The 54,057-nt window shown below is 70.9% G+C and carries 56 protein-coding genes and 1 pseudogene (2 of these 57 running past the window's edge); 29 read left to right on the top strand and 28 right to left on the bottom strand.

What is annotated here, in order from left to right:
- Window positions 1-620: the 5' portion of an N-acetyl-1-D-myo-inositol-2-amino-2-deoxy-alpha-D-glucopyranoside deacetylase gene (mshB, locus tag ACGGCP_RS06155; protein ID WP_392961754.1), read on the bottom strand. It extends 253 nt beyond the left edge of the window; only the first 620 of its 873 coding nucleotides appear in the window; the start codon lies at window positions 618-620; the stop codon falls past the left edge of the window.
- A gap of 149 nt (window positions 621-769) precedes the next feature.
- Here mshB and ACGGCP_RS06160 point away from each other — a divergent pair, with 149 nt between their 5' ends.
- The 4 genes and pseudogenes from ACGGCP_RS06160 to ACGGCP_RS06175 all read left to right on the top strand — a co-directional run bounded on the left by ACGGCP_RS06160 (window position 770) and on the right by ACGGCP_RS06175 (window position 4,768).
- The gene (locus ACGGCP_RS06160; protein ID WP_392961757.1) at window positions 770-1,573 is read left to right on the top strand and encodes a hypothetical protein; all 804 of its coding nucleotides are present in this window, start codon (window positions 770-772) and stop codon (window positions 1,571-1,573) included.
- A 10-nt stretch (window positions 1,574-1,583) separates the two neighbouring features.
- Window positions 1,584-3,485, top strand: coding sequence for a fumarate reductase/succinate dehydrogenase flavoprotein subunit (locus ACGGCP_RS06165; protein WP_392961760.1), 1,902 nt, complete (start codon window positions 1,584-1,586; stop codon window positions 3,483-3,485).
- Window positions 3,482-4,228: pseudogene (locus ACGGCP_RS06170) on the top strand (succinate dehydrogenase/fumarate reductase iron-sulfur subunit); the annotation flags it as partial. The gene ACGGCP_RS06165 and the pseudogene ACGGCP_RS06170, both read left to right, overlap by 4 nt.
- 108 nt (window positions 4,229-4,336) lie before the next feature.
- On the top strand, window positions 4,337-4,768 hold the full coding sequence (locus tag ACGGCP_RS06175; RefSeq protein ID WP_392961763.1) for a hypothetical protein: 432 nt from the start codon (window positions 4,337-4,339) through the stop codon (window positions 4,766-4,768).
- Window positions 4,769-4,815: 47 nt separating this feature from the next.
- Here the strand turns inward: ACGGCP_RS06175 and ACGGCP_RS06180 are convergent, their stop codons facing one another.
- The 3 genes from ACGGCP_RS06180 to ACGGCP_RS06190 all read right to left on the bottom strand — a co-directional run bounded on the left by ACGGCP_RS06180 (window position 4,816) and on the right by ACGGCP_RS06190 (window position 6,346).
- Entirely contained in the window at window positions 4,816-5,241 is a 426-nt protein-coding gene (locus ACGGCP_RS06180; RefSeq protein WP_392961766.1) for an organic hydroperoxide resistance protein, read from the bottom strand.
- A gap of 15 nt (window positions 5,242-5,256) precedes the next feature.
- Window positions 5,257-5,703 carry a MarR family winged helix-turn-helix transcriptional regulator gene (locus tag ACGGCP_RS06185; RefSeq protein WP_392961769.1) on the bottom strand — a complete coding sequence of 149 codons (447 nt, stop codon included), beginning with the start codon at window positions 5,701-5,703 and terminating at the stop codon, window positions 5,257-5,259.
- An 82-nt stretch (window positions 5,704-5,785) separates the two neighbouring features.
- Window positions 5,786-6,346, bottom strand: coding sequence for a TetR/AcrR family transcriptional regulator (locus tag ACGGCP_RS06190; protein ID WP_392961772.1), 561 nt, complete (start codon window positions 6,344-6,346; stop codon window positions 5,786-5,788).
- A gap of 127 nt (window positions 6,347-6,473) precedes the next feature.
- Here ACGGCP_RS06190 and ACGGCP_RS06195 point away from each other — a divergent pair, with 127 nt between their 5' ends.
- The 3 genes from ACGGCP_RS06195 to ACGGCP_RS06205 all read left to right on the top strand — a co-directional run bounded on the left by ACGGCP_RS06195 (window position 6,474) and on the right by ACGGCP_RS06205 (window position 8,918).
- Window positions 6,474-6,896, top strand: coding sequence for a hypothetical protein (locus ACGGCP_RS06195; protein WP_392961775.1), 423 nt, complete (start codon window positions 6,474-6,476; stop codon window positions 6,894-6,896).
- A 75-nt stretch (window positions 6,897-6,971) separates the two neighbouring features.
- The gene (gene ychF, locus ACGGCP_RS06200) at window positions 6,972-8,045 is read left to right on the top strand and encodes a redox-regulated ATPase YchF (protein WP_392961778.1); all 1,074 of its coding nucleotides are present in this window, start codon (window positions 6,972-6,974) and stop codon (window positions 8,043-8,045) included.
- Window positions 8,046-8,135: 90 nt separating this feature from the next.
- Entirely contained in the window at window positions 8,136-8,918 is a 783-nt protein-coding gene (locus ACGGCP_RS06205; protein WP_392961781.1) for an SDR family NAD(P)-dependent oxidoreductase, read from the top strand.
- Window positions 8,919-8,988: 70 nt separating this feature from the next.
- Here the strand turns inward: ACGGCP_RS06205 and ACGGCP_RS06210 are convergent, their stop codons facing one another.
- Window positions 8,989-9,342: a pterin dehydratase gene (locus tag ACGGCP_RS06210; RefSeq protein WP_392961784.1), complete on the bottom strand. Its 354-nt coding sequence runs from the start codon at window positions 9,340-9,342 to the stop codon at window positions 8,989-8,991.
- Window positions 9,343-9,832: 490 nt separating this feature from the next.
- Complete coding sequence (locus ACGGCP_RS06215) at window positions 9,833-11,059, bottom strand: RNA-guided endonuclease InsQ/TnpB family protein (RefSeq protein WP_392961787.1); 1,227 nt, start codon at window positions 11,057-11,059, stop codon at window positions 9,833-9,835.
- 127 nt (window positions 11,060-11,186) lie between these two features.
- On the opposite strand from ACGGCP_RS06215, the gene ACGGCP_RS06220 reads away from it, so the two are divergent.
- Complete coding sequence (locus ACGGCP_RS06220) at window positions 11,187-11,582, top strand: (deoxy)nucleoside triphosphate pyrophosphohydrolase (RefSeq protein ID WP_392961790.1); 396 nt, start codon at window positions 11,187-11,189, stop codon at window positions 11,580-11,582.
- A 42-nt stretch (window positions 11,583-11,624) separates the two neighbouring features.
- Here ACGGCP_RS06220 and ACGGCP_RS06225 read toward each other — a convergent pair whose 3' ends face one another.
- Window positions 11,625-12,824 (bottom strand): alanine racemase, encoded by a 1,200-nt coding sequence (locus ACGGCP_RS06225; RefSeq protein ID WP_392961793.1) that lies wholly within the window; start codon window positions 12,822-12,824, stop codon window positions 11,625-11,627.
- 36 nt (window positions 12,825-12,860) lie between these two features.
- Here ACGGCP_RS06225 and ACGGCP_RS06230 point away from each other — a divergent pair, with 36 nt between their 5' ends.
- The gene (locus ACGGCP_RS06230; RefSeq protein WP_392961796.1) at window positions 12,861-13,268 is read left to right on the top strand and encodes a RidA family protein; all 408 of its coding nucleotides are present in this window, start codon (window positions 12,861-12,863) and stop codon (window positions 13,266-13,268) included.
- Between the two features lie 39 nt (window positions 13,269-13,307).
- The gene (locus ACGGCP_RS06235; protein WP_392962052.1) at window positions 13,308-14,975 is read left to right on the top strand and encodes an amidohydrolase family protein; all 1,668 of its coding nucleotides are present in this window, start codon (window positions 13,308-13,310) and stop codon (window positions 14,973-14,975) included.
- Window positions 14,976-15,049: 74 nt separating this feature from the next.
- Here ACGGCP_RS06235 and ACGGCP_RS06240 read toward each other — a convergent pair whose 3' ends face one another.
- From ACGGCP_RS06240 to ACGGCP_RS06250, 3 genes are read right to left on the bottom strand one after another with little or no spacing between them, the layout of a single operon-like run.
- Entirely contained in the window at window positions 15,050-15,886 is an 837-nt protein-coding gene (locus tag ACGGCP_RS06240) for a carbohydrate ABC transporter permease (RefSeq protein WP_392961799.1), read from the bottom strand.
- Between the two features lie 3 nt (window positions 15,887-15,889).
- The gene (locus ACGGCP_RS06245) at window positions 15,890-16,876 is read right to left on the bottom strand and encodes a carbohydrate ABC transporter permease (RefSeq protein WP_392961802.1); all 987 of its coding nucleotides are present in this window, start codon (window positions 16,874-16,876) and stop codon (window positions 15,890-15,892) included.
- The gene (locus ACGGCP_RS06250) at window positions 16,873-18,237 is read right to left on the bottom strand and encodes an ABC transporter substrate-binding protein (protein WP_392961805.1); all 1,365 of its coding nucleotides are present in this window, start codon (window positions 18,235-18,237) and stop codon (window positions 16,873-16,875) included. The genes ACGGCP_RS06245 and ACGGCP_RS06250 overlap by 4 nt, the downstream gene beginning before the upstream one ends.
- A 115-nt stretch (window positions 18,238-18,352) precedes the next feature.
- Here ACGGCP_RS06250 and ACGGCP_RS06255 point away from each other — a divergent pair, with 115 nt between their 5' ends.
- From ACGGCP_RS06255 to dgoD, 3 genes are read left to right on the top strand one after another with little or no spacing between them, the layout of a single operon-like run.
- Window positions 18,353-19,588, top strand: a complete 1,236-nt coding sequence (locus ACGGCP_RS06255; RefSeq protein WP_392961808.1) for an ROK family protein — start codon at window positions 18,353-18,355, stop codon at window positions 19,586-19,588.
- A 9-nt stretch (window positions 19,589-19,597) separates the two neighbouring features.
- Window positions 19,598-20,335 carry an SDR family NAD(P)-dependent oxidoreductase gene (locus tag ACGGCP_RS06260; protein ID WP_392961811.1) on the top strand — a complete coding sequence of 246 codons (738 nt, stop codon included), beginning with the start codon at window positions 19,598-19,600 and terminating at the stop codon, window positions 20,333-20,335.
- Between the two features lie 32 nt (window positions 20,336-20,367).
- Complete coding sequence (gene dgoD / locus ACGGCP_RS06265) at window positions 20,368-21,513, top strand: galactonate dehydratase (RefSeq protein ID WP_392961814.1); 1,146 nt, start codon at window positions 20,368-20,370, stop codon at window positions 21,511-21,513.
- Between the two features lie 79 nt (window positions 21,514-21,592).
- Here dgoD and ACGGCP_RS06270 read toward each other — a convergent pair whose 3' ends face one another.
- Window positions 21,593-22,351, bottom strand: a complete 759-nt coding sequence (locus ACGGCP_RS06270; protein ID WP_392961816.1) for a hypothetical protein — start codon at window positions 22,349-22,351, stop codon at window positions 21,593-21,595.
- A gap of 41 nt (window positions 22,352-22,392) precedes the next feature.
- Here ACGGCP_RS06270 and ACGGCP_RS06275 point away from each other — a divergent pair, with 41 nt between their 5' ends.
- Complete coding sequence (locus tag ACGGCP_RS06275; RefSeq protein ID WP_392961819.1) at window positions 22,393-23,532, top strand: DNA recombination protein RmuC; 1,140 nt, start codon at window positions 22,393-22,395, stop codon at window positions 23,530-23,532.
- A gap of 133 nt (window positions 23,533-23,665) precedes the next feature.
- Here the strand turns inward: ACGGCP_RS06275 and ACGGCP_RS06280 are convergent, their stop codons facing one another.
- Both ACGGCP_RS06280 and ACGGCP_RS06285 read right to left on the bottom strand, forming a co-directional pair.
- Window positions 23,666-24,628 (bottom strand): 4-hydroxy-3-methylbut-2-enyl diphosphate reductase, encoded by a 963-nt coding sequence (locus tag ACGGCP_RS06280; protein WP_392961822.1) that lies wholly within the window; start codon window positions 24,626-24,628, stop codon window positions 23,666-23,668.
- Window positions 24,629-24,769: 141 nt separating this feature from the next.
- On the bottom strand, window positions 24,770-25,975 hold the full coding sequence (locus ACGGCP_RS06285) for an RNA-guided endonuclease InsQ/TnpB family protein (protein WP_392961825.1): 1,206 nt from the start codon (window positions 25,973-25,975) through the stop codon (window positions 24,770-24,772).
- Window positions 25,976-26,174: 199 nt separating this feature from the next.
- Here ACGGCP_RS06285 and xseA point away from each other — a divergent pair, with 199 nt between their 5' ends.
- Together xseA and ACGGCP_RS06295 are read left to right on the top strand one after the other, a co-directional pair.
- Entirely contained in the window at window positions 26,175-27,377 is a 1,203-nt protein-coding gene (gene xseA, locus ACGGCP_RS06290) for an exodeoxyribonuclease VII large subunit (protein ID WP_392962055.1), read from the top strand.
- Window positions 27,377-27,586 (top strand): exodeoxyribonuclease VII small subunit, encoded by a 210-nt coding sequence (locus ACGGCP_RS06295; protein WP_392961828.1) that lies wholly within the window; start codon window positions 27,377-27,379, stop codon window positions 27,584-27,586. Before xseA ends, ACGGCP_RS06295 begins: the two co-directional genes overlap by 1 nt.
- On the opposite strand, the gene ACGGCP_RS06300 is transcribed toward ACGGCP_RS06295, so the two are convergent.
- A complete protein-coding gene (locus ACGGCP_RS06300; RefSeq protein ID WP_392961831.1) occupies window positions 27,583-28,218 on the bottom strand; it encodes a DUF4245 family protein in 636 nt (211 codons plus the stop codon). The two genes, ACGGCP_RS06295 and ACGGCP_RS06300, sit on opposite strands and share 4 nt — an antisense overlap.
- Before the next feature lie 193 nt (window positions 28,219-28,411).
- On the opposite strand from ACGGCP_RS06300, the gene ACGGCP_RS06305 reads away from it, so the two are divergent.
- The 3 genes from ACGGCP_RS06305 (at window position 28,412) to ACGGCP_RS06315 (ending at window position 30,989) form a co-directional block, all read left to right on the top strand.
- Window positions 28,412-29,299: a carbohydrate kinase gene (locus tag ACGGCP_RS06305; RefSeq protein WP_392962058.1), complete on the top strand. Its 888-nt coding sequence runs from the start codon at window positions 28,412-28,414 to the stop codon at window positions 29,297-29,299.
- A gap of 68 nt (window positions 29,300-29,367) precedes the next feature.
- The gene (gene egtD / locus ACGGCP_RS06310; RefSeq protein WP_392961833.1) at window positions 29,368-30,348 is read left to right on the top strand and encodes an L-histidine N(alpha)-methyltransferase; all 981 of its coding nucleotides are present in this window, start codon (window positions 29,368-29,370) and stop codon (window positions 30,346-30,348) included.
- Between the two features lie 47 nt (window positions 30,349-30,395).
- Window positions 30,396-30,989, top strand: a complete 594-nt coding sequence (locus tag ACGGCP_RS06315) for a histidine phosphatase family protein (RefSeq protein ID WP_392961836.1) — start codon at window positions 30,396-30,398, stop codon at window positions 30,987-30,989.
- Between the two features lie 4 nt (window positions 30,990-30,993).
- On the opposite strand, the gene ACGGCP_RS06320 is transcribed toward ACGGCP_RS06315, so the two are convergent.
- Window positions 30,994-31,824, bottom strand: a complete 831-nt coding sequence (locus tag ACGGCP_RS06320) for a class I SAM-dependent methyltransferase (RefSeq protein ID WP_392961839.1) — start codon at window positions 31,822-31,824, stop codon at window positions 30,994-30,996.
- A 140-nt stretch (window positions 31,825-31,964) separates the two neighbouring features.
- Here ACGGCP_RS06320 and ACGGCP_RS06325 point away from each other — a divergent pair, with 140 nt between their 5' ends.
- Window positions 31,965-32,651 (top strand): lysoplasmalogenase, encoded by a 687-nt coding sequence (locus ACGGCP_RS06325; RefSeq protein ID WP_392961841.1) that lies wholly within the window; start codon window positions 31,965-31,967, stop codon window positions 32,649-32,651.
- 93 nt (window positions 32,652-32,744) lie between these two features.
- The gene (locus tag ACGGCP_RS06330; protein ID WP_392961843.1) at window positions 32,745-32,987 is read left to right on the top strand and encodes a hypothetical protein; all 243 of its coding nucleotides are present in this window, start codon (window positions 32,745-32,747) and stop codon (window positions 32,985-32,987) included.
- Between the two features lies 1 nt (window position 32,988).
- On the opposite strand, the gene ACGGCP_RS06335 is transcribed toward ACGGCP_RS06330, so the two are convergent.
- From ACGGCP_RS06335 to ACGGCP_RS06345, 3 genes are all read right to left on the bottom strand, one after another.
- On the bottom strand, window positions 32,989-35,130 hold the full coding sequence (locus ACGGCP_RS06335) for a HelD family protein (protein WP_392961846.1): 2,142 nt from the start codon (window positions 35,128-35,130) through the stop codon (window positions 32,989-32,991).
- A 93-nt stretch (window positions 35,131-35,223) separates the two neighbouring features.
- The gene (locus ACGGCP_RS06340; protein ID WP_392961849.1) at window positions 35,224-35,649 is read right to left on the bottom strand and encodes a GNAT family N-acetyltransferase; all 426 of its coding nucleotides are present in this window, start codon (window positions 35,647-35,649) and stop codon (window positions 35,224-35,226) included.
- A 22-nt stretch (window positions 35,650-35,671) separates the two neighbouring features.
- Window positions 35,672-36,370, bottom strand: coding sequence for a DUF2306 domain-containing protein (locus tag ACGGCP_RS06345; RefSeq protein WP_392961852.1), 699 nt, complete (start codon window positions 36,368-36,370; stop codon window positions 35,672-35,674).
- A gap of 95 nt (window positions 36,371-36,465) precedes the next feature.
- Between ACGGCP_RS06345 and ACGGCP_RS06350 the strand changes: the two genes are divergently transcribed.
- Window positions 36,466-37,248: a MerR family transcriptional regulator gene (locus ACGGCP_RS06350; protein WP_392961855.1), complete on the top strand. Its 783-nt coding sequence runs from the start codon at window positions 36,466-36,468 to the stop codon at window positions 37,246-37,248.
- Window positions 37,249-37,407: 159 nt separating this feature from the next.
- On the opposite strand, the gene ACGGCP_RS06355 is transcribed toward ACGGCP_RS06350, so the two are convergent.
- Window positions 37,408-38,292 carry a sulfotransferase domain-containing protein gene (locus tag ACGGCP_RS06355; protein WP_392961857.1) on the bottom strand — a complete coding sequence of 295 codons (885 nt, stop codon included), beginning with the start codon at window positions 38,290-38,292 and terminating at the stop codon, window positions 37,408-37,410.
- A 105-nt stretch (window positions 38,293-38,397) separates the two neighbouring features.
- Between ACGGCP_RS06355 and ACGGCP_RS06360 the strand changes: the two genes are divergently transcribed.
- A complete protein-coding gene (locus ACGGCP_RS06360; protein WP_392961860.1) occupies window positions 38,398-38,937 on the top strand; it encodes a thioredoxin family protein in 540 nt (179 codons plus the stop codon).
- Here ACGGCP_RS06360 and ACGGCP_RS06365 read toward each other — a convergent pair.
- Entirely contained in the window at window positions 38,934-40,112 is a 1,179-nt protein-coding gene (locus ACGGCP_RS06365) for an amidohydrolase (protein WP_392961863.1), read from the bottom strand. The genes ACGGCP_RS06360 and ACGGCP_RS06365 overlap by 4 nt on opposite strands.
- Before the next feature lie 111 nt (window positions 40,113-40,223).
- On the opposite strand from ACGGCP_RS06365, the gene ACGGCP_RS06370 reads away from it, so the two are divergent.
- Window positions 40,224-40,895 carry a GntR family transcriptional regulator gene (locus tag ACGGCP_RS06370; protein ID WP_392961865.1) on the top strand — a complete coding sequence of 224 codons (672 nt, stop codon included), beginning with the start codon at window positions 40,224-40,226 and terminating at the stop codon, window positions 40,893-40,895.
- On the opposite strand, the gene ACGGCP_RS06375 is transcribed toward ACGGCP_RS06370, so the two are convergent.
- Together ACGGCP_RS06375 and ACGGCP_RS06380 are read right to left on the bottom strand one after the other, a co-directional pair.
- Window positions 40,885-41,496 (bottom strand): response regulator, encoded by a 612-nt coding sequence (locus tag ACGGCP_RS06375; protein WP_392961868.1) that lies wholly within the window; start codon window positions 41,494-41,496, stop codon window positions 40,885-40,887. The two genes, ACGGCP_RS06370 and ACGGCP_RS06375, sit on opposite strands and share 11 nt — an antisense overlap.
- Entirely contained in the window at window positions 41,496-42,647 is a 1,152-nt protein-coding gene (locus ACGGCP_RS06380; RefSeq protein ID WP_392961871.1) for a sensor histidine kinase, read from the bottom strand. The genes ACGGCP_RS06375 and ACGGCP_RS06380 overlap by 1 nt, the downstream gene beginning before the upstream one ends.
- Before the next feature lie 265 nt (window positions 42,648-42,912).
- Here ACGGCP_RS06380 and ACGGCP_RS06385 point away from each other — a divergent pair, with 265 nt between their 5' ends.
- Entirely contained in the window at window positions 42,913-43,491 is a 579-nt protein-coding gene (locus tag ACGGCP_RS06385) for a heme-binding protein (RefSeq protein ID WP_392961874.1), read from the top strand.
- Window positions 43,491-44,243 carry an ankyrin repeat domain-containing protein gene (locus ACGGCP_RS06390; RefSeq protein ID WP_392961877.1) on the top strand — a complete coding sequence of 251 codons (753 nt, stop codon included), beginning with the start codon at window positions 43,491-43,493 and terminating at the stop codon, window positions 44,241-44,243. Before ACGGCP_RS06385 ends, ACGGCP_RS06390 begins: the two co-directional genes overlap by 1 nt.
- A 216-nt stretch (window positions 44,244-44,459) precedes the next feature.
- Here the strand turns inward: ACGGCP_RS06390 and ACGGCP_RS06395 are convergent, their stop codons facing one another.
- The 4 genes from ACGGCP_RS06395 to ACGGCP_RS06410 form a co-directional block, all read right to left on the bottom strand.
- Window positions 44,460-45,053, bottom strand: a complete 594-nt coding sequence (locus ACGGCP_RS06395; protein WP_392961880.1) for a Maf family protein — start codon at window positions 45,051-45,053, stop codon at window positions 44,460-44,462.
- Window positions 45,050-45,259 carry an acyl-CoA carboxylase subunit epsilon gene (locus ACGGCP_RS06400; protein WP_392961883.1) on the bottom strand — a complete coding sequence of 70 codons (210 nt, stop codon included), beginning with the start codon at window positions 45,257-45,259 and terminating at the stop codon, window positions 45,050-45,052. Before ACGGCP_RS06400 ends, ACGGCP_RS06395 begins: the two co-directional genes overlap by 4 nt.
- A 42-nt stretch (window positions 45,260-45,301) precedes the next feature.
- Window positions 45,302-46,312 carry an NYN domain-containing protein gene (locus ACGGCP_RS06405; RefSeq protein WP_392961885.1) on the bottom strand — a complete coding sequence of 337 codons (1,011 nt, stop codon included), beginning with the start codon at window positions 46,310-46,312 and terminating at the stop codon, window positions 45,302-45,304.
- 270 nt (window positions 46,313-46,582) lie between these two features.
- A complete protein-coding gene (locus ACGGCP_RS06410) occupies window positions 46,583-48,166 on the bottom strand; it encodes an acyl-CoA carboxylase subunit beta (RefSeq protein ID WP_392962061.1) in 1,584 nt (527 codons plus the stop codon).
- A 45-nt stretch (window positions 48,167-48,211) separates the two neighbouring features.
- Here ACGGCP_RS06410 and ACGGCP_RS06415 point away from each other — a divergent pair, with 45 nt between their 5' ends.
- The 3 genes from ACGGCP_RS06415 (at window position 48,212) to ACGGCP_RS06425 (ending at window position 50,762) form a co-directional block, all read left to right on the top strand.
- The gene (locus ACGGCP_RS06415; RefSeq protein WP_392961888.1) at window positions 48,212-48,997 is read left to right on the top strand and encodes a biotin--[acetyl-CoA-carboxylase] ligase; all 786 of its coding nucleotides are present in this window, start codon (window positions 48,212-48,214) and stop codon (window positions 48,995-48,997) included.
- Window positions 48,998-49,028: 31 nt separating this feature from the next.
- Window positions 49,029-50,039 carry a hypothetical protein gene (locus ACGGCP_RS06420; protein ID WP_392961891.1) on the top strand — a complete coding sequence of 337 codons (1,011 nt, stop codon included), beginning with the start codon at window positions 49,029-49,031 and terminating at the stop codon, window positions 50,037-50,039.
- 198 nt (window positions 50,040-50,237) lie between these two features.
- Window positions 50,238-50,762 (top strand): PH domain-containing protein, encoded by a 525-nt coding sequence (locus ACGGCP_RS06425; protein ID WP_392961894.1) that lies wholly within the window; start codon window positions 50,238-50,240, stop codon window positions 50,760-50,762.
- 48 nt (window positions 50,763-50,810) lie between these two features.
- On the opposite strand, the gene ACGGCP_RS06430 is transcribed toward ACGGCP_RS06425, so the two are convergent.
- Both ACGGCP_RS06430 and ACGGCP_RS06435 read right to left on the bottom strand, forming a co-directional pair.
- On the bottom strand, window positions 50,811-51,335 hold the full coding sequence (locus tag ACGGCP_RS06430) for a GtrA family protein (protein WP_392961897.1): 525 nt from the start codon (window positions 51,333-51,335) through the stop codon (window positions 50,811-50,813).
- A 60-nt stretch (window positions 51,336-51,395) separates the two neighbouring features.
- Window positions 51,396-54,057 carry the 3' portion of a sigma-70 family RNA polymerase sigma factor gene (locus ACGGCP_RS06435; protein WP_392961899.1) on the bottom strand. 50 nt of this gene lie beyond the right edge of the window, so the window shows 2,662 of its 2,712 coding nt (coding positions 51-2,712); its start codon lies off the right edge, out of view — the gene reads right to left on this strand; its stop codon occupies window positions 51,396-51,398.

The following is a 54,057-nucleotide window of genomic DNA, read 5'->3' on the forward strand; positions in this document are numbered from 1 at the left end:
TCGGCGAAGGGGTTGTCGCTGGCGCCCTTGAACGCGTCGAACTGGGCTTCGATGATGCTGCGGGGCATGGTGGTCCAGTAGATCTTGCGGATCTCGCAGGCGGGGCCGAGGTCGGGCCGCCACCGGGGGTCGGCGGCGAGGGCGGCGGCGCGCATGGCGACGCGGTGGGCCTGGATGTGGTCGGGGTGGCCGTAGAAGCCGTCGGGGTCGTAGGTGACGAGGACGTCGGGGGCGCGGTCGCGGACGACGGCGACGAGGTCGGCGGCGGCCTCGTCGAGGTCGGCGCCCCAGAACGCGCGCGGGTGGGCGTTCGAGGGCAGGCCCATCATGCCGGAGTCGCGGTAGCGGGCGACGCCGCCGAGGAAGTGCGTGTCGGTGACGCCGAGGGCGGCGGTGGCCTGCCGGTACTCCCAGTAGCGGTAGCCGCCGAGCTGGTCGGCCTCGGTCGCGGCGAGCCCGGCGAGGTGCGGGACGCGGACCTCGCCCTCCTCGCCGAGGGTGCAGGTGACGACGGTGACGTGCGCGTCGGCGCGGGCGGCGTAGTGGGCGACGGTGGCGCCGGTGCCGACGGTCTCGTCGTCGGGGTGGGCGTGGACGAAGAGAAGACCGCGTGCGCTCATGGCCCAAGACTAACGAGCACTCGCGCAACATCCACCACAGTGGTGCCATCGAGGCAAACTTTGCAATCTACAGTCCCAGCAAGAGAAAAGCTCGTAATTGTGATGTACCCCATGGACTTACGTCACAGGTTCGGGGATATCCTGCGCTGATGACCACGACCGAAGACAGTGCCGTCTCGTCGCCGAGGGCCGCCATCAAGGCGCGGAACCTGCGGATCGACAACTGGCGGCGGGGCCCGATCCTGACGGTGCTCGGCATCACCGTGTGGGTCGCCTACGCGACGTTCCGCGTCTTCTACCAGGGCGACTACTGGGTCGCCGACTACCACTACCTGACGCCGTTCTACTCCCCGTGCGTCTCCGAGGGCTGCGTCCCCGAATCCGCCCACTTCGGACGGTTCCTCCCCGACCACCCGCTGATCCCCTACGCCGCCTTGAGCCTGCCGTTCCTGCTGGCGTTCCGGCTCACCTGCTACTACTACCGCAAGGCCTACTACCGGTCGTTCTGGCTCTCGCCGCCCGCGTGCGCCGTCCCCGACGGGCACCCGAAGTACACCGGCGAGACCCGCTTCCCGCTGATCCTGCAGAACTTCCACCGGTACTTCTTCTACCTCGCGTTCGCGATCTCGCTGGTCAACACCTGGGACGCGGTCCTGGCCATGCACTCCCCCGACGGGTTCGGCCTCGGCCTGGGGAACCTGGTCCTGTGGGCGAACGTGGTGCTGCTGTGGTGCTACACGCTCGGGTGCCACTCCTGCCGCCACGTCATGGGCGGGCGGCTCAAGCACTTCTCGAAGCACCCGGTCCGGTACCGGTTCTGGGTGATGTCCAGCGCGCTCAACGCCCGCCACATGATGTGGGCGTGGATCACGCTGGCGTCGCTGGCGCTCACCGACCTGTACGTCATGGCCGTCGCCGCCGGCTGGATCACCGACCTCCGGTTCGTAGGCTAAGGGGAAGCGCATGAGCGACAACGACATCAACGACGTCGAGCACCTCGCCTGCGACGTCCTCGTCATCGGCGCGGGCGGGGCCGGGCTCCGGGCCGCCGTCGAGGCCCGGCTCGCGGGCAAGAGCGTCATCGTCATCTCGAAGTCCCTGTTCGGCAAGGCGCACACCGTCATGGCCGAGGGCGGCGCGGCCGCCGCCATGGGGAACGTGAACGCGAACGACAACTGGCAGGTCCACTTCCGCGACACGATGCGCGGCGGCAAGTTCCTCAACAACTACCGGATGGCCGAGCTCCACGCCCAGGAGGCGCCCGACCGGATCTGGGAGCTGGAGACCTACGGGGCCCTGTTCGACCGGACCCCCGAGGGCAAGATCAGCCAGCGCAACTTCGGCGGCCACGAGTACCCGCGCCTCGCGCACGTGGGCGACCGCACCGGGCTCGAGCTCATCCGCACGCTCCAGCAGAAGCTCGTCTCGCTCCAGCAGGACGACGAGGCGGCGGGTGAGGCGGAGTCGAAGCTCCAGGTCATCGATGAAACGACGATCACCGAGCTGTTCACCGAGAACGGCAGTGTCAAGGGCGCGTTCGGGTACCGGCGCTCCACGGGGCGGTTCATGGCGGTCGCGGCGCCCGCGATCGTGCTCGCGACCGGCGGCATCGGCCGCTCGTTCAAGGTCACGTCGAACTCGTGGGAGTACACCGGGGACGGCCACGCGCTCGCGATGCGGGCCGGGGCGAAGCTCATCAACATGGAGTTCATCCAGTTCCACCCCACCGGGATGGTCTGGCCCCCTTCGGTGCGCGGGATCCTCGTCACCGAGTCGGTGCGCGGCGACGGCGGCGTCCTCAAGAACTCCGAGGGCCGCCGGTTCATGTTCGACTACATCCCCGAGGTGTTCAAGGCGCAGTACGCCGACAACCCCGAGGAGGCCGACCGCTGGTACACCGACCCCGACCACAACCGCAGGCCCCCGGAGCTGCTGCCGCGCGACGAAGTCGCGCGGGCCATCAACTCGGAGGTCAAGGAGGGCAGGGGGACCGAGCACGGCGGCGTGTACCTCGACATCGCGTCCCGGCGCGACCCCGAGACGATCCGCAAGAAGCTCCCGTCGATGTACCACCAGTTCAAGGAACTGGCCGATGTGGACATCACGGCGGAGCCGATGGAGGTGGGCCCGACCTGCCACTACATCATGGGCGGCATCGAGGTCGACGCCGACACGACCGCTTCGGCCGTGAAGGGCCTGTTCGCGGCCGGGGAGGTCTCGGGCGGCATGCACGGCTCGAACCGGCTCGGCGGCAACTCCCTCTCGGACCTGCTCGTGTTCGGCAAGCGCGCGGGCGAGTACGCCGCCGAGCACGCCGGGGCGTCCGAGTCGCCGAAGCTCACGGACGCGGAGATCGCGGCCGCCGCCGAAGAGGCCTTGCGGCCCTTCGGGAACGACGGCGAGAACCCGTTCGCGCTGCAGAGCGCGATGCAGTCGATCAACGGCCGCCTCGTCGGGATCATCCGCCGCCAGGGCGAGCTGCAGGAGGCGCTGGTCGAGCTGGCGGCCCTGAAGGAGCGCATCGCGAACGTCAGCGCGAGCGGCGGCCGGGCCTACAACCCGGGCTGGCACCTGGCGCTGGACCTGCGGAACATGTACGTCTGCTCGGTCGCGACCGCGATGGCGGCGCTGGAGCGGGACGAGTCGCGCGGCGGGCACACCCGCGAGGACGCACCGGGCATGGACCCGCAGTGGCGCAAGGTGAACCTCGTGGCCTCGCTCGACGGCGAGGAGGTCGTCCTGGCCCGCCAGGACGTGCCCGCCATGACGCCGGAGCTGCTGGGGCTCTTCGACACCACGGAACTCTCCAAGTACATGACCCCCGCGGAGTACGGCTCCGCGACGACGGAAGGCGAGGACGGATGAGCGAGCGGACCTTCCGGGTGTGGCGGGGCGACGCCGGCGGCGGCGACTTCGCCGAGTTCGACGTCGAGGTCAACGAGGGCGAGGTGATCCTCGACGTGGTGCACCGCATCCAGGCCGAGCAGGCGCCGGACCTGGCCGTGCGGTGGAACTGCAAGGCGGGCAAGTGCGGCTCGTGCTCGGCGGAGGTGAACGGCATGCCGCGCCTGATGTGCATGACCCGCATGAACCTCTTCGAGGAGGGGCAGACGGTGACGATCACGCCGCTGCGGACGTTCCCGGTGGTGCGCGACCTCGTCACCGACGTGTCGTTCAACTACGAGAAGGCCCGGAGCATGCCGGCGTTCGCGCCGCCGGAGGACCTGAAGCCGGGCGAGTACCGGATGCAGCAGGTCGACGTGGAGCGCAGCCAGGAGTTCCGCAAGTGCATCGAGTGCTTCCTGTGCCAGAACACGTGCCACGTGGTGCGCGACCACGAGGAGAACAAGCCGCCGTTCTCGGGCCCGCGCCTGTTCATCCGGGCCGCCGAGCTCGACATGCACCCGCTGGACGCGCGCGGGGACCGGCGCGAGCAGGCCCAGGACGACCAGGGCCTGGGCCTGTGCAACATCACGAAGTGCTGCACCGAGGTGTGCCCCGAGCACATCAAGATCACCGACAACGCGATCATCCCGATGAAGGAGCGCGTCGCCGGGGACCGGTACGACCCGCTGGTCTGGCTGGGGCGCAAGATCTTCCGCAAGGGCGCGTAGCGCCCGGACTGCCGAGGTCGTAGTCCCGCGGTCGCATCCGCGCGCCGGTCCCGCCTACCCGGGGCCGACGCGCGGGCGCGTCCGACCGTCGAACATGGACGTATGAACGTCTTTCACTCCCTCAACCGGCCCCTCCGGCTCGACCTGTGGCCCTGGCTGTGGGCGTCGGCCGCCGGGCTCGCCGTCGCGGCGGCCCTCGGCCTGACCCGCGGCGAGTACCACGGCATCTCCGGATTCAGCTCCACCAACTTCGGCTGGCTCGTGTTCACGCTGGTCGGCGGCATCGTCTACGGCGTGCGGCAGGCCGACGGGCGGCTGCTGCCGGGCCTGCTGCGCCCGATCCGCGCGGGTGCGCTCGCGTTCGCGCTGTGCACCGCCGCCGTGTGCGTCACCGGGCTGGTGTTCCTGCCCGAGCAGTCGCTGTGGACCACGCTGACCACCGACGCGGTCGGCCGGGCGTGGGTCATGGCGGTGCCGGTGGCTGCGGTGGCCTACCCGGTCGAGATCGTCAAAGCGATCGTCCGGCGGTCCTGACACGCTGAAGGGCCCGCCGTCTCCGGCGGGCCCTTGCTGCTTGCCTCTTAGGCGGTCTGGACCAGGTCGACCTCGACCTGGATGTTGCCGCGCGTCGCGTTGGAGTAGGGGCAGACCTCGTGGGCCTTGGCGACCAGACCCTCGGCGACTTCGCGGGGGGCGCCCGGCGTGGCGACTTCGAGGATCGCGCTGAGCCCGAAGCCCTCGCCCGCCTTGTGGATGCCGACGGAGGCCTCGACGGTGGACTCGCCCAGGTCGACCTTGGCGGCGCGGGCGATCATCTGGAGCGCGCTGTGGAAGCACGCCGCGTAGCCCGCGGCGAACAGCTGCTCGGGGTTGGCCTTGCCTCCGGGGCCGCCCAGTTCCTTCTGGATGGCCAGGTCGAGGTCGATGATGCCGTCGCCGGTGGTGACGCGGCCGTTGCGGCCTTCACCGGAGGAGACGGCGTTCGCGACGTAGAGGGCCTGTTCCATGTGTTTCCCCTTTGCCTATTCGGTGGTGTCGTCGTACGTGCGGATGGAGTCGGTGAACTCGTGGAGCTTGTCGCGCAGGGCGACGAGGTCCTCGTAGGGCATTCCGGCGGCGGACCCGACGACCTGGGTGATCTCGCAGCCTTCGCGTTCGAGCGCGGCCCCTGCCTCGGTGAGGTGGACGGTGACGCGGCGCTCGTCCTCGGACCCGCGGCGGCGCTCGACGAACCCGGCGGCCTCGAGGCGCTTGAGCAGCGGCGAGAGCGTCCCGGAGTCGAGCTGGAGCGCGTCGCCGAGGCCGCTCACCGTGAGGCCGTCGGTCTCCCACAGCGCCATGAGGACCAGGTACTGCGGGTAGGTCAGCCCGAGCTTGTCGAGCAGGGGCCGGTAGAGGCCGATCACCGCGCGGGACGCGGTGTACAGCGCGAAGCAGGCCTGCTCGCGGAGCCGGGGCGTCGTGTCCATGCGAACGACGATAGTGCACAACTCAGTTGTGTGCAATCTAGTTGCGTGTGACTTAGGTCAGCGATGTTGGAAACGCACTGCCCTACTTGCCGAAGCGGACGCGTGTGGCGATCTGGCGGAGGGCGGCCTCGGGGTCGTCCTTGACGGCCTGCGGGAAGTTCCCGCCCATGAGCAGGCCCGCGAAGCCGTGCACGAGGGACCAGGCGCCGAGCGCGTCGGGGTTGAACGCGGCGCCGGGCTCCTGCTCGCCCGCGCCGCGCACGAGCGCGGCGTTCGAGCGGGCCTCGGCGCGCTGCAGGTCGGGGTCGTCCTCGTGGAGCAGTTCTGGCCGGAACATCGTCTCGAAGTACGCCTTGTTGTCGATGGCGAAGCGCACGTAGGCGACGCCGACCTCGACGAAGTCGCCGGTCGCCTTCCACGCGTGGTCCAGGGCGTCGGCGAAGCGGTCGTAGCCCTCGGCCGCGACGGCGGTCAGGAGCCCGGCCTTGTCGCCGAAGTGGTGGGCCGGGGCTGCGTGCGAGACGCCCGCCCGCTTGGCGACGGCGCGCAGGCTCAGGGCGCTCGGCCCGGATTCGGCGATGGACTCGACGGCGGCCTCGATGAGCGCGCGGCGGAGGTCGCCGTGGTGGTAGCGATCGGTCACGAAAGCCACTGTAGCGCGGATCTTGACAGTGTCAAACGCCACTGCACCGATCAATGCAAGTAACTTGACACTGTCAAGACGCGCGCGTACGTTGGGTTCCCAAGCCACTCACGATTGGAAGCCCCCGATGTTCGAGTCCACGTTCGCCCTGAGCGACGCCTCCCGCGTCATCGCCGGAGTCGGCCTGCTCACCATCGTCACCATCGAGTTCGGCGGCATGTTCCTGCTTCGGATCGCCGCGGGCAAGGTGCCCGTCACCGAGTTCCAGAAGGCCTTCTCCCGGGCCGGGCACGCCCACGCCGGGGTCCTCGTCATCCTCAGCCTCGTCACGCTCGTCCTCGCCGACGCCACGAGCCTCGAAGGGTTCTGGGGCTGGGTGGCCCGCATCGCCGTCCCGGCCGCCGCCGTCCTCATGTCCGGCGGGTTCTTCGCCGCCATGGCGGGCAGGGGCCGCACCGCCCCCAACCGCTTCATCGCGATCGTCTTCGCCGGGGCCGCGAGCCTCGCCCTCGGCGTCGTGACCCTCGGCGTCGGCCTGCTCATCGGCTGATCCCGCGGTCTTCCGTAACACAGCACGAGGTCGCGCCGCGACACCGCGGCGCGACCCCGCCTAGACTTGGACCTCGTGAAACTCAGCATCGGTATCGTCGGCCTGCCCAACGTCGGCAAGAGCACGCTGTTCAACGCGCTGACCCGCTCGGAGATCCTCGCGGCGAACTACCCGTTCGCGACCATCGAGCCGAACGTCGGCGTCGTCGCCGTCCCGGACGCCCGGCTCCCGAAGCTGGCCGAGATCTACGAGTCGGAGAAGATCCTCCCCGCCACGGTGACCTTCGTCGACATCGCGGGCCTGGTCAAGGGCGCGTCCGAAGGCGCGGGCAAGGGCAACCAGTTCCTCTCCAACATCCGCGAGACCTCGGCGATCGCCCAGGTCGTGCGCGTCTTCGAGGACGGCAACGTCACCCACGTCGACGGCAAGGTCTCCCCCGTCGACGACATCGAGACGATCAACACCGAGCTGATCCTCGCCGACCTCCAGACCGTCGAGAACGCCCTCAAGCGCCTCGAACGCGAAGCGCGCATGAACAAGGACGCCAAGGCCAAGCTCGAGGCCGTCCAGACCGCGCAGCAGGTCCTCGACTCCGGCCAGACGATCTTCGCCGCCGGACTCGACACCGAGCTGCTCTACGACCTGCACCTGCTCACCGCGAAGCCGTTCATCTACGTCTTCAACGTCGACGAGGACCAGGTCGCCGACGAGGAGCTCGCCGCGAAGCTCCGCGCCCTCGTCGCCCCCGCCCAGGCCGTCCTCCTCGACGCCAAGTTCGAGTCCGAGCTCATCGACCTCGACGAGGCCGAGGCCCGCGAACTCCTCGAGTCGACCGGCCAGACCGAACCGGGCCTCGACCGCCTCGCGAGCGTCGGCTTCGAGACCCTCGGCCTCCAGACCTACCTGACCGCGGGCCCCAAGGAGACCAGGGCCTGGACGATCAAGAAGGGCGCCACCGCCCCCGAGGCCGCCGGCGAGATCCACACCGACTTCCAGCGCGGCTTCATCAAGGCCGAGATCGTCTCCTTCGACGACCTCATGGCCGCCCAGACCATGCAGGCCGCCAAGGCCGCGGGCAAGGTCCGCATGGAAGGCAAGGACTACGTCATGGCCGACGGCGACGTCGTGGAGTTCCGCTTCAACGTCTAGCCCGGGTTTAAACACGCCTTTCCTTGAGCACTAAGGAATCAGACGCCGCGACCGATCGGTCGCGGCGTCTTCGATTTCGGAGGTGGGCGCATGAGTCGGCAAGTAGCGGTCGTGACCGGCGGCGGGCAGGGCATCGGCAGGGCCGTCGTCGAACGGCTCCTCGGCGAGGACCGCGCGGTCGTCGTCGTGGAGCTGCGCGACGAACGGCTCGAATGGCTCGACGAGGCCATCAGTGAGAGCCGGGCGTGGGTCGTCGTGGGCGACGCCGGGGACGACGCGGTCGCCGCGCGCGCCGTCGCAGCCGCAGAACAGCTCGGCGCCCTCACCGGCTGGGTCAACAACGCCGCCGTGTTCCGCGACGCGTGGCTGCACGAGGCGGGCGGCACCGTCGTCGCCGAACTCGTGCGGCAGAACCTCCAGCCGTGCCTGGCCGGGTCCGCCGCCGCAGTGGCCGCGTTCCGGGTCCAGGGCGTCCCCGGCAGCATCGTCAACGTCTCCTCGCACCAGGCACAGCGGGCCGTGCGCGGGGCGCTGCCGTACGCGACCGCGAAGGCCGCGATCGAGGGCCTGACGCGGGCGCTGGCGGTCGACTACGGCCCCTGGGACGTGCGGGTCAACGCGCTCGCGCTCGGGTCCGTGGCGACCGAGCGGCTGCGGGCGCTGGCGGACTCAGGCACGGAGGCGTACGCGCGCGTGGCGACGATGATGCGGGACCTGCACCCGCTCGGCCGGGCCGGTGAGGCCGCCGAGGTCGCGGACGCGGTCGCGTTCCTGCTCTCGGAGCGGTCCTCGTTCATCAGCGGCGCGGTGATCCCGGTCGACGGCGGCCGCTCGGGCCAGGGCCACGACCCGGAGGCCGTGCAGCCCGGGTGAGGCCCCGGACATGACGGCGGCGGACCGGCGGGGAGGTGGGGTCCCCGGCGATCCGCCGTGCGGGTTCGCGTTATTCGCCTCGCCGGAGCCAGCGGAAGCGGCCCTTGGAGGAGATCTCCTGGACGGCGATGTCGCCTGCGATGGTGATGTAGGCGGTCTCGACGCGGCCGGCGAAGGTCACGTCGGTGAGGCTGAACCCGCCCTCGCGGGCGAGCACGATGAGCGTGGCCTCGTCGGTGCGCGACACGTCCGGCCTGACGCCGAGCGTGTCGGCGAAGATCTTGATGTGTTCGGCGAGCTCCGCGTGCTGGGAATCGTCGAGCGGCAGCGACCGCGAGAGGCGGCCGTCGTCATCCGCTACCCAACCGTTGAGCTCCCTCAGTGCGTCCAGCAGCACGTTGTCGTCTTGCTCCGTTCTCCCCATATGGCACCATCGCCATTTCATCCTGGCCGCGACCGGCAAAGCGGTGCCCTGCCTAGGCAGGGCCGCGACCGATCAGTAAGGTGGTCTGATTCGGCTCCGACGGACACGGGGGCTTCGTGTCTGAATTGTCGCCGGATCTTTATCGTTTCTGAACCGAGTCTTGCGCGTCTCCCAGTTTCTGTCCAGACCGGCAAACAGGATCAATCGGGAATACCAGTCACCGAGGGACAGTTCTTGTCTGGTTTTGTGCTGGCGGACACGATTCCTGACCGTAGGGTTTAGACCGCATCACCCGAACGTATGAGCAACAGGTTGCACAGTAGCGATCACAGTTCGTGAAGTGGCGCGCGAAAGGTCACGAAACCCCCTCGAACCGGCAACGAAGGCCGCCTCGAACGCCACCCGGGGGCCGATATCCTCTTGCGTTGGCTTCCTCCCCGCCTATAGGGAGGCGGAGATTCCCGGCTTGCGGTCCGCTGTCGCAGTCCGTCTACGGGAGGGTTCCTGTTTCACCAGGCCGCGCCGGAGTCTCCCCCGGTCTTACCAGCCCTCCACAGGCATTTAACGTATCCGCCAGCCCGGCGGCCACGAGACGCTTGCCTTCTCGCCGGATATTGAGCTCTGCATTCGCATCACGATCATGGAGGGCCCCGCAACCACAGGCCCATGAGCGGATCGCTAGGCCTTCCAACCCCTTCGGCCCAGTCAGCGCACCGCATGCCGAGCACAACTGCGTCGACGGGAAGAACCGGTCCACCTTCACGAAGCTCCGCCCGGCCCGGGCGGCTCTCGATTCGAGCAAGACCAGGAACCGGCCTAGCGCGGCATCCGCTACCGACTTCGCCGCCCGGCCACGGGACAGGCCTTTGACATTCAGGTCTTCGACGAACACGCCTTGGTTCTCGGCGATGATCGACCCCACCTGCTTGTGCAGCCAGTCGTCCCTGCGGTCCTTGACCCGCTCATGTACCCGCGCAAGTCGAATCCGGGCTTTGGCCCGGTTAGCACTACCCTTCTGCTTACGCGACAACTCCCGCTGCGCCTTGACGAGCTTCCGCTCCATCTTCCGGAAGAAGCGCGGGTTCTCAATGACCTTCCCGCCCCGCAGCACCGCGAATTCCTTGAGCCCGAGATCGATTCCGGTCTCGCCTTCAACATCCGCAGGCGGCCCGCTACCTTCAATCTCCCCAGTGACCGCGACGACGAAACTGGCGAAGTACTTGCCCGTGGGGGTCAATACCACCGTCACAGAGCTTGGCTCGGCTGGCAACTCACGCGACCAAGCCACGCGCAGTTCTCCGATCTTCGCCAAGTACAAACGGCCGTTTGCCCTGAGGCGAAACCCATGACGCGTGTACCGAGCGCTCTGCCGGTTCGATCGGCGTTTGAATCGCGGTGGCCCGATCCTTGCTCCGTCGCGTTTCCCCTTCAGCGAGTCGAAGAAATTCCGGTATGCCGTATAGCAGTCTCGCAGCGCCTGCTGCAGCGGCACCGTCGACACCTCTGCCAGCCAAGCCCGTTCCCGGGTCCGCTTTGCCGCCGTAATCAGCTGTTTGTCGAGCTCAGCCGTCGAAGGAAACGGCGCCCCTTCCGCGAATGCCTTCCGGCGTGCTGCAACAGCATCGTTGTACACGGTCCGCACGCATCCGAACGTCCGCGCCAGCACCTTGCGCTGCGGCGCGGTCGGATAGACCCGATAGGTGTAACGAAGCTGCACGTACACAACCCTAAACTGCGGGTATGACATCTCTTCCGCTCGTGATCCCGCCTAACGGCACCGCGGGCCTGCAATCGCCCCGGACTCCTTCACAGCCCCAACAACAGAGCATCCAAGGGACGACTGCATGAGCCAGCCGCGCATCGTAGTGGGCGCCGCGATCCGCGACGGGCGGCGCGTCCTGGCCGCCGCCCGCGCCTACCCGCCCGAGCTCGCCGGGCTCTGGGAGTTCCCCGGCGGCAAGGTCGAACCCGACGAGACCGAGGCGGAGGCGCTCGTGCGCGAATGCCGCGAAGAGCTCGGCGTCGAGATCGAAGTCGGCGGACGCGTCGGCGGCGACCTCGCCACCGGCGGCGGCCGGTACCTGCTGCGCGTCTACTCCGCGGCGCTCACCGGGGGCGAGCCGCACGCGAAGGAGCACGCGGAGCTGCGCTGGCTCGCTTCCACTGAGCTCGACTCCGTGCCGTGGCTCCCGGGCAACCGCCCGGCGGTCGACGCCCTCCGGGAAGCCATGGAGGCCTAGCCGAACCGGCTGCTCGGCGCGGATCCCTTCGGACGCTCCCCTTTAGAAGAAGGTGCGGATCACGTCCACGACGAGGTCGGTCTCCTCGTCGACCACGGGGATGAGGCGCCACTTGTCGAAGGCCGTGCAGGGGTGCGAGAGCCCGAGTTCGACCTGGTCGCCGACGGCCAGTCCTTCGGCGCCAGTGAGGAACAGGTGCTGGTCGCTGATCTGCGGGCACGCAGCCCCGTTCAGCCCCAAGGGGATCGGCAGGTCCTGGTCGTACGGGAAGTCGCGGCGGCCGCCGTCGAGGATCGCGAGGCCGGGCTCGGGTCGGGAGAGGACGGTGGCGCGGCCGCGCAGCGCGGGCCGCAGGACCGGCCCGTCGCCGCCGCGGGCAGCAGGGGTCATGCGGGCGTAGAAGCCGTGGTCGTGGACGAGGTAGGAGCCGGAGCGCAGCAGCACTTCGGCCTCGCCCGCGAGCGGGCCGAGGATCGCCGCGACCCGGTCGAAGTAGGCGCTGCCGCCCGCGCTGACGACCGGGCGGTCGGTCTCGAAGTCCAAGGCCGCGTAGAGGCTCGCGAGGTCGCCGAGGTAGTCGTCGACGGCCGCCAGCGCGGCCGCGTCGGTCCCGGAGGCGACGGCCCCTTCGTATCCGGCGACGCCCGCGAGCCGCAGGCCCGGGTCGGCCTCGATGCCCGCGGCGACGGCGAGCGCCGCCTCGATCCCGCGGGCCCCGGCCCGGCCGCCTTCGGCGCCGAGCTCGACGAGTACGTCGAGAGGCGTAGCCGCGGGCCCAGAACCCCTTACTTTCGTCACCCCGGAATCGGAAAGAAGGCAGATGCGGACCCCTTCCCGGGCCCATACGCTTAGTTGTAGAACCGCGGCAGGGTCGGCGATCTGGTTGGCGATCAGGATGCGGGGCACGCCGAACCGGCGGGCGACCCCGGCTTGGAAGGGGTTGGCGACGGTGATCGCGGCGGCGCCGGCGGCGAGCTGGCGCTGCCACAGCTGCGGGGCCATCGTGGCCTTGCCGTGGGGGGCGAGCGCGAGGCGCCGCTCGGCGCACCAGGCGGCCATGGAGAGGAGGTTGTGCTCGATCGCCTGCGCCGAAAGCGTCACAACGGGGGTGGGGAGGGTGGGGGCGGGGGGCCCCGAAGCGATCCACTCGCCGATGGTGAGGCCGTGCGCCGCGGCCGGGATCCCCTTGTGGCGCCAGTCGAGGACCTCGTCGTAGAGGCCGCGCAGGAGGGTCTCGTCCATGGGTCACCGCCATTAATTGGAATGTATCTTTACTATATGACCGAGAAGATCGCGATCCGCACCGACGCCGCCCCGGCCCCCGCACACGCCTTCCCGCAGGGCGTCCGCAAGGGCCCGATCCTCGCCGTCTCCGGCCAGGGCCCCGTCGCCCCGGCCACCGGCGAGTACCTGCACCCCGGCGACGTCAAGGCCCAGACCCGCCGCACCCTCGAGAACGTCGCCGCGATCCTCGAAGCCGGGGGCGCGAGCCTCGACGACGTCATGACCCTCCGCGTCTACCTCGCCGACCGCGCCGACTTCGCCGCGATGAACGAGGTCTACGCCGCGTTCCTCGCCGAGCGCTGCACCGCGGGCGTCCCGTACCCGACCCGCACCACCGTGATCTGCACCCTCCCGAGGGCCGAGATGCTGGTGGAGATCGACGCCCTGGCCTGCATAGACTGACGCTCCGCGCCAGTTGAGAGGGGACGCCGAGTGGCCGAAATGGACATCGTGATCCGAGGGGCCGAGGTCGCCGACGGGACCGGCGCGCCCCGCTTCAACGCCGAGGTCGGGCTCAAGGACGGCCGCATCGCGGCGCTCGGCGCCGAGCGCCTGGACGGGAAGCAGGTGGTCGACGCGGGCGGCCTGGTCCTCTCCCCCGGGTTCATCGACATGCACGCCCACTCGGAGCTGGCGGTCCTCGCCGACCACGACCACCTCGCGAAGCTCGGCCAGGGCTGCACCCTCGAAGTGCTCGGCCAGGACGGGCTGTCGTACGCACCCGTGGACGAGACGACCGCTCCCCAGATGCGGGAGGCCATCGCCGCCTGGAACGGCCGCCACGACGTCGACTACGACTGGCGCACGGTCGGCGAGTACCTCGACCGCCTCGACCGGGGCATCGACGGCCGCGGCATCCCGACCAACGCCGCCTACCTGGTCCCCCACGGGACCGTGCGGATGCTCGCGATGGGCTGGGAGGACCGCGAGCCCGCGCCCGCCGAACTCCACACCATGAAAGCCCTTGTCGCCCAAGGCATGGAAGAGGGCGCGTTCGGGCTCTCGGCCGGGCTGAGCTACCCGCCGGGGATGTACGCGAAGACCATTGAGCTAGTCGAACTGTGCAGGGTGGTCGCGGGCTACGGCGGCTACTTCAGCCCCCACCAGCGCAGTTACGGCGCGGGCGCGATGGAGGGGTACGCCGAGATGATCGAAATCGGTCGCGACTCGGGCTGCGCGCTGCACCTCGCGCACGCCACCCTGAACTACGGCGTCAACGAGGGCCGGGCCGCCGAACTCCTCAAGCTCGTCGACGAAGGGCTCGACGAGGGCCTGCCGATCAGCCTCGACACGTACCCGTACCTGCCGGGCATGACCATGCTGGCGGCGCTGCTGCCGAGCTGGTCGGTCGCCGGGGGCTACGGGGCGCTGAGCGAGCGGCTGCGCGACCCAAACCTGCGGGCCAGGATCCGGCGCGAACTCGACGTCGAGGGCACGGACGGCGCGAACGGCGTCCCGGTCGACTGGTCGCGGATCGAGATCGCCGGGGTCGCGCGGCCGGAGCTGCGGGGCCTGGTCGGCCGGCGGGTGAGCGAAGCCGCTGGGACGCAAGGGCCTTCGGAGTTCTTCCTGGACCTCATCGAACGCGACGAATTCGGCACCGCGTGCCTCATGCACGTGGGCAACGAGGAGAACGTGCGCGCGATCATGCGCCACGGCGTCCACACCGGATCCACCGACGGCGTCCTCGCGGGCGACAAGATCCACCCGAGGGCGTGGGGCTCCTTCGCCCGCTACCTCGGGCACTACACGCGGGAGCTCGGACTGTTCACTGTGGAGGAGTGCGTGGCGCACCTCAGCGGCCGGCCTGCTGCGACCTTGGGGCTCAAGGACCGGGGTCTGGTCAAGGAGGGTTTCGCGGCCGACCTGGTCCTGTTCGACCCGGAGACCGTGGACGCGCGGGCCACGTTCGCGGAGCCCCGGCAGCAGGCGGCGGGCATCCCGTACGTGTTCGTCAACGGCCAAGCCGCCGTCGACGAAGGGCGACGCACCGAAGCCCTTTCAGGCCGCGCAGTCCGCCGCTCCTTACCGTTGCCGCTCTTGCGAAACGCCGCGCCTAGAAAGCGCCACCCCCGGCGAGCACGGAGGGGCGGCGGCATGGAGGCTTGACCCCGTCTTCCATGCCGCCGCCCCGGTCTTGCACCGGCGCCCCGCCGAGACGAGGTCGGAACGCCGGACACCTTTTACTTCAGTCCGGAAGTGGAGAAGCCCTGCACGAAGAACCGCTGGAAGAACAGGAACATCAGCAGCACGGGCAGGATGAACATGGTGGAGCCCGCCGCGAGCAGGTTCTGCACGGGGAAGCCCTTCTCGTTCACGTATCCGGCGGTCATCATGACCGCGAGCGTGGTCCGGTCCGAGCTGAGCAGCAGGCTCGGCGCGATGTAGTCGCCCCAAGCGGCGGTGAAGGTGAGCACCATGCACGCGGCGAGGACGGGCCACGACTGCGGGATGAAGATCCGCCAGAAGATGCGCACGTGCCCGCAGCCGTCGAGGATCGCGGCCTCCTCCAGCTCCTTCGGCATCCCTGAGAAGAACTGCCGGAACAGGAAGATCATGTACGCCGCGCCCGAGAGGCCCCACAGGATCCACGGCACGTACGTGTCGACCAGGTTCATCTTCGCGAACATGAGATAGGTCGGGATGAGCGTGATGATGCCGGGCATCATCATCGTCGAGATGAGCAGGCCGAACCAGAACTTCTTGCCCGGAGCGGAGAGCCGCGCGAACCCGTACGCCATCCACGCCGACGACAGGGTGGTGAGCACGGCCGAGAGCGTCGCGATGATGAGCGAGTTCCGGGCGTAGCCGAGGAAGTCGATGAACGTCAGCGCGTCGATGTAGTTGTGCCACTGCGGATTCGCGGGGAACAGCTGGACCGGGAAGACCGACAGCTCGTCCGGGGCCTTCAGCGAGGTGAGGATGAGCCAGCCGAGCGGGCCGGTGAAGATCACCGCGAGCACGATCAGGGCGACGTAGAGGGCCGTGACGCGGGCGCGGCGGGCGATGGTCTCGGTCATGTCCTAGCCCTTGCCTTCCGAGGGGTCGACGCCGCCGTAGAAGACCGCCCTGTTGCCGATCTTGAACACGATGCCGGTGATGAGCAGCACGAACAGGAACAGCACCCACAGGAGCGCCGAGGCGTATCCGAAGTGGCTCTTGGCGAAGTACTCGGCGTAGACGTGCACCATGAAGAAGTAGTTGCCCTCGGGCACGGCCGTGACGGCGGCCGCGCCGTTGACGGGCGCGAGCAGCAGCGAGGGCACGAACACCTGCAGCGAGCCGATCACACCGGTGACGACCTGGAAGAAGATGATCGGGCTGAGCAGCGGCAGCGTGATCTTGAAGAACGAGTAGACGGGCCCCGCTCCATCCACTTTGGCGGCTTCGAGGAGTTCGCGCGGCACGTCCTGGAGGGCGGCGAGCGAGACGATCATCGAACCGCCCACGCCCCACAGGATCATGAAGATCAAGACCATGCGCACATACGGGTCGGCGAGCCACGAGACCGGCTCCCCGCCCGCGGATCCGATGGCGGCGTTGGCGAAGCCCGCGTTCTTGTCGAAGATGATCTTGAACGTCAGGGCGGCGGCCACGCCGGGCACGACGGCAGGCAGGTAGAACAGTGCCCGGAACAGCGCCCGGCCCCGGAAATCGCGGTTGAGCATGACCGCCATCGCCAGGCCCGCCGCGACGCCCGTGGGCACGGTCGCGAGCATGAAGACCATGGTGCGCCCCAGCGAGGCGATGGTCTGCTGGTCCTGGAAGACCCGCGCGTAGTTGTCGAGGCCCACATAGGACCAGTTCGGGGAGAGCCCGTCGGTGTTGGTGAGGCTCATCCAGAACGCGTAGCCGAGCGGGAAGATCGTCAGCAGCACGAACCCGATAATCCATGGCCCCACGAACAGGTAGAACGTGCGGGGGCGCTGGCCCGCCCGGCCGCGCCTGCCACGGCGCGGCCGGACGGTCCCGGGGGGAGCCTCCCGCGACGCTTCGAGCGTTGCGGTCACTTCACGAGCTCCTTGCCTTCGGCCAGCAGGGCGTTCATGTCGGTGTTGAGGGTGTCGGCGAGCGACGCGGCGGTCGCGTCGCCGTCGATCGCGTCGGGCAGGTACTGGTTGAGGACCGCGTCGAGCGCCTCGACCTTGACGTACGGGGTGAACGACAGGACCTTGAAGTACTCGGCCTCGGCCTCCTGGGTCGCCAGCGCCTGGGCCTGCGCGGCGGTGCCGGTGGGGAGGTCGGCGCGCAGGGACATGAGGCTGGGCATGCCCCAGCCTCCGGCGGCGCGCTCCTTGGCGGGGTCGCCGCCCATGAACCACTCGAAGAGCTGCCAGGCGGCGTCGTGGTTCTTGGAGGCCTTGGGGATCCAGTAGCCGGTGGCGCCGTAGCAGGGGCTGATGCGCTCGGCGCCCATGGTGGGGGCGGGGGCGAGGCGGGACGTCTCGGCGAGTCCGGCCTCGGCGGCGATCGCGCCGCCGAACCAGTAGCCGGACCAGGACATGGCGAGGCGGGAGGTCTGGTAGGGGGGCCAGTCCCAGCCGTCGGCGTTGGGTTCGACTGGGCTGAAGCCGACGCGGGCGCGGGCGTACTCGAGGTACCAGGCGAGGGCCTGCTGGCCTTCGGGAGAGGAGAAGTCCACTGTGCCCAGGTCATCGGAGAAGAGGCTGCCGCCGGCCGAGGCGACCATGTTGGTGAGGCCGAGGAAGAGGCCGAGGCCGCCCGCGGAGAGGCCGTAGACGGAGACGGTGTCGCCGTCCTTCTGGGTGAGTCGCTTGCCCATGTCGAGCCATGCGTCGTAGGTGACCGGCTCGGTCTCGGAGGGGTAGGCGACGCCGGCGGCGTCGAAGAGGGCGGTGTTGTACCAGAACATGGCGTCCTGGGAGTAGTCCTTGGCCATGCCGTAGCGGGGGCCCTGGCCTTGGACGGAGCCGTCGAAGCGCCACACGTCGTTGACGGGGTCGATGTCGTCCTCTTTGAGCAGTTCGCTCTTGGCGAAGTAGTCGTCGAGGGGGAGGGCGAGGTCGCGGGAGACGACGTAGGGGGTCTCGACCGCGCCGAGGCCGCGGACCAGGTCGGGGGCGGTGCCGCTGGCGAGCATGGCGGTGAGCTTGGTCGGGTCGACCTCGACGCGCTTGATGGTGACGCCGAGTTCCTTCTCGGCGTTCTTGAGGAACTCCGGGCTGAACTCGTTCTCCGGGGCCATGATCGTGAGGGTGTTCTTGCCGCCGCCCTCGCCTCCGGCCGAAGGGGCGCAGGCGGAGAGGGCTCCGGCGCCGGCCGCCGCCGCCGCACCGACGGCCGTGCCGCGCATCAGGTTGCGACGGGTCAGTGCCTTCGAAGACAACGCCGTCCCGAGGGATTCACGCATGGGTTTTCGCCTTTCAAAAGGGGTACGAAAAGTCTGTGGACGAAGGCTAGCCGCCCTCACATAAGTACGTCAAGAGTCTTGACACAGATTTATGAGCGGGTTGTATGATCGGCGCATGCCCCGGACGAAGAGCGGTTCCCTCCAGTCACTGCGCCGGGCGAACCAGGAACGGCTGCTGACCCTCTTGCTGCGCAAGGGACCCACGCACCGCGCCGAACTCGCCCGCCGCGCCGACCTCTCGCGCACCACCGTGTCGACCATCGTCACCGAACTGATGGCCCGCGGCCTGGTCATCGAGCAGGACGGCGACCCCGACGGGGACGGCCGCGCGAAGGAGGCGCTCGCGGTCAACCCGGGCGCCGCGGTCGCGCTCGGCCTCGACTTCACCTTCGACCACGTGTGGGTGCACCTCTCCGACCTGGCGCACAACGAGATCGCGGGCGCGGGCCGGGCCGTGGACCCCGACCTGGGCTGGGCCGAGCGCATCGACGTGGCCGCCGACCTCCTCGACGGCCTCATCGCCGAGCACCGGCTCGACCGGGGCCGCATCGTCGGCGCGGGCGTCGGCCTGCCGGGCCCCATCGAGAAGGCCACCGGGATCGTCTCGACGTCGCTGCCCGACCAGCCGTGGTCCCACGTGCACGCCGCCGACGAGTTCGGCGAACGCCTCGGCCTGCCCGTCGCGATCGAGAACAACACGCGGCTCGAGGCCGTCGCCGAGGCCTACAGCGGCGCGGGGAGGGGCGTGCGCGACCTCATGTACGTGGGCCTGTCCAGCGGCATCGCGACCGGGCTCATCCTCGACGGCCGGGTCTTCCGCGGCGCCGTGGGCGCCGCCGGGGAACTCGGCCACACGTCGATCAATGTGGACGGACCGGCGTGCCCGTGCGGCAACCGCGGCTGCCTCGTCCTCCACGCGGGCATCCCCGCCGTCCTCAAGGCGCTGCGACCCCACCTGGGCGCCAAGGCGACCGTGGAGGACGTGCTCGCCGCGGCCGCCGCGGGCGACCGCGCCTGCGAAGGCGTCCTCGCCGATGTCGGCCAGATGACCGGCCGCGTCCTCGCCAGCCTCTGCAACCTGCTCAACCCCGAGCGCATCGTCGTCGGCGGCGAACTCGCCCGCGCGGGCGAAGTGCTCCTCGACCCACTGCGCACCGCGATCCGCCGGTACGCGCTGACGCTCGTGCGCGAAGTCGACGTCGTCCCCGCCGCCCTCGACCTCGGCGCCCGCGCCGGAGCCGTCGGCGGCGCGGCCCTGATCCTGCGCGAACGCCCCGGCCTCGCCTCGGCCCTGGTCGACCTCACCGAACCGGAACCGCAGGGCGGCAAACCAACCGGTTACCAACGGTAGGGTCGCCCCATGAAACGATTCGAAGGCAGAGTCGCCGTCGTCACCGGCGGCGCCATGGGCATCGGGGCCGCCACCGTGCGCCGCCTCGCGAGCGAAGGCGCGGCCGTGTACCTCGCCGACGTCGACGACGCGGCGGGCGAACGGCTCGTCGCCGACGCCGAAGGCACCGTCCACTTCGTCCACTGCGACGTGGCCAGGGCCGACCACTGGGAAGCCCTCGCCGCCCAGGCCATGGAGCATTACGGGCGCGTCGACACGCTCGTCTCCAACGCCTACACGCTCCGCTTCGGCGCGGCACACGAACTGCACGAGGCCGACTGGGGCCACGTCCTCGACGTGACCCTCAAGGCGACCTACCTCGGCATGGCCTCGCTCGCCGAACCCCTCACGGCCACAAAAGGATCCGTCGTCGCCGTCTCCTCGGTCCACGCGCACGCCTCCATGCCCGGCTTCACCGCCTACGCCGCCGCCAAAGGCGGCCTCAGCGCGCTGGTGCGCCAGCTCGCCGTCGAATACGCCCCGGCCGTGCGCGTCAACGCCGTCGCGCCCGGCCCGATCCACACCCGGCAATGGGACGGCGTCGACCCCGCAGGGATAGCCGAGGAGGCCGGGCGCACCCTCGCCGGGCGCCTCGGCCGCCCGGAAGAGGTCGCCGCCGCCATCGCGTTCCTCGCCTCCGACGAGGCGGGCTACATCACCGGGGCCGAACTCCCGGTCGACGGCGGCCGACTCGTCGGGCTCACCTGACCGCCCCACCTCCACCACAGATAGAGGCTCCCTTGAACATCGCCAGAATCGAGACCTTCTTCGTCCGGCCCCGCTGGCTCTTCGTGCGCGTCGAGACCGACGACGGCCTCGTCGGCTGGGGCGAACCGATCGTCGAAGGCCGCGCCGAAGCGGTCGCGGCCACCGTGGAAGCGCTCGCCGACAGGCTCATCGGCGCCGACGCCACCCGCATCGAAGACCACTGGCAGGTCATGACCAAGGGCGGCTTCTACCGCGGCGGACCCGTCCTCTCCAGCGCCGTCGCCGGCATCGACCAGGCCCTGTGGGACCTCAAGGGCAAGGCCCTCGGCGTGCCCGTCTACGAACTGCTCGGCGGCGCCGTGCGCGACACCGCCCGCGTCTACACCTGGATCGGCGGCGACTCCGCCCAGGCGCTCGCCGAAGACGCCCTGCGCGCCAAGGCGAACGGCTTCGACGCCGTCAAATGCAACGCCTCAGCGCAGATCGGCCACATCGAGACCGCCGCCCAGGTGCACCGCATCGTCGACCAGTTCGCCGAACTCCGCGCCGCCGTCGGCGACGACTTCGACTTCGCCATCGACTTCCACGGCCGCTTCTCCACCGCCATGGCCCGCCGCGTCCTGCCGCTCCTGGAGCCCCTCTTCCCGCTGTTCGTCGAAGAAACGGTCCTGCCGGAGTTCTCCCGCGACCTGCACGCGGTCACGTCGAGCACGTCCATCCCGATCGCCACCGGCGAACGCCTCTACTCCCGCTGGGACTACCGGGACGTGCTCCCCACCGGGATCGCCGTCGCGCAGCCCGACCTCTCCCACGCGGGCGGCATCTCCGAGGTGCGGCGCATCGCGGCGATGGCCGAGGCCTACGACGTGGCACTCGCCCCGCACTGCCCGCTCGGGCCGATCGCGCTCGCCGCGAGCCTCCAGGTCGACTTCGCTTCCCCGAACTTCCTCATCCAGGAGCAGAGCCTCGGCATCCACTACAACGAAGGCAACGACCTGCTCGACTACCTCGTCGACCCGGCCGTGTTCGCGTTCACCGACGGGCACGTCAAGCGCCCCACCGGGCCGGGCCTGGGCATCGACATCGACGAAGCGGCCGTCCGCAAGGCCGCCGAGGACCCCCACCGCTGGCGCAACGAGGTCTGGCGCCTCAAGGACGGCTCCTTCGCCGAATGGTGACGACTCCGCACCGAAACACCTGCGCCGCAACGGCATAGCAAAGGCCCCGTCGCGATGCGACGGGGCCCTTCACGTACGCCTAGAAACCGCCGAAGTCGCCCCCGCCGAAGTCCCCGCCTCCGAAATCGCCACCGCCGGCGTCGCCGCCGCCCGCGTCCCCGGCGTCACCACCCGCGTCACCGCCGGTGTCGCCTCCGGCATCGCCGCCGCTGTCGCCGCCCTCCACCGCGCCCATCGCGTAAGCGGGGGCGATCATCGCGTCGAACACCATCATGCTGACGAACACACCCGCCGCGCCCGCCAGCGCGGGCTGCCACCACGGGGTGTTGTACCAGCCCGCGGGCACGGGACGGCCGTCGACGCGGCCGCCCGGGTAGTAGTGGCGGTTCTCGTCGCTCGGATCCGGGGAGCCGGTGTAGGTGCGGCCCTCGACCTCGGCGCGCACCGGTTCGGTGAGGGCGCCGGTGCGGCGCTGGCCGCGCATCTGGGGGATCTCGGGGCCCGGGTCCATGTCCATGGCGGTGCGGGCGGCCCGGACGTAGTGGAGGCCTTCGATGGAGGTCTCGGCGACGAGCCGGTACTGGTTGATGGTGCGCGCCGATTCGAGCTGCGATCCCGCGGCGGTGTAGCGCTCGCCCGCGTCGGCGAGGGCCTGGCCCGCGGGGAGGTTGTCACCCGGCGCGGTGAGGTTCATGGTCTGGCCGCCGAGGCGCTCGTAGAGGCGTCGCGCCTCGGCCTCCGCGTCGGCGAGTTCGGCCAGCGCCCGCTTCTTGTTCGACTGCACGACGAAGAAGATGACGAGGATCGCGACCACCAGCAGGGTCAACCACAGCTCCATGTACCGACTGTACCCGCGGCGACCGACCTAGACTGGCCCGTATGACGTGGGTCCTATTGGCGGTGGTGTGCCTGGCGGCGGGCGGTTTCGGGGGCTGGTTCGCGGGGCGGTCGCGCCAGAGCGCCGAGCTGGCGGCGGCCACGGCGCGGCTGGAGGCGGCGGCGGACAACGAGCAGCGGCTCGAGTCGACGCTCAAGGCCGTGGCGTACGAGGCGACGGACCACTCGCGGCAGGCCGTCGGGCAGGTGCTCGCGCCGATCGCGGACACGTTGGCGCGCTACGAGACGCGGCTCGGCGACGTGGAGCGGGCCCGCGTGGACGCCTACGCGCAGTTGCGGATCCAGCTCTCGGGGGTCGCGGACATCTCGGAGGACCTGCGGGAGCAGACGGGGCGGCTGCTGGGGGCGCTGCGGTCGCCGCAGGTGCGCGGGCAGTGGGGCGAGGTGCAGCTACGGCGGATCGTGGAGGCGGCGGGGATGGTCGAGCACTGCGACTTCTCCGAGCAGTTCACGGGCTCGGTGGACGGGCGCGGCGTGCGTCCCGACCTGGTCGTGCGGCTGTCGGGCGGGCGGACCCTGGTGGTGGACGCGAAGGCGCCGCTGCAGTCGTACCTGCAGGCGCTTGAGTCGGAGGACGAGGCGGGCCGGGACCAGCTGCTGCGGGTGCACGCGAAGCACCTGCGGCGGCATGTGGAGTCGTTGGCGGGCAAGGAGTACTGGCGGGCGTTCGAGGACACCCCGGAGATGGTGGTGCTGTTCGTCCCGGCGGACGCGTTCCTGGACGCGGCGCTGCGGGGCGACCCGGCGCTGCTGGAGGACGCGTTCGCGCGGGGGGTGGTGATCGCGTCGCCGGCGACGCTGATGGCGCTACTGCGGACGGTGGCGCACACGTGGCGGCAGGAGGCGCTGGCGCGGCACGCCAAGGAGGTGCACAAGCTGGGGCGGGAGCTGCACGAGCGGCTGGGCGCGGTGGCGGGGCACTTCTCGCGGCTGGGTTCGTCGCTGGAGGCGGCGGTCGGGTCGTACAACGCGGCGGTGGCGAGCGTGGAGTCGCGGCTGCTGGTGACGGCGCGGCGTTTCAGCGAGCTGGAGGTCGCGGGCGAGGCGCCGGAGTCCCCGGCGCCGGTGGTGACGCCGACGAGGAAGCCGACTTGGGATGCGGCGGAGGAGTTCCGCCCCTGAGCCTCACGGCTGCGGGCAGTCCCCCGCCCTCCCAGGGGGGCGTCCCCGGCTCAATCATCTCGCGCGGGTCCGACAGGAAACCCCGGTTCTTACCGTCGTAAGGAAAAGTGTCACCCGAAAGAGGTCGCGGGCGTTAGACGCGCCCGGCGGCCTTGAGGTCCTTCGCGAGTTCGCGCGGGAGCGAGAATGCGATCTTCTCGGTCACCGGCTCGAACTCCTCGACGCTCGCGAAGCCGCGCTCGGCGAGGTGGGCGAGGACGTCCTGCACCAGGTTGTCGGGCACCGACGCACCGGAGGAAAGACCCACAGTGGACGCGCCTTCGAGCCAGGCCTCGTCGATCTCGTGCGCGTAGTCGATGAGGTGTCCGGCGCGCGCGCCGTGCTGCACCGCGACCTCGACGAGCCGCACCGAGTTCGAGGAGTTCTTCGAGCCGACCACGAGCATCACGTCGCAGTCCGCCGCGATGTCCTTGACCACCTGCTGGCGGTTCTGCGTCGCGTAGCAGATGTCGTCGCTCGGCGGGCTCTGCAGCATCGGCAGGCGCTGCTTCAGCCGGTCGACGGTCTCCATGGTCTCGTCCACCGAAAGCGTCGTCTGCGAGAGCCACACGACCTTCTCGGGGTCGCGGACCTTGACCTGGTCGACCGCGTCGGGGCCGTCGACGAGCTGGATGTGCTCGGGCGCCTCGCCGGAGGTCCCGATGACCTCCTCGTGGCCCTCGTGGCCGATGAGCAGGATGTCGTAGTCCTCCTCGGCGTACCGCACGGCCTCCTTGTGGACCTTCGTCACCAGGGGGCACGTCGCATCGATCGCCTTGAGGCCGCGCGCGGCCGCCTGGTCGTGGACCTCGGGCGCCACGCCGTGGGCCGAGAAGACCACCACCGAGCCCGGCGGCACCTCCTCGTTCTCCTCGACGAACACCGCGCCCTTCCCGGCGAGCGTCTCTACGACGTGCCGGTTGTGCACGATCTCCTTGCGCACGTACACCGGAGCGCCGTAGAGCTCCAGCGCCTTCTCGACGGTCACCACGGCCCGGTCCACGCCCGCGCAGTACCCGCGCGGCTTGGCCAACAACACTCGCTTCGGGTCTGCCACGCCTCGATGGTATCCGGCCGCCCGGTTTCGTCACACCCCTGCTTCGTCACACCCTGCATTGACATCCTTCCCTTCCTGATGGAAGGAAATTCCCGGCTCGCCGGTCCCTTTTCAGGATCGGTCTACGGGAGGGTTCCTGGTTCAACGGGCTGCGCCGGGTTTCCCCGGTCTTACCAGCCCTCCGCAGGCGTTTCGAGTCTCCGCATGTCCTTCGGCGACCAAACGCTTACCTTCACGGCGAATATTGATCTCAGCATTCGCGTCACGGTCATGAACTGCTCCGCAGGGGCATTCCCACACCCGCACGTCGAGTCCCTGCAGGCCTTTCGGCCCCGCCAGTACCCCACATTCCGAGCACAACTGCGTCGAGGGGAAGAACCGGCCGATCCGCGTGAACGTCCGACCCGCACGAACGGCCTTCGACTCGAGCTTGGTCAGGAAACTGCCCCATGAGGCATCACGGACCGCCTTCGACGACCGGCCTCGCGCGAGGCCCTTCACATTCAGGTCTTCAACGTAGATGCCTTGGTTCTCGGCAACGATGGTCTTGACCTGCTTGTTCAGCCAGTCGTCCCGGCGGGCCCGGGTCTTCTCATGGATTTCTGCCACAGCCAGCCGGGCTTTTGCCTGGTTCGCCGAACCCCTGACCTTCCGGGACAGGGCTCGCTGCGCTTTCTTCAGTTTCCGTTCCATGCGGGCGAAGAATCTCGGGTTCTCGATCACTCTCCCGCCCCTCAGCACCGCGAAGTCCTTCAACCCCAGGTCAATGCCGGTCTCCGACTCCACATCCGGGAGCGGATCGAGGAGGTCGGCATCATCGTCGAGCGCGACGACAAAACTCGCGAAGTACTTCCCCGTCGGGGTCTTCACAACCGTCACGCTCGACGGATCTGCTGGCAGCTCCCGCGACCAGGCCACCCGCAGGTCTCCTACTTTCGCGAGGAACAAGCGGCCGTTGGGCCGCAGCCTGAAGCCGTTGCGGTTGTACCGGGCGGTCTGTCTGCCCGCCCTACGCTTGAACTTGGGCGGCCCAATCCTCGCCCCGGACCTCTTGCCCTTGAGCGAGTCGAAGAAGTTGCGGTAGGCCACATGGCAGTCCCGCAGCGCCTGCTGCAGCGGCACCGTCGACACCTCCGCAAGCCAAGCCCGCTCAGGCGTCGTCTTAGCGACCGTGATCAGCGCCCTGTCCAGGTCCGCCGTCAGGGGAAACGGCAAGCCGGCAGCATGAGCTGCCCTCCGGGCGGCAACCGCGTCGTTGTACACCGTCCGGACACACCCGAACGTCCGCGCAAGCAACGCGCGCTGCGGTGTGGTTGGGTAGACGCGGTAGGTGTAACGAAGCTGCACGGAAGGAACCGTATCTAATGGGTACGACACTCCCTCCGCTCGCAAACCCTCAGTGCGGGTTTGCGAGCGAACAACCACCCCGAATCCTTCCTCTGCAAGCGGACCAAGCCACCCTCTGGGAAGCCTCGTGACCGACGCACCCAGCAGCGCCACCGGAAGCAGCGCCACTGAAAAGCCCGCCACCGGACCGAGCGTGCCGATGAGCGCGGAGAACCCGTGGCCCCTGCGGGTGGTCTCGAAGAAGATCGGCGACTGGCTCGCCCGCCTCGGCGAGGTGTGGACCGAGGGCCAGATCACCGAGATCAGCCACCGCGGCCGCACCGTCTACCTGACGCTGCGCGACCCGTCGGCCGAGGTCTCCATGCGGGTCGTCGACTTCACCGGCGCGGTCGCCGCGTGCGACCCGCCGCTGCGGGACGGCGCGCAGGTCGTCATCCGCGCCCAGGCCCAGTGGTGGGACAAGAACGGCTCGCTGTCGCTCCACGTGCGGGAGATCCGCCAGGTCGGCCTCGGCGAGCTCCTCGCCCGCCTCGAGCGCCTCAAGAAGCTCCTCGCCGCCGAGGGCCTGTTCGCGGCCGAACGCAAGAAGCCGCTCCCGTTCCTGCCCTACCGGATCGGGCTCATCACCGGCCGCGCCTCCGACGCGATGCGGGACGTCCTGAAGAACGCGAAAGCGCGCCTGCCGTCCGCGGACTTCGAGGTCCGCGAGGTCGCCGTCCAGGGCCCGCGCGCGGTCAGCGAGGTGTGCGCGGCGCTCGCCGAGCTCGACCGGGACCCTGACGTCGACGTGATCGTCATCGCCCGCGGCGGCGGCTCGATGGAGGACCTGCTGCCGTTCTCGGACGAGACGCTGTGCCGGGCCGTGGCCGAGGCGGTCACGCCCGTGGTCTCGGCGATCGGGCACGAACCGGACACGCCGATCCTCGACTACGTCGCAGACTGGCGCGCCTCGACCCCCACCGAGGCCGGGAAGAAAGTGGTCCCCGACCTCGCCGAGGAGCAGCGCGGCCTGAACATCAGCCGCACCCGGCTGCGGCAGGCGCTCGGCGCGATGCTCACCCGCGAGGCGGACGGGCTCGCCGCGATGCGCGCCCGGCCCGTGCTCGCGCGGCCGGAGACGATGCTGGAGGCCCGCGGCGAGACGGTCGCGAACCTGCAGCACCGCATGCGGGCCCGCGTCGGCTCGCGCCTCGAGCGGTCGACGGACGAGCTGGAGCACCTGCGGGCGCGGCTGCGCTCGCTCTCCCCGCAGTCCACACTGGACCGCGGCTATGCGATCGTCACCGACACCGGGTCCGGTGCGGTGCTGCGGGACGCGGCGGACGCGGGCGAGGCCATCGAAGTGCGGCTGGCGGCGGGATCGCTGCGGGCCGCGGTCGTGCACACGAGAGAGGACGGCTGATGAGCATTGAGCAGTTGACGTACGAGGAGGCCCGGGCCGAGCTCGTGGCCACGGTCGAGCGCCTCGAAGCGGGCGGGGCCACGCTGGAGGAGTCGCTCAAGCTCTGGGAGCGCGGCGAGCAGCTCGCAGACCTGTGCCAGTCGCACCTCGAAGGCGCCCGCGAGCGGCTCAACGCCCGCATCAGGCCCGAAGGGGACGACGAGGACTAGGCCGCGTCGGCCACGCCCTCGGCGAGTTCGGCGAGGTCGCCCGCGCCGTCGGTCTCGGCGCTGATCGCGACGGTCTCGCCGCCGATCTCGGCCACCCAGGTCTCGCTCGTCGCCGATTCGTATGCGGCCCATTCGATCCCGGCGGCCTCGACGGGCGTGCCGGCGCCGGTGAGCTCCTCGTTCACGTCGGCGGCGGTGCCGTTGGTCTCGACCAGCTGCAGGCCGTGGCCCTCGGGCGAGTAGTAGCCGGTCCGCAGCACCACGGTCTCGCCTTCGACGGCGAGGTCGGTCGAGATGGCCTTCCACTCGTCCGTCAGCTCCGGCTCGATCGCGGCCAGGCCCAGGCTCGCGGCGGTCGCGTGGTTCTCGCTCGTGTCGACCACGCTGACCTGCCGGTCCGAGGCGACCCACTGCCACCCGACGTAGAACACGGCGATCGGCACGAGCAGCACCGCCATCGACATCGCCATGTCGCGCAGCCGCCGCGGCTTCGGGCGCGCGGTCGCGGCGGCAGGGGCCGTACCGCCTTCGGCAGCGCCGTCCTCAACAGCGCCGTCTTCGGCAGCACCACCTGCGGCCGCGTCCGCAGCCTCGGCTGCCGACGCTCCGACCTTGACCTCTTCGCTGGACATGGCTCCATCCTGAACGACCGCCCCGCGGCCCGGCGCACCGCCCCGCCCCGGCGTGGCGCACGAATCCCGCCGGGGCCTCCCGGGCCGAACCCGCCCACCGCGACGCGAATCCGACTTCCATGCGGCCAAAGCGTTGCAATACCCTCTGCGCAGCGGCACCCGCAAGCGACGGAAGGAGCCCCCTTTGATCCTCGTGGCAGGCGAGAACGTCATCGACCTCGTCCCGGCCCCCGGCGGCCAGCTCCGCCCCACCTGCGGCGGCGGTCCCGCGAACACCGCCGTCGCGCTCGCCCGGCGCGGCGTCCCCACCGCGCTCGTCGGCGCCGTCGGCGGCGACCACTTCGGCCGCCAGGTCTGGCGCCGCCACATCGCCGCGGGCGTGCGCCGCGACTGGCTCCTGCGCACCGACCTGCCCTCCACGCTCGGCCTCGCCGTCGTCAGCGAGGACGGCACCGCCGCGTACGACTACTGGACCACCGGCACCGCCGACTTCGCATGGGAGGGCCGCGACCTGCCGAAACCCGACCCGGCCCAGGTCGACCTCCTCCACTTCGGGTCCCTCGCCGCCTACCTCGAGCCGTCCGCCCGCACCATCGAGCACTGGGTGAACCGCGCCCGCCGCGCCGTCCCGGTCTCCTTCGACCCGAACATCCGCCTCAGCGCGATGGGCGAGCACGCGAAGGTCCTCGAACGCACCGAACGCCTGGTCGGCCTCGCCACCCTCGTCCGCGTCTCCGAACGCGACCTCGCGCAGCTCTACCCAGGCACCGCCGTCGACGAGGTCGCCCGCAAATGGCTCGAATCCGGCCCGGAACTGGTGGTCGTGACCCTCGGCGACGCCGGGTCGGTCGCGTTCCACCGCAACCACGTCACCGAGATGACGACCCCCGCCGTCGACGTCATCGACACGATCGGCGCGGGCGACGCGTTCACCTCCGGGCTCCTCGGCTGGCTCACCTCAGCGGGCTGGATGCGCCTCGACCGGCTCCCGGCCTGGGGCAACCAGGCCGTGGTCGCCGCGGCCCTGCGGTACGCGGGCCAGGTCGCCGCCCAGGCGTGCACCGTGCCCGGGGCACCGTAGCGGGAAGCACTGCGACGCCCGTCGTTCACTGGGGCGAAACATACCGCGAGTCGACATAAGATCAAGGTGTGTCTGCTCCTGAACTGCGGATCTGCATCGACGAGTCCGACCTCGACGCGTCGCTCCGCCTGGACGTGCGGCGGGGCCTCACCTCGCACCCCAAGCACCTGCCGATGCGCCTGCACTACGACGGGCGCGGCTCGACCCTCTTCGGCGAGCTCACCCGCCAGCCCGAGTACTACCAGACCCGCAGCGAGCGGGCGGTCCTGCACGACCGGGCCGGGGAGATCGCCGACGCGCTCGGGACCGACCCGGTCTCGGTGATCGAGCTCGGCGCGGGCCGCGCCGAGAAGATCCGGCCGCTGCTCGGCGCGCTCGCGGACGAAGGGCGGCTCGACGCGTTCTGGCCGTTCGACGTGGCCGAAGGCGAGGTCAGGGACGTGCTGCGCGAACTCGCCACCGCCTATCCGGACGCGCACCTCGGCGGGATCGTCGGCGACTTCACCCGCCACCTCTCGCAGCTGCCCGACCACCACGACACGCGGCTCGTCGCGTTCCTCGGCGGCACCTTCGGGAACTTCGCCGGGCTCGAACGCGGCCAGTTCCTCCGCGACCTGCGCGAGGCCCTGCGCCCCGGCGACTGGTTCCTGCTCGGCGCCGACCTCGTGAAGGACCCGGACGTGATCCTCGCTGCCTACAACGACGCCGCCGGGGTGACCGCCGAGTTCAACCGGTACGTCCTGTACGTCCTCAACCACCGCCTCGACGCCGACTTCGAGCCCGACAACTTCGAGCACATCGTCCTGTGGGACAGCGACACCGCCACCATCGACATGCGGCTGCGCGCGATGAAGCCGATGCGGGCGGACGTCGCCGCCCTCGGACTCGACGTCAGGTTCACCGAAGGCGAGGAGATCCACACCGGGATCTCCACGAAGTTCGTGCGCGGCGAGCTCGAGAACCAGCTCCAGGCCGCCGGATTCGCCACGACCGGGTGCTGGACCGACGAGCGCGGGTACATGGGCGTGTTCCTCGCCCGCGCGGTCTGAGACCCGATCCCGCGTGCCCCGGGGCGGGCCGGATTAAGGTGGTCGGCATGGGAGAGATCGTGCTCATCCGCCACGGCGAGACCACCTGGTCCGCGTCGGGGCAGCATACGTCCGTCACCGACCTCGACCTCACCGAGAACGGCGTGTCCCAAGCGAAAGCGCTCGCGCCGCTGCTCGCCGGACGCGACTTCGCGGCCGTCTGGTCGAGCCCCCGCAAGCGGGCGCTCGTCACCGCCGACCTCGCGGGCCTCGACCTCACCGCCGTCATCCCCGACCTCGCCGAATGGGGCTACGGCGACTACGAGGGCCGCACCAGCGAGGAGATCGAGGCCGAGAACCCGGGCTGGTCGCTGTGGACCGACGGCGGCAAGGGCCCCGGCGGCGAGACGGCCGACGAGGTCGCCGCGCGCCTCGACCGGGCCCTCGCCGAGGCCGAACCGCTCCTGGCGCAAGGCGACGTCGCGTTCGTCGCCCACGGCCACAGCCTCCGCGTCGCCGCCGCCCGCTGGCTCGGCCGCCCCGCGCGCGACGGCCGCGAGCTCAAGATCGACACCGCCTCGATCGCCGCCCTCGGCTACGAGCACGGGCACCACGCGATCACCCTGTGGAACCTCACCGCCGCCGCCGCGAACGGCGCGTGAAACCCTAGGGCCGCCAGACGACGACGCCCGTGGGCGCCTCGCGCTCCGAGAACCGGCCGCCCGCGTCGGCCAGGAGGCCGCGCAGCTCGGACTCGAAGGCGGGCAACCGATCCGCGAACAGGTGCGGCGCCGAACTCGACAGCGAGAACACCGCCGACACGACCGAGTCGGCGTCGCGGACGAAGACCCGCCCGTCGTCGACCTGGAAGCGCGCCGCCTCGGTGTACCCGGCCTCCCGCATGACCTCCTCCTCGCCGCCCGCGGTCCCGCCCGGCAGGAACCCCTGACCCGCACGGCGGACCGGCCCGAGATAGGCCGCGACGAGCTCGCCGATGCGGTCCCACGGCGGGGCCGGGTGCGGCAGCGCCTCGTCGTGCTCCGCGCCGCGATGCGTGGTCGCGCCGACGTGGATCCAGCAGCCGTCCGGGTCGAGCAGGCCGCGCACGCGGCGGGCCACGAGCGGCCGGTCCATCCAGTGGAAGGACTGCGCGAACGCCGCGACCCTGAAGGGCCCCAAGTCGTCGGAGAGCTCCTCGGCGCGCAGCCGCCGCCACCCGACGCGGTCGAGCCCGGCCTCTGCCGCGCGTCGCGCGGCCTCCGCCAGCATTCCCGCGTCCGGATCGACACCCACAGTGGACTCGAACAGCGGCGCGAGCACCAGCGTCAGCGACCCGGGCCCGCAGCCCACGTCCAGGAGGCGGCCCGTGCCGTCGAGGCCGAGCGCCTCGCGCACGGCCGCGGCGAGCCCGGCCGGATACGGGACCCGGCCGACGCTGTAATGCGCGGCCGTGCCCGCGAAGAGGGTCTCGTCCCATTCCCAGTCTCCGTCAGTCATCGGCGCAGCATCCCCGATCGGCACCCGGACCGCCAGCGCTTTTCCACCGCTCGGCGCCCGGCCGGTCAGCACCCGGCCGGTCGGGCGACCAACCCGCGACCGGCCCGCGCCCGCCGGGACTCTGGTAGGCTCCGGCACCCATGAACCCTCCCCTCGTCCTGATCCGCTCGGTGCTCGTGCGCTTCCCGGCGCGCCTGTGGCTGTGGGCGTTCGCGGCCGCGATCGCGCTCGACCTGGCCGCGATCTCGTTCGGCGCCGACGACCTCCGCTGGGTCAGCAAGCCCGCGCTGACGCTGCTGCTCCTGGCGCACCTGATCGTGTCGTCCTCCCCCGGCCTGCGCACGGCGCGGCTGTTCGGGCTCGGCCTGCTCCTGGCGTGCGCGGCGGACATCGCGCTCCTGGCCGACGGCACGCCCGCGTTCCTGACCGGCATGGGCCTCTTCGGGCTCATGCAGATCGCGTACCTCGCGGTCTTCGTCCGCTTGAGCGCGTTCCCGATCCGCCGCCGCTGGCGCATCCCTGCGTGCTACCTCGCGTTCTGGCTGGGCGCCAACGTGGTCCTGTGGCCGAGGCTCGGCGGCCTGGCCGTGCCCGTCGCGGTGTACAGCCTGCTGCTGGTCGCGATGGCCGCCGAGGCCGCGGGCCTCAACCGCACCGCCGCGCTGGGCGGGCTGCTGTTCGTGGTCTCCGACCTCACGCTCGGCTCGGGTGTGGCCGGGTTCGACTTCCCGCTCCAGTCGCAGCTGGTCATGGCGACGTACGCCGCGGCGCAGCTGCTCCTGGTCCTCGGGACGTTGAAAGCCCTGCCTCCCATGGAGACCGAGTGACCTCGCGGGTCGATCTGGGCGGATCGGGTCGTGGCGGGCGGCCGGTGCGAAACGGGGGACCCGCACGGCGCCGTGAGGCGTTAGGGTCGGGCCATGCGACGTGTGCTGTGGGTGCTCGCCTGGGTGGTCGGCGGTTTCTTCATCTTCCGGGCGGTCATGGAGCTGTTCGTGGTCGACTTCGGCGACCCGGCGAGTTACGCGGAGGACTGGGGCGGGCCGAGCCTCTTCGGTGTGCTCCTGGTCCATATGGGACCGGGAGTGGTGTCGGCGGTGCTGCTCGCGTACGCGGTCAGGCGGTCTCGGAGGCGCCGCATAGCGGACGCCTCCGAGGCCTGAATCAGCCGAGGTCGATCCTGGTGAGGCGCTGGGTGGCCCGGGTGAGGACCACGTAGGCGACGCCGGGGCCGTGCGCGGCGGCGACGGCTTCGAGGTCGACGGCGATGACGGCGTCCCATTCGAGGCCCTTGGACTCCAAGGGGCCCACCAGGGTCACGCGTCCGTCGTGGACGATGTTCGCGAGTTCGGCGTGGCGGTCGTAGGGCGCGATGATGCCGACGGTGCCTTCGACGGCGTCGAGGGCCTGGACGACGGCGCCGGCGACCTCGGGGAGGAGCGCGTCGGCGGCGACGGTGCGCTCGTCGACGGCGACGCCGGTCTCGCGGACGGCCTCGGGGAGGTCGATGTTGCGCAGGCGCGGGCGGGCCCAGTCGGCGGCGTATTCGAAGACCTCTTTGGAGTTCCGGTAGTTCTTGGTGAGGTGGAACTCGTGGAGGCGGCCGCTGGGGACGGCGCGGCGGCGGGCGTCGGCGCTCTCCCTCGGGCGCGGCCAGCTGGACTGGGCCTCGTCGCCGACGATGGTCCATCCGGCGCCGCGGCCGCGGCGGCCGAGCATGCGCCACTGCATGGGCGAGAGGTCCTGGGCCTCGTCGACGATGACGTGCGCGTAGTCCTCGTAGAACGCGTCGCGGGCCTGCCGTTCGGGCCGGTCGTAGTAGCGGTCCTGGACGGTGGAGACCTCCTGGATGCCGTCCCAGGACCGGATGCGGTCCCGGTTGCGGGGCTGGGGTTTCACGCCGAGGAGGATGCGCAGTTCGTCGAGGAGCGCGACGTCGGGGATGGAGAAGTCGGTCTCGCGCAGCGAGGCGGCGACGCCTTCGATGGCGTCCTTCTTCATGTGCCCTTCGGCGGCGGAGGCGAGGCGGCGGGGGTCGCCGCCCCAGCCGAGGACGTCGGCGGGGTCGAGGTCGGGCCACCAGTGGTCGAGGAAGGTGAGGAACTCGCCGCGTGAGCCGACGTCGCGTGAGAACTTCGCCGGCTCGGCCTCTTCGATGACGGGTTTGATCTTGCGCCACAGGGCGATGAGGAGGGCGCGTCCGGCCTCGGTCTTGGCGAGGTTGGGGCGCGGCTCCTTCTCGAAGACGCGGGCGCGGGCGGCCGCGAGTTCGGCGGCGTCGAGTTTGAACACGTCGCCGCGGTAGACGATGCGCAGCTCGCTGGGGGCGCCGGGCGGGGTCTGGCGGACGAGGCGGCGCAGGATCGGGAGCATCACGGTGCCGCCCTTGACGGCCGCGACCTCGGGCCGGTCCTGGCGGACTGCCTCGACCCCGGCGTAGAGCTCGCCGAGGGAGTACAGGGCGGCGGTCTCCTCGCCGAGGCTGGGGAGGACCCGCCCGATGTACTTCATGAACACGGCCGAGGGGCCGACGACGAGGATGCCGGCGGCCTCGTAGCGGCTGCGGTCCTGGTAGAGGAGGAACGCGGCGCGGTGGAGGGCGACGACGGTCTTGCCGGTGCCGGGCCCGCCGGTGATGATGGTGGCGCCGCGCCCGGGCGCGCGGATCGCGGCGTCCTGCTCGGCCTGGATGGTGGCGACGATGTCGCGCATGCGCCCGGTCCGCTTGCGGCCCAGGGCGGCCATGAGCGCGCCGTCGCCGATGACGGGGAGCCGGTCGGCGGCGTCCTCATTGAGCAGGTCGTCGCTGATCTCCTCGACCGAGCGGCCGAAGGAGCGGATGACGCGGCGGCGGGACACGTCCTGGCGGTCGACGGCGGTGGCGCGGTAGAACGGCGCGGCGGCGGGCGCGCGCCAGTCGACGAGGAGGGTGCGGTACTCCTCGTCGCGCACGCCGAGGCGGCCGACGTGGCGGACCTTGCCGTCGTCGAAGTCGAGGCGGCCGAAGACGAGCCCCTCGTGCTGGGAGTCGAGGTCGGCGATGCGGCGGGCGGCCTGATAGACGAACACGTCGCGCTCGTACCGGGCGCCCGGCACCGTCGCGGCGAGGTGGGCGTAGCCGGAGTCGCGGTTGCCTTCGGCTTCGCCGCGGAGCACGTCGACGCGCGCGTACACGCGGTCGACGAAGCCCTGCTCGATCGCGATCTCCTGCTCGGGGGTGCTGGCCGGATCGGGTACGGGGACGGCGTGCGTCGTGTCGACGTCCTGCTCCTGCTGGGCGTCGGCGGGGCCTGGTTCCTGGGACACTGCGCTCCTCGCTCGAATTCGGGAACGCACCAGCCTAGCGCGTCGCGGCGACACCCGTCCGCCGATCATGGACGAGCGAGTGCTCGCACACGCTCAGGGCTGGGCGGGCCAGACGCGGTACATCCAGGAGTAGTCGTCGGCGATCTCGCTGAACGCGAACTGCTCGTAGAGGCCTTGCGCGTCGGCGGTGGCGAGGAGGACGCGCTTGAGGCCCATGCGCTCGGCCTCGTCCATGATGTGCGCGACGAGCCGCTTGCTGAGCCCCTTCCCGCGCGCCTCGCGGTCGACGTAGACGTCGCTGAGCCACCCGAAGTACGCGTGGTCGGTGACCAGCCGCGCGAACGCGAGCTGGCGGCCGTCGGCGTCGTAGAGCCCGAACGGGAGCGAGTGGTCGATGGCGAGGTCGCTGCGTTCGCGGGTGCGGCCGACGGCCCAGTACGTGTCGGTGGAGATGACCTTGTGGATCCAGTCGCGGTCGAGGCGGTCGGGGTCGGAGGAGATCGTGTACTCGTCGCTCATCGTCCCAACCTATGCCCGCGCCTCAGGCGGCGCCAGCGGAAATCCGGCGGCTTGCCTTGCGGCGCAGGTAGACCTCGATGAACAGGAGGTTGAGGACGATCGAGCCGACGATCGCGGCGGTGTAGGCGACGCTGAAGAGCGCCTCGAAGTCGCCGCCGTAGACGCCGTCGAGCAGCGGGATCTGCACGGCGATGAACAGCCCGAGGTAGACCCGCAGCATGACGGCGGCGAACGTCGCCGCCATGGAACGCAGCATCCACCGCTCGTGCGCGGCGAAGTCGCGGGCGCGCACGGCCCGGTAGGCGCGCACGGCCGTGTAGAGCCAGAACACGTCGAGGAACACGAACGAGACGAGCGCGATCGGCCCGGCGGTGGTGAGGACGCCGACGACGATGCCGGTGAGGGCGCCCGGGAGGATGCCGCCGAGCAGGTAGACGCGGCCGAGGACGCGGTGGACCTTCGGGTGCCTGCGGCGGATCGAGCCGAAGAACTGGAACGGGCCGACCAGGAGCGCGACGCCTCCGGCGGCGGCGTGCGCGATGAGGAACGGCAGGTGGATCGCGACGTCTTCGCGGATGCCGACGCGCGATTCCATGCCCGCCAGGTAGGGCGGCACGGCGTAGAGGACGATCGCGACGCTCGCGATCGCGACGGTGAGGACGGCGACGCGGCCGCGTCTGGCGGCGGGGCGTTTCGGCGGGGTGGCGAGGGTGGCGCTCATGAGGGGGTGCTCCTTGCGTCGTGAGCGATACTATCGATAGTGAAACTATCACTAAATCGGGCGGGTCACAACCGCGGTTCGGGTAAGAAGGACGCATGCGAATCGGTGAGCTCAGCGCCAGGACCGGGGTCCCGGTGGCCACGATCAAGTACTACGTGCGCGAAGGGCTCGTCTCCGGCGGCGAGCGGACCGGCCACAACCAGGTCCGCTACGGCGAGGAGCACGTCCGGCGGCTGCGGCTGGTGCGCTCCATGGTCGAGACCGGCGCGCTCCCGATCGCCAAGGTCCGCGAAGTGCTCGCGGAGGTCGAGGAGCCCGATCGCGACCTCGACAGCGCGCTCGGCGTCGCCAGCCGGGCCCTCTCCAGCCACCGCGCGCCCGCCGAGGAGCCCGAGGAGGTCGACCTCGAGACGGCGCGGGCGCTCGTGCGGCGGCGCGGCTGGAACCGGATCCCGTCCGACCACGAGTACCTGGCCCAGCTCGCCGACGTCATCGGCCGCCTGCGACTCCTGGGCCTCAGCGACCTCGTCGAGCACGAGGACCGCTACGCGCGCGCCGCCGAGCAGATCGCCGAGGCCGACATCCGCCTCCTCTCCAAGCGCGGCGACCGCGACGAGATTCTCGAGGCGATGATCGTCGGCACCGTCCTCGGCGACGCCCTCCTCACGATCCTCCGCCGAATAGCGCAGGTCGAGATCTCCGGCCGCGAATTCAAAGGGCCCGAGGAGCATCGGGCCGGACGCGAAGAAGCCTTATCCACAAGGGACCGTTATGCCGGGCGATCCGCGCCTGGAACGGCGGTTTCCCATGCGCAAATGGCAATGTCTGCACTTGTCGGGTTTTCGACTGTGCAAGCCGATTGGGCGGTTCTACGCTGATTCCACGCACCCCGGTGGCGCGGCGGCAGAGACCAAGCCTGCTCGACAAGAGACTTTGCCGCCATCACCAGGAGGCCGTCCGACGAAGTGGGGTAGTCGCGACGGCCGGCGGCGGGGCTCCAACTACCTGGCCTGGAGCCCCGCCGCACTTCCGCGCGTTCAGGGGCGGTGGAGCCAGTCCAGGAGGTCCGCCGGGGCCATCGCCGCCGCGCGTTCGCGGTAGGCCGCGAGTTCTTCGGGGGTGAGGAGTTCGGCGGCCGAGCCGGAAGTGCCGCGCCGGAAGAACGCGTCGCGGCTGCGGAAGACGCCCATGGGGTCCGGGGCGACCTGCTCGGCCTTGGACTTCATCTCGGCGAACGTGGCGGCCTTGACGAGCTCCGGCCAGCGCGCTTCGTCCACTTCGATGCCGAGCCAGGCGGCGATGCGGCGCATCTCCCCTTCGAGGTCGGCGGCGAGGTCGGCGTAGTGGACGAGGAGGAGGTTGGGCTCGGCGCGGCGGGCCCAGGCGTCGCTGAGATGGGCCATGACGCCGGGGAGCATGTCCGGGTGCTCGCGCGGGTCGTTCCCGGAGCGGGTCCAGCCGACGAGCCAGTCGTGGAGGTCGGGGCGGGGGCCTTGTTTGGCTTCGGGGACCGGTTCGCCGGTGAGTTCGGCGACGCGTTCGCGGATGATGTTGGCGCCCTGGTGGTAGAGGGAGACTGCGGCGTCGAGGGGGTGGCGGGCGACCACGATGTAGCGGGCCTGGGGGTGGATCGGGATGCCGTCGAGCGGGGTGTGGGTCTTGATGAAGCGGCGGTGCTCCTGGGCTTCGAGGCGGGCGAAGACCTCGTCCTTGGGCGCGATGGTCCAGTCGAGCCAGGGCGAGGTCTCGGAGAGGTGCCCGGGGAGGTCGGGGGTCTGGAACACCAGGAGGGCGCAGATCATCTGCGTCCAGGTGGTGCCGTGTTTGGAGCGGGTGCTGATGACGATGTCGCCGTCGCGGACGGGGAAGTCGAGCCAGCGGTGGCTGTCTTCCATCTCTGAGAGGTAGCGGTGGGGAAGCACCGGAAGAGTCTAGGCGGCGGGCGCGGCGCCGCGCGAGCCTTTTGCGGCCTGGCGGGCGGGTCCCTACGATGAGGGTCCGACTGTTTTGTGAGGAGTGCGATTCCTTTGGCCCTCAACTCGAACATGGTGCCGCTGGGCACGCCCGCCCCCGATTTCTCGCTGCCGGACCTCGACGGGGAGCCGCGTTCGCTCGCGGGGTTCGACGCGCCGATGCTGCTGGTGGCGTTCCTGTGCAACCACTGCCCGTACGTGCGGCACATCGAGCAGGTCTTCGGCTCGGTCACGGCCGGGCAGGCGGACCTGGACGTGGCGGCGATCTGCGCGAACGACGCGGTGAACTACCCCGACGACGGCCCGGCGGGCCTCGCCGACCAGGTGGCGCGCGCGGCCTGGACGTTCCCGTACCTGGTGGACGAGTCGCAGGAGGTCGCGCGCGCCTACAGCGCGGTCTGCACGCCGGACTTCTTCCTCTACGGGCCGGACCGGACGCTCGCGTACCGGGGCGCGTTCGACGGCTCGACCCCCGGCAACGGCGTGCCCGTCACCGGGGAGTACCTGGAGGGCGCGATCGAGCTGGTGCGCCGGGGCGAGCCGGTGCCCGAGCCGCACTACCCGTCGACGGGTTGCGGCATCAAGTGGCGTTAGACCAGTGCGCCTTCACGGGCGACGACGCGGCCGTTCTTGACGACGAGCTTGCGCTGGTGGTGTTCGAGGACGGCTTCGGAGGGGTTGCGGCCCTTGAGGGCGACGAGGTCGGCGGTGTCGCCGACGGCGAGGCCGTAGCGGTCGAGCTTGAGCAGGCGCGCGCCGCCGAAGGTGGCGGCTTCGAGGGCGAGTTCGATGTCGGCGTCCTTGCTGAACCCGGCGTTGCGGGCGAACCACTGGGTGCGCTGGAGGTTGTCGCCGGTGCCGTAGGGGCTCCAGAGGTCGCGCACGCCGTCGTTGCCGATGCCCATGGTCACGCCCGCTTCGTCGAGTTCCTTGAGCGGGAGGATCTTCTTGGGCGCCACGGAGGTGAGCCCGATCTGGAGTTCGGCGAGGTCGGCGATGAGGCGGGCGCGGGTGGCGTCGTCGGCGTCGCAGAGGGCGAAGGCGTGGCTGATGACGACCTTGCCGGTGTAGCCGAGGGCGCGGGTGCGCTCGATGATCATGTCGAAGGTCTTGACGCCGAGGTCGCCGCCGTCGTGGAGGTGGATGTCGATCTCGGCGCCGTGCTTCTCGGCGAGCGCGAAGACGAGGTCGAGGTGTCGTTCGGCGTCGCCGTCGAAGCCTTCGGGGTCGATGCCGCCGACCGATTTGACGCCCGCGGCGAGGGCCTCGTCCATGAGCTCGGCGGTGCCGGGGCTGGCGAGGATGCCGGTCTGGGGGAAGGCGACGAGTTCGACGTCGATGCGCCCGTCGAGGCGTTCGACGGCTTCGCGCACGGCGTGGACGGCGCCGATGCCGATGCCCGGGTCGATGTCGACGTGCGAGCGGGCGTGGGTGGTGCCGGAGACGCACATGTTCGTGAGCAGCGCGGTGATGAAGTCGGCGTTTGGGATGCCGAACTCGGCGCGGCGCTCGGCGCCGTACGCGATGGCGGCGGCGAGGCCGGGCCCGGCGGTGCGCGGGACCCAGGGGCCGCCCCAGAGGGTCTTGTCGACGTGGGCGTGGGCGTCGACGAGGCCGGGGATGACGACGGCGCCGCCGAGGTCTTCGACGTGTGCGCCTTCGGCGGGAATCGCGTCGGCGACGGCCTCGATCCTGCCGTCCTTGACGAGCAGGTCGGTGCGTCCTTCGCGGCCCCAGAGCCGGGCGTCGCGCAGCAGCAGGTCGGTCATGTCAAGATCCTCTCGCCTCAGGTCCCGCCATTAGCGGTATACCACTAATAGCGACCGTATACCGTTGACTTGACCCCGGCCACCGGCCGGGCCCGTGGAGAGAGCGACGTCATGACCCGAGCCGAACAGGTCTACCAGTCCCTGCGCGAACGCATCGTCACCCTCGGCCTGGAACCCGGTGCGCGCCTTATCGAACGCGACCTCGCCGCCGAGTTCGAGGTCTCCCGCATCCCGCTGCGGGAGGCCCTGCAGCGCCTGGCCGCCGACGGCCTCGTCACGACGGTCCCCGGCCAGGGCAGCATCGTCACCGTCCCCACCCCCAAGGACATCGAAGACCTCCTCGACGTGCGCGCCGGACTCGAACCGCTCGCCGCCCGCCTCGCCGCCGCCGGAGCCGGACCCGAAGCGCTCGCCCGCCTCCGCGAACTCGTCCGTCCCCAGGCCGATCCCGAAACGCTCACCGAGGCGAACGCGGCCTTCCACCGCGAGATCACCGCCGCCGCCAACAACCCGCTGCTCGCGCAGATCATGGGGCCGCTCGAGGCACGCATGCGCTGGCTGTTCCACCTCTCGGTCGAACGCGACCCCGACCGGCAGCGCCTCGAGCACGCCGAACTGCTCGAAGCGCTCCAAGCCCGCGACCCCGACCGGGCGGCCGCGATCGCCCTCGCGCACGTCGAGGACGGGCGCGGCCCGACCCTGGAGGCGACGCGGCGGTGGCGCCTGGAAGCCGTGGACGCCAAGGAGGCCACGAAGACCCGGCGCCGCAGGGTCAGCGCCTGATCAGCCCCTGCTGGACCGCGACGGCCACCGCGGCGGTCCGGTTGTCCACACCCAGCTTGGCGAAGATGTGGACGAGGTGGGTCTTCACCGTGGCCTCGGTGACGAAGAGCCGCTGGGCGATCTGGCGGTTGCCCAGGCCCTCCGCCAGAAGCGAGACGATCTCCGACTCACGGGTCGTGAGCGGTGCGCGGCCCGAGCGGACCTGGTCCATGACCCGCATCGCCACCTTCGTCGACAGCGCGCTCTCCCCTCGCGCGGCCGCCCGGATCGCGGCGAACAGCTCCTCGGGCGGGCACGCCTTCAGCAGGTAGCCCGTGGCACCCGCCGCGACGGCGCGGCGCACGTCCGCATCGGACTCGTACGTCGTCAGGACCAGGACGCGCGGCGGCTCGGGCAGGGCCAGGAGCGCTTCGGTGACGGCGACGCCGTCGGGGCCGTCGCCGAGCTGGATGTCCATGAGCACCACGTCCGGGCGCGCGCCGCTGATCGCGGCCTCGGCGTTGTCGGCCTCGCCGACGACCTCCATGTCCGCCTCGCCGTCGACGAGCGCGGCCAGCCCCGCGCGCACCACCGGGTGGTCGTCGACCAGGAACAGCCGCATCATGCCTCCTCGTGGCGCAGCAGCGGGATCGTGGCGGCGACCGTGGTGCCGCCGCCGGGACGCGACTCGACGGCGAGCGTCCCGCCCGCCTTCGCGAGCCGGTCGCGCATGCCCGGCAGGCCGAAGCCCCGGCCCGGCGCGGTGCGGTCGGGGTCGAAGCCCCGGCCGTCGTCGTGGACGTCGAGGGCGACCGCGTCGCCCACATAGGAGAGCGTGAGGACGGCCCGGTCCGCGCCCGAGTGCTCGACCGTGTTCGCAAGGGCCCCTTGGGCGACGCGCAAGAGCACGGCGTCCACGTCCTCGCCCGTGACGGCCGGGACCCCTTCGACGCGCAGGCGCGTGGCCAGCCCGGTACGGCGCTCGGTGTCGGCGCACAGCTCCCGCAGCGCCTCGGGGAGCGTGCGGCCCTCGAGGCGAGCCGGACTGAGGTCGCGCACGAACCGGCGGGCCTCGGCCAGGTTCTCCTCGGCGACCGCAGCCGCCTGGCCGGCGAGGGCGCGGGCCCGGTCGGTCCCCCACGAGCGGTCGGCGGCCTGCAGCAGCATGAGGATGCTGGAGAGGCCCTGCGCGGTCGTGTCGTGGATCTCGCGGGCGAGCCGCTCGCGCTCCTCCAGGGCCCCGGCGCGCAGCTGCTCGGCGGCGAGGGAGTCCTGGGCGGCGACGAGGTCGTCGATGAGCTGCTCGCGTTCGCGGATCTCGTGCTGGAGGGCCCAGAACACGGCCGTGATCATCGCGGCGATGCCGATCGGGGCGAGCACCAGGCTCGGCTCGTCCACGATCGCGACACGCAGCTGCCCCGCGATGACGGCGACCGTGAGCACCGCCGCCGCCGCGACCGTGGCCTTCGCCGGGAGGAGCCGCAGGCACAGGAAGTACAGCGGCACCGCGCACCACGCGAACGACGGCGCGAGGATCACCAGCCCGATGTAGACGGTGAGGACGAGGCCCAGCCACACGTGCAGCGCCGAGCCGAGCCGGTCCCACAGGGCCACGCCGCAGCCGTAGAGGACCGCGAGGAGGAACGCCCCGGCCAGCGCCAGCTGGTACCGGTCGGTGATCTCGTGGCGCACCACCACGCGCGCGGCCGACGCGGCGAGCAGCAGGTAGAACCCCGCGTGCATCGCCCCGTTGAGCCAGGTCCGCTCCCCCACCGCGCCTCCTCCGGGCCAGCCTAGGTGCCCGCGCGCGGGCGTGCGCGGGCTTCGGGATCGAGCGTGCCCGGGCCGCAGGCGGGCCGCATCAATCGAAAGGTTGACGGACCGGGTCAACCGCCCGGCGCGCGAAGACCCGTCTTCGGCTCGATGCCGCGCGGCCGCGTGCGCCGGAGCATTGAGCGCATCGGCGGAAGTCGCCGTGGGGCAGGCGGAGGGCCGGGAAGGCCCGGTCCTCCGCGTCCCGGATCTCGAGGAGACAGCCATGAACGCCACGCCCGTCAACCTTCGCAAGCGCGTCGCCATCGGCGCGGTCACCGGTCTCGCCGTCGTCGGCGGCCTCGTGGGCATCAGCGCCTACGCCTCGCCGGTCGCCGAAGCCGAACCGGTCAACGCCGTCGCCGTCGCCGACGTCCAGGAGAGCGCCGTGACCAGTGCGAACACGCTCACCAACGAGGCCGCGCAGGCCGTGCTCGAAGCCGCGCAGGCGAAGGCGGACGAGCTGGAGCAGCGCGTCACCGTCACCATCGTGGACCGCAACGGGAACATGATCGCCATGGTCAAGGGCGACGGCGCGGGCCCGCAGAGCCCCGACTCGGCCGAGCGGAAGGCCTACACGGCCGTGTCCTGGAACCAGCCGACCAGCGCCCTCGCGAAGAACGTCAACGGCAACGGCCCGTCGATCGCGGACATCCCCGGCACGCTGTTCCTCGCGGGCGGCGTTCCGGTCACTGTGGACGGCGCCCCGGTCGCGGGCATCGGCGTCGGCGGCGCCCCGAGCGGCGACATCGACGAAGAGATCGCCAACGCTGGCCTCGCGGCCCTCGCGGAACTCGACGACTAATGCAGCCGCGCAAGGGGATCGGGCGCAGGGCGGTGATCGCCGCCGGGCTGGGGGCGCTCGCCGCCTGCACCCCGGTCCCCGACGCGCCGCGCGCACCGCGCACCCGCACCCCGGGCCCGGCCCGGACCCCGGCCCCGACCGGCCGCCAGGCCGAGCGGTGGGGCGGGGAACTGCTGGACGCCGCCCGCTCGGGGGATGCCAGGGAGGCGGCGAGGCTCTCGGAGCTCGGCGCCGATATCGAGGTTCAGGACGGGGAAGGCCGCAGCCCGCTGATGGTCGCGGTTCTCGAAGACCATGTGGCCGTAGCGGCAGTGCTCGTGGAACGGGGCGCCGACCCCGACGCGCGCGACGGACTCGGCGACACGCCGTGGGTGAACTGCGGCGTCACCGGTTCGGTCGGGATGATGCGGGCCCTGCTCCCGGCCGGTCCCGACCTGGAGATCCCCAACCGCCGCGGCGGCAGCCCCCTGCATCCGGCGTCCGAGCGCGGGCACGCCGACTACGTGCGGGAAGTCCTGGCCGCCACCGACATCGAAACGGTCATCGACCGCGTCAACTACAACGGCTGGACGGCCCTCCTCGAAGCGGTCGCCCTCGGCGACGGCGGCGGACCGCACCAGGAGATCGTCGCCCACCTGCTCGACGCCGGAGCCGACCGCTCGAGCCGCGACCGCCACGGCCGCACCGCCCTCGAAGTCGCACGCCGATTCGGCTACACCGAGATCGCGGCGCTACTCGAAGCCTCCGCATAGGCCGACCGGTCGATCCGGAACCGCCACGGCCACACTCCGACCGATCGTCCACCGACCTGCTCGAACACCGCGATGTCAGACCCGTGTGGGATCGTCGTCGTATTTCTTCGGTTGGTCGGAGGCGGATGCGGGTGGGAAGGGGCACGCCCTACATCCCGGCCGCCGCCCGGCGGGACCCGGCGGGCTGCCTCCATCGCCGGCCCGCTCCGCCGCCGCTCAGCGCCACAGGCTGTGCAGCGCGATCTCCAACTCACCCAGCATGTTGCGCAGCAACGGCATCGACAGGCCGATCACCGTGCCCGGGTCGCCGTCGATGCGGTCGATGAACGCCGAACCGTAGCCGTCGAGCGTGAACGAACCCGCCACGTGCAGCGGCTCGCCCGTCGCCACGTACGCCGCGATCTCCTCGTCCGAGACCTCCGCGAAGTGCACCTCGGTCCCGGCCGAACGCACGATCTGCCGGTCGGCCGCCACGTCGATGAGGCAGTGCCCCGTGTACAGCGTCCCCGAGCGGCCGCGCATCCGCTTCCACCGCGAGGTCGCCTCCTCGGGCCCCTCGGGCTTGCCGAGCACCTCGTGCCCGAAATGCAGCACCGAGTCGCACCCGAGCACCAGCGAATCCGGGCCGACCAGGTTCAGGACGGCGTTCGCCTTCATCTCGGCGAGCGTCGACGCCAGCTCGGCCGGGTCGTGGCCGATCACGCGGCTCTCGTCGACGCCGGAGACGATGACCTGCGGCTCGATCCCGGCCGCCTTCAGCAGCTCGCGCCGCGCGGGCGACTGCGAGGCGAGGACGAACGGACGACTCAACGGTCCATGCCCCTGCGGGCCGGGACCGCCGCCTCACGCCAGGACCGGCGCACCCGCAGCCTCAGGCCCGGGTTCGACCACGCGGCCCGGCGGCTCGGCGCCTCGGACTCCTCGACCGGGCGCGGCAGGGCCGTGATCAGCCCGACCAGCGCCGCCAGCTCCTCGTCAGAGGGATTGCCACGGACGACCTTGAGTTCCAGACTCATCAGAACCTCGCCTGTCATTCGTCGGTATTCATTCGCCGGTGCTCACTCATCGATGTCGAATTCGCGGTGCACCCGCTCCCAGAAGCCGTCGCGGACCCAGATCCGCGCTTCCGGGTGGTCGCGTAGAGAGTATCCGAGTTCCTTCTCGGCTTCCACCAGCAGCTCCTTGTCGATGACCGTGGGCAGCTGCGGGCCGGGCAGGAGGTCCGCTATGTTGTCCGGCCCCCTGGTCAGGAGCCACTTGTGGCCCACGTACTCCCCGATCTGCCGCACCGTCTCGGGGTCGAGCTTCTCGCCGGTCTGCGTGGTGCGCACGAACTTCGGCCGGGCCGACTCGGCCTGCGCGAGCGCGTCGGCGGCGTTCATGGTCACGGCCACGGACTGGCGCTGGCCGAACACGGCGGCCGGGCTCGGCACGCGCGGCTCCGGCTGCGTCATCGGCGCCCCGACCATGCTGTACGTCGCCGCGGCGGCGGTACCGCTCTTCGTGAAGTACGCGCGCAGGTCCTCGGCCTCGATCGTGGCGACCGTGTCGGACTCCCACACCAGGCGCTCGGCCTGGTTGGTGCCGTAAGGCGGCTCGACGCCCCACAGGTGGACGCGCACGCCGTAGGCCTGCGCGACCTCGACGGCGGGGACCATGTCCTCGTCGCCGGCGAGGAGGATCGCCTCGTGCACGGCGTGGTGGCGGGCGAGCAGTTCCAGGTCGGAGCGGATCTGGGCGTCGACGCCCTTCTGCTGCCCGCGCGAGTTGAGGTTCCCGAGGCGGACCTTCACGAACTCCATGTTCGCGATGACCCGCTGGTCCACCGTGGGGACGCGGTCGCGGGCGGCGTCGAACCAGTACAGGCGCAGCAGCTCGCCGTCGGAGAGGTGGTGGGCGGCCCGTTCGATGAGGGATTTGATGAGCTTCTCGGCGTCGACGCGGTAGTCGCGCCGGGAGGTGGCGTCGAGCAGGAGCTCCGCCGCCGCCGCGTAGAGGTAGCCGACGTCGATCAATATGGCGTACCGCCGGGACGGCAGCCCTGGCAGCATCCCTCCGATAGGTGTCATGGCCCACTCCCAACGTCGGGCGGGACGAATTGTCCCGCTTCCCCCAGCTGTATAAGACGGTACCCGGATCGCACCCCAGGGATGGGAGTGGTGCGCGTCGCTTCGCGTGGCACGGCGGTTTCCCCCGGTCGCGGGCGGGGCGGGGACGGCGGACGCGTGGGGGTCTCACCGGATCGGGTGAGAGGGAACGGAAAAGGGGCGGCGCGGACCGGACGCGCGCACGGCTCGCAAGCGCCGCCGCGGCCGGTCCTCGCCGCCCCCGCGTCCTTGCTACAGCGGGATGTTGCCGTGCTTCTTCGCGGGCAGCTCGTCGCGCTTGGAGGCGTTCATGCGCAGGCCGCGCACGAGCATCGCGCGCGTCTCGCGCGGCTGGATGACCGCGTCGATGAGGCCGAGCTCGGCCGCGACGTACGGGTTGTTCAGCTTCTCCTCGTACTCGCCCATGAGCTCGGCGCGCTTGGCCTGCTCGTCGTCGGCCTTCGCCAGTTCGCGGCGGTACAGGATGTTGACCGCGCCCTGCGAGCCCATGACCGCGATCTCCGCGGTCGGCCACGCCAGGCACAGGTCCGCGCCGACGCCCTTGGAGCCCATGACGCAGTACGCGCCGCCGTAGTCCTTGCGGCACACCACGGTCAGCTTCGGCACGGTGGCCTCGGCGTACGCGTAGATGAGCTTCGCGCCACGGCGGATGATGCCGTCGTGCTCCTGGGAGGTGCCGGGCAGGAAGCCCGGGACGTCCACGAAGGAGATGATCGGGATGTTGAAGGCGTCGCAGAAGCGGATGAACCGCGCGGCCTTCTCCGAGGCGTCGATGTCGAGGCAGCCCGCGAAGTGCATGGGCTGGTTGGCGACCACGCCGACGGGCTTGCCGTCGAGGCGCCCGAAGCCGGTGATGATGTTCTTCGCGAACAGCGCCTGGGTCTCCAGGAACTCGCCCTCGTCGAGGACGGACTCGACGACCTTGTGCATGTCGTAGGGCTGGTTCGCCGAGTTCGGGATGACCGTGTCCAGCGCGAGGTCGTCGGCGGTCAGGTCGAGCTCGAAGTCCTTCGACTCGTACGCCGGGGGCTCGTCGAGGTTGTTCGACGGCAGGTACGACAGGAGGTGCTTGACGTACTCGAGCGCGTCGCCCTCGTCCGAGGCCAGGTAGTGGGCGTTGCCGGCCACCGCGTTGTGGGTGCGGGCGCCGCCCAGCTCCTCCATGCCGACGTCCTCGCCGGTCACGGCGCGCACGACGTCCGGTCCGGTGATGAACATGTGCGAGGTCTGGTCGACCATGATCGTGAAGTCGGTGATCGCGGGCGAGTACACCGCGCCGCCCGCGCACGGGCCCATGATGAGCGAGATCTGCGGGATCACGCCCGAGGCGCGCACGTTGCGGAAGAAGATCTCCGCGTAGCCGCCGAGGGACGCGACGCCCTCCTGGATGCGGGCGCCGCCGGAGTCGGAGATGCCGATGATCGGGCGGCCGGTGCGCAGCGCCAGTTCCTGGATCTTCGTGATCTTCTCGCCCGAGACCTGCCCGAGCGAGCCGCCGAGGACGGTGAAGTCCTGCGCGAACACGCACACCTCGCGGCCCTCGATGGTGCCGTAGCCGGTGACGACGCCGTCGCCGTAGGGCCGGTTGGCCTCCATGCCGAAGCTCGTGGAGTGGTGGCGGCGCAGGCTGTCCAGCTCGACGAACGACCCCTCGTCGAGCAGCTGCTCGAGGCGTTCGCGAGCGGTGCGCTTGCCCTTCTCGTGCTGCTTCTCGATCGCCCGGGGGTTCCCGGTGGCCGCTTCTGAGAGACGCTCGGCCAGGTCGGCGAGCCGCCCGGCGGTCGTGTGGAAGTCGATGTCGGTCACGCTTCGGATCGTATCGACTGCCGCAGTGGTTACGCTATGCGCGTGGACACACCGATGAGAAAGCCACTGGACCGGCACGAGCTCTGGTCGCTGTTGTCGGAGAAGTCCGACTTCTGGACCGAACTCGATGTGGTGCAAGTCACGGGATCGACGAACGCGGACCTCGCCGCTGCCGCCAGGCACGGCGCGCCCGAAGGGAAGGTCCTCATCGCCGAGGAGCAGGCGAGCGGCCGCGGCCGCCTCGACCGGCAGTGGATCAGCCCGGCCCGCGCCGGGCTCACCATGTCCTTCCTCCTGCGCCCCACCCTCCCCCGCGAGCAGTGGGGCACCTTGAGCCTCCTCACCGCCGTCGCCCTCGAAGAGGCGCTCAAAGCCGTGTGCGGCGTGCACCCGAAGCTCAAGTGGCCCAACGACATCCTCCTCGACGGACGCAAGGTCTGCGGCATCCTCGCCCAGGTCGAGGGCAACGCCGTGATCGTCGGCGCGGGCCTCAACGTCTCCCTCACCGAGGACGAGCTGCCCGTCCCCGAGGCCACCTCGCTCGCGATCGCCGGAGCCTCGACCCTCGACCGCGCCCAGATCGCCGCGGCCTTCCTCGCGCACGTCGCGGCCGTCTACGCGACCTGGAACGAGCAGGGCCCCGCGTCCGTCATCGAACGCTGGCGCCGGAATTCGGCGACCCTCGGACGCCATGTGGCGGTATCGTTCCCCAACGGCCGCAACCTCAGCGGCCGCGCCGTGGGCATCGACGGCAGCGGCTGCCTCGAGGTCGCCGCCGAAGACGGCACCGTGGAGACCGTCGCCGCCGGCGACATCGTCCACCTGCGGCCCCAGGACTGAGGGGCCGCGCAGCACAGGGAAGGAGCGGCCATTGGCGGACCGCGCGCACCACGACCGGGCGCCCAGCGACGGCCGCGACTCCCGGTGGGCCCGGCAGCCTCCGGGACCGACCGGCCTCGACCCCGCGTCCGAAGTGCTCTACCGGCTCCTGCTGTCCAAGACCGACGCGTCGGCCTCGCAGCTCGCCGCCGACGCCGGGCTCGACCCGAGCCGGGCCGGGGACCTCCTCATGCGCCTGGTCGACGACGGCTTCGCCACGATGGTCGCCGACTCCCGCTTCCGCGCCGTCGGCCCCGACGCCGTCCTCGGCGCGCGCATCGCCAGCCAGCTCGGCGACGTCCTCGGCGAGTACGAGGCCCTGCGCGAGCTCCTCGAGATCCACCGCACCGGGCCCGGCCCCAGCGGCGAGCAGGGCGGCTGGGAGGTCGTCTCCGGCCCCGCCGCGATCCGCTCCCGCCTGCGCCAGCTGAAGGGCGCCGCCGAGAAGAGCCTGCGCACGTTCGTGCGCCCGCCGATGGTCCTGCCCGTGCCCGAAGCGGCCCTCCACGAGGACCTGCAGGCCCGCGGCGTCTGCCACCGCGTCCTGTTCGACCGGGCGGTGCTCGACATCGACCCGTACTCCGACTACCTGCGGCACGCGCTCGCTTCGGGCGACGAAGTGCGGTTCGCCAAGCGCCTGCCGCTGAAACTGCTGGTCGTGGACGACAAGACCGCACTCATGGAGGAGGCGGGCAGTCGCCCGAAGGCGATCGTGACGAGCAACCGCTCCATCGTGGAGCTCGCGGGCTCGCTGTTCGACCAGCTGTGGTCCACCGGCATCCCGGCGACCTCGGACGCGGGCGGCGCGGAGCGGCTCGACGAGGACGACGCGGTCCTGCTGGGGCTCTTGATCGCCGGGCTGACCGACCAGTCGATCGCGTCGAAGCTGGGGATCGGGCTGCGGACCGTGCAGCGGCGCGTGCGCGATCTGATGGACCTGGCCGATGTGGACACCCGGATCCAGCTGGGCTGGCACGCGGCGAAGAACGGCTGGGTCCCTTAGGGCCGGTCCCGTTGACGCTCGGCCCCTTCACGCTGCGCCCCTTGCGAACGCGAACGGCACACGGGTTCGCGGCTTTCGCCTGAATCGTGGGGCGAACTGCGGTGCCTCGGTGTTGTACTGTGCTTTTGACATCGGTACCAGCGGCGCGAGCCGTGTACGAGTATTGCCCCCGCCCGTTCTCACTCCTGGAGGTCCGCAGTGGGATATCCCGACGATCAGCTCGCCCGCGGTGAAGTGGTCAAGCTGCACACCCGCCCGCACTGGAAGGAAGGCGTCGGCCCGGTCCTGTGGTTCGTCGTCTTCCTGGCGATCGCGGCCATCGCGATCACGTTCACGGCCCGCATCGACGAGTCCTGGTCGATGTGGCTGATCCTCGCCGAGGTCGTCATCTTCCTGGCGCTGCTCATCTGGCTGTCGGTGCTGCCTTGGATCCGCTGGCGCTCGACCCACTACGTCATCACCGACCAGCGCATCATGTGGCGCGAGGGCCTCGTGACCCGCGAGAGCCGCCACATCCCGCTGGCGCGCGTGAACACCGTGTCGTACACCCAGAACGTGTGGGAGCGGATCTTCGGCTTCGGCGACATGAACATCGACTCGGCTTCGGACGACGGCGAGATCAACCTGATCGACGTCCCGAAGGTCGACAAGACCAAGGCGCTGCTGTACCAGCTGGCCGAGGACGACCGCTCGCGCCGCGCGGGCGAGGGCGACGGCTCCTGACCCAGGCGTGACGAAAGGCCCGTGCCGACTCGGCGCGGGCCTTCTGCGTTATTTCGCTTCGGCGAGTTCGGGCTGGTGGCGGAAGACCCAGGTGCGGTAGGCGAAGAACCGGAAGACCGAGCCGAGGCCGACGCCGACGACGTTCGCGGCGATGTTCACGGCGAGGTCGGTGCCGAAGACCTCGGGCCAGACCTGGGCGAGGCCGGAGTTGGCCCACAGGCACGCGAGGGCGATGAGCAGGCCGATGCCGTTGAAGAAGAAGTAGAGCGCGTACTGGCGGTGGGCGGCGGCGCTGCCGCGGCGCTCGCGCCAGGTCCAGTGGCGGTTGCCGAAGAACGCGGCGGTCATCGCGACGACCGCGGAGATGATCTTGGCGTACCAGTAGGACCAGTCGAGGCCGAGGAACATCAGGTTGAACAGCCCGATGTCGATGACGTAGGCGACGCCGCCGACCCCGGCGAAGCGGATGAGCTCGGCGGCGTGGCGCATGACCCAGCCGGTGGCGCGCTCGAACAGACCCGGGATGCCGCGGCGGGCCGGACGCTGCGGCGGAGTCTCAGTGGAGGTCGACATCAAGCCACAGCCTACCTGGAACGGGCCGGGAGCGATACGCCTGAGGACGCCTCACGGTGCTTATCCGGTGGTCTCGTCCCCCACCGGGGCGGCCACCGCGACCACGCCGACGGTGAACGGGTCGTCGCCGCGTTCGAAGCGGATCACGGCGTCCTCGCCGGTGTCGACGCGGTAGACGTTGACGTCGACGCCGAACGCATACCAGTCCGGGTTCTCAACGGCCCCATGGGCATGGCAGGTGGCAGGCTCGCCGAGTCCCTGGTCCCCGGCGCTGAGGCCGTCGCCGCCGCGGTAGCGCGAGCCGCCCCACAGGGTGGCCGCGATCTGGACCTCGCCGCCGTCCTCGACCTCGATCTCGGTGTCGGCCGAGCGCGGCCCGTCGTAGACGGCGACCTCGGTGGCCGGCGCGCCCGGTTCGGCGTAGACCACCGTCAGCGACCAGCCCGCCCAGCGCCGCTCGACGCAGTCCGCGCCCAGGTCGATCGGCCAGTGCTCGCACTCGGAGGTCGGCAGCGCGTGGTTGTCGGTGGCGACCCAGTACTCGCCGCCGCCCGTCACGAGGTCGGTGACCTCGACGAACGCCTGCTGCCCGGGTTCCATGCCGCGCACCGCGTCCGCGCTCAGGTCGGTCCAGGACCCGCCCGGCCCCGCGAGCGCGACCTCCGTCGGCAAACTGTCCTCGACCCCCGCCCAGTACAGGCCCGCCCACTCGACCGCTGCGCCGCCGGGGACATCGAGCACGGCCCCCGAGACGGCCTCGCCTTCACGGCCCGGCGGCGCGGTCTCTGGCTTGTACGCCTTCATCGGCCAGTGCTCGCCCGCGCCGATCTGGACGGCCTCGCGGCAGCCGGGGACCGAGCACGTCAGCCAGGTGTTCCCGGCGGCGGTGACGCCGGTGGCGTCGACGCTCGCGAACCCGACCTCGCTCCCGGCGGGCGCGATCGGCACCTGCAGCGCGGTGGTCCCACTGATGCCCGGGCCCTCGACCGCGACCTCGAACGTCTGGTAGCCGCTCACGTCCTCGCCGATCAGGATGCGCACGTTGGCTTCCGCCGGGTCGGGCATCGCCTCGATCGCGCAGTGGACGACCGCGCCGTCCTCCGCGCAGGTCCAGCCCGGATCGGCGGACTCGGAGGCGAGCGTGATCCCGGCGGGCATGGTGATGTCGAGCGTGACGCGCTCAGAGGCGGCAGTCTGGCCCCGGCCCTGCCGCACACCCGTGACCTCGGTCCAGGCGGCCGCGCCGTCCCCGCTTCCGGCGCTCTCAGCGGTGACGGCGCCGTCGCGCTGGTCGGCGGACGCTTCCGCCGCTCCCCCGGACCGCTCCGTCGCGGGGGCGTAGCCGCCGCCGCGCCGCTCGGCCGCCCCGGCGCCCGGGTCCGCCTGCGCTGCTTCCGTTTCGCTCGGGTCCGCTTGCCAAGATCCCGTCGCGCTCGGGTCCGCCGACCCGGATTCGGTCGCCGACCGGTCGGCGACCGGCGCGTAGCCGCTGCCGCTCGGGGCTTCGAGCTTGATCGGGAGGACCGCCTCGCCGCCTGCGACGAGGCCGCTCGAGCCGAGCCCGTGCGCGATCGCGTAGGCGGCCGGGGCGGCGGCGGGCGGCTCGGACTCATCCTCGGGTTCCGGGCTCGGTTCGGCCGGGTCCTCGGGTTCAGGCTCGGGGTCCGGTTCCGGCGGCTGCGGACCCGGCGTCTGGGGCTCCTCCTCCGGCTCGGCCGGTTCGACCACCGAGTCCTCGGGGGCGGCCTGCGGCTCGGGCTCCTCCTCGTCGCCGGTAAGCGCGAAGACCGCCACGGCGGCGGCGACCGCCACAGCCGTACCCGTGGCGACAGTGCCCTTGGTGCCCAGCTGCTGCACGATCCGGCGGATCCAGTTCGCCACCGCCTTGAACGGGGTGAACAGGAACGCGAGCGCCCCGCCGAAGGCGATCCCGGCGGCCGAGACCGCGCCCGCCGCCAGGTACGGCGAGGCCGCGCCGCCGAGGAAGATCACCGCGATGACGCCGCGGAGCCCTGAGTTCAACTCGGTGAGCTCGGCGAACAGCAGGTTGCAGGTGACGCACGAGTCGAGGTGGTCGTCCACTTTCGACGCGTCGCGCTCGCCGAGCTTGCCGCGCACGCGCGCGCCGATGCGATCGACCGTCCAGCGGCACTCCTCGCGCGGCGAGTCGGCCGCGTGCTCGCTCAGGTAGTTCTGGCGCAGCTTCTCGCGGGCGCGGTAAGCAAGGGCGGAGACCCCGTTCGGGGTCATGCCGAGCATCGTGGCGATCTTGGCCGGGGAGTCCTCCTCGACCTCGGTGTGCCACAACACCATCCGCCAGCGCTCGGGGAGCTTCCCGAAGGCGAGGGCGGCGTAGCGGCGCTCTTGGCCCTCGACGGCGGGGTCGACGTAGATCTCGCCGGAGTCGTGGGCGGTGATGTCGTCGGTGAACTCGACCTTCTTGTCGCGGCGCACGCGGTCGTAGAAGGTGTTGCGGAGGGTCTGGAGCATGTAGGGCCGGAAGGCGAGGTCGGGGCCGCCGCCTTCGCGGAAGGTGTGGAGGAGCTTGGCGAACGCCTCGGAGACGAGGTCGTCGGCGCCCGCGGGGTCGCGGGAGAGGATGCGGGCGAGGCGGCGCGCGGAGTGGACGTGGCGCTCGTAGAGGACGGCGTAGGCCGTGGTGTCGCCGCCGCGGGTGGCGGCGATGAGCTCGGGGTCGGAGCGGGTCTCGGGGCCTTCGCCG

It is taken from the genome of Glycomyces sp. NPDC048151, assembly GCF_043202775.1.
In the GTDB taxonomy this organism is placed as follows: domain Bacteria; phylum Actinomycetota; class Actinomycetes; order Mycobacteriales; family Micromonosporaceae; genus Glycomyces.

Coding starts and splice junctions, on each gene's coding strand:
- ACGGCP_RS06160 (WP_392961757.1), top strand. CDS start 770: ATGACCACGACCGAAGACAGTGCCGTCTCGTCGCCGAGGGCCGCCATC.
- ACGGCP_RS06165 (WP_392961760.1), top strand. CDS start 1,584: ATGAGCGACAACGACATCAACGACGTCGAGCACCTCGCCTGCGACGTC.
- ACGGCP_RS06175 (WP_392961763.1), top strand. CDS start 4,337: ATGAACGTCTTTCACTCCCTCAACCGGCCCCTCCGGCTCGACCTGTGG.
- ACGGCP_RS06180 (WP_392961766.1), bottom strand. CDS start 5,241: ATGGAACAGGCCCTCTACGTCGCGAACGCCGTCTCCTCCGGTGAAGGC.
- ACGGCP_RS06185 (WP_392961769.1), bottom strand. CDS start 5,703: ATGGACACGACGCCCCGGCTCCGCGAGCAGGCCTGCTTCGCGCTGTAC.
- ACGGCP_RS06195 (WP_392961775.1), top strand. CDS start 6,474: ATGTTCGAGTCCACGTTCGCCCTGAGCGACGCCTCCCGCGTCATCGCC.
- ACGGCP_RS06205 (WP_392961781.1), top strand. CDS start 8,136: ATGAGTCGGCAAGTAGCGGTCGTGACCGGCGGCGGGCAGGGCATCGGC.
- ACGGCP_RS06210 (WP_392961784.1), bottom strand. CDS start 9,342: ATGGGGAGAACGGAGCAAGACGACAACGTGCTGCTGGACGCACTGAGG.
- ACGGCP_RS06220 (WP_392961790.1), top strand. CDS start 11,187: ATGAGCCAGCCGCGCATCGTAGTGGGCGCCGCGATCCGCGACGGGCGG.
- ACGGCP_RS06225 (WP_392961793.1), bottom strand. CDS start 12,824: ATGGACGAGACCCTCCTGCGCGGCCTCTACGACGAGGTCCTCGACTGG.
- ACGGCP_RS06230 (WP_392961796.1), top strand. CDS start 12,861: ATGACCGAGAAGATCGCGATCCGCACCGACGCCGCCCCGGCCCCCGCA.
- ACGGCP_RS06235 (WP_392962052.1), top strand. CDS start 13,308: ATGGACATCGTGATCCGAGGGGCCGAGGTCGCCGACGGGACCGGCGCG.
- ACGGCP_RS06240 (WP_392961799.1), bottom strand. CDS start 15,886: ATGACCGAGACCATCGCCCGCCGCGCCCGCGTCACGGCCCTCTACGTC.
- ACGGCP_RS06250 (WP_392961805.1), bottom strand. CDS start 18,237: ATGCGTGAATCCCTCGGGACGGCGTTGTCTTCGAAGGCACTGACCCGT.
- ACGGCP_RS06255 (WP_392961808.1), top strand. CDS start 18,353: ATGCCCCGGACGAAGAGCGGTTCCCTCCAGTCACTGCGCCGGGCGAAC.
- ACGGCP_RS06260 (WP_392961811.1), top strand. CDS start 19,598: ATGAAACGATTCGAAGGCAGAGTCGCCGTCGTCACCGGCGGCGCCATG.
- ACGGCP_RS06270 (WP_392961816.1), bottom strand. CDS start 22,351: ATGGAGCTGTGGTTGACCCTGCTGGTGGTCGCGATCCTCGTCATCTTC.
- ACGGCP_RS06275 (WP_392961819.1), top strand. CDS start 22,393: ATGACGTGGGTCCTATTGGCGGTGGTGTGCCTGGCGGCGGGCGGTTTC.
- xseA (WP_392962055.1), top strand. CDS start 26,175: ATGAGCGCGGAGAACCCGTGGCCCCTGCGGGTGGTCTCGAAGAAGATC.
- ACGGCP_RS06295 (WP_392961828.1), top strand. CDS start 27,377: ATGAGCATTGAGCAGTTGACGTACGAGGAGGCCCGGGCCGAGCTCGTG.
- ACGGCP_RS06300 (WP_392961831.1), bottom strand. CDS start 28,218: ATGTCCAGCGAAGAGGTCAAGGTCGGAGCGTCGGCAGCCGAGGCTGCG.
- ACGGCP_RS06315 (WP_392961836.1), top strand. CDS start 30,396: ATGGGAGAGATCGTGCTCATCCGCCACGGCGAGACCACCTGGTCCGCG.
- ACGGCP_RS06320 (WP_392961839.1), bottom strand. CDS start 31,824: ATGACTGACGGAGACTGGGAATGGGACGAGACCCTCTTCGCGGGCACG.
- ACGGCP_RS06325 (WP_392961841.1), top strand. CDS start 31,965: ATGAACCCTCCCCTCGTCCTGATCCGCTCGGTGCTCGTGCGCTTCCCG.
- ACGGCP_RS06330 (WP_392961843.1), top strand. CDS start 32,745: ATGCGACGTGTGCTGTGGGTGCTCGCCTGGGTGGTCGGCGGTTTCTTC.
- ACGGCP_RS06340 (WP_392961849.1), bottom strand. CDS start 35,649: ATGAGCGACGAGTACACGATCTCCTCCGACCCCGACCGCCTCGACCGC.
- ACGGCP_RS06345 (WP_392961852.1), bottom strand. CDS start 36,370: ATGAGCGCCACCCTCGCCACCCCGCCGAAACGCCCCGCCGCCAGACGC.
- ACGGCP_RS06350 (WP_392961855.1), top strand. CDS start 36,466: ATGCGAATCGGTGAGCTCAGCGCCAGGACCGGGGTCCCGGTGGCCACG.
- ACGGCP_RS06365 (WP_392961863.1), bottom strand. CDS start 40,112: ATGACCGACCTGCTGCTGCGCGACGCCCGGCTCTGGGGCCGCGAAGGA.
- ACGGCP_RS06370 (WP_392961865.1), top strand. CDS start 40,224: ATGACCCGAGCCGAACAGGTCTACCAGTCCCTGCGCGAACGCATCGTC.
- ACGGCP_RS06375 (WP_392961868.1), bottom strand. CDS start 41,496: ATGCGGCTGTTCCTGGTCGACGACCACCCGGTGGTGCGCGCGGGGCTG.
- ACGGCP_RS06385 (WP_392961874.1), top strand. CDS start 42,913: ATGAACGCCACGCCCGTCAACCTTCGCAAGCGCGTCGCCATCGGCGCG.
- ACGGCP_RS06390 (WP_392961877.1), top strand. CDS start 43,491: ATGCAGCCGCGCAAGGGGATCGGGCGCAGGGCGGTGATCGCCGCCGGG.
- ACGGCP_RS06400 (WP_392961883.1), bottom strand. CDS start 45,259: ATGAGTCTGGAACTCAAGGTCGTCCGTGGCAATCCCTCTGACGAGGAG.
- ACGGCP_RS06405 (WP_392961885.1), bottom strand. CDS start 46,312: ATGACACCTATCGGAGGGATGCTGCCAGGGCTGCCGTCCCGGCGGTAC.
- ACGGCP_RS06415 (WP_392961888.1), top strand. CDS start 48,212: ATGAGAAAGCCACTGGACCGGCACGAGCTCTGGTCGCTGTTGTCGGAG.
- ACGGCP_RS06430 (WP_392961897.1), bottom strand. CDS start 51,335: ATGTCGACCTCCACTGAGACTCCGCCGCAGCGTCCGGCCCGCCGCGGC.